Source organism: Pectobacterium aroidearum (assembly GCF_015689195.1).
Taxonomy (GTDB): Bacteria; Pseudomonadota; Gammaproteobacteria; order Enterobacterales; family Enterobacteriaceae; genus Pectobacterium; species Pectobacterium aroidearum.
Map to the genome: position 1 here is coordinate 978,798 of NZ_CP065044.1, position 56,838 is coordinate 1,035,635.

60 protein-coding genes (2 of these 60 running past the window's edge) are annotated in these 56,838 nt (G+C 53.0%); 23 read left to right on the top strand and 37 right to left on the bottom strand.

Going from position 1 to position 56,838, the window contains the following annotated elements; translation table 11 throughout:
* Window positions 1-220: the 3' portion of an iron-sulfur cluster repair protein YtfE gene (gene ytfE, locus I2D83_RS04345; RefSeq protein ID WP_015841572.1), read on the top strand. 446 nt of this gene lie to the left of the window's left edge; only the last 220 of its 666 coding nucleotides appear in the window; its start codon lies off the left edge, out of view; the stop codon is at window positions 218-220.
* 81 nt (window positions 221-301) lie between these two features.
* Here the strand turns inward: ytfE and fklB are convergent, their stop codons facing one another.
* Window positions 302-922, bottom strand: coding sequence for a BamJ family beta-barrel-assembly machinery protein (gene fklB, locus I2D83_RS04350; RefSeq protein WP_205947607.1), 621 nt, complete (start codon window positions 920-922; stop codon window positions 302-304).
* Window positions 923-1,296: 374 nt separating this feature from the next.
* Here fklB and I2D83_RS04355 point away from each other — a divergent pair, with 374 nt between their 5' ends.
* Window positions 1,297-2,010 carry a LysM-like peptidoglycan-binding domain-containing protein gene (locus I2D83_RS04355; protein ID WP_205947608.1) on the top strand — a complete coding sequence of 238 codons (714 nt, stop codon included), beginning with the start codon at window positions 1,297-1,299 and terminating at the stop codon, window positions 2,008-2,010.
* On the opposite strand, the gene I2D83_RS04360 is transcribed toward I2D83_RS04355, so the two are convergent.
* The 6 genes from I2D83_RS04360 to yjfP form a co-directional block, all read right to left on the bottom strand.
* Window positions 2,007-2,369 (bottom strand): DUF488 domain-containing protein, encoded by a 363-nt coding sequence (locus I2D83_RS04360; RefSeq protein WP_205947609.1) that lies wholly within the window; start codon window positions 2,367-2,369, stop codon window positions 2,007-2,009. The genes I2D83_RS04355 and I2D83_RS04360 overlap by 4 nt on opposite strands.
* Window positions 2,370-2,500: 131 nt before the next feature.
* Window positions 2,501-2,953 carry a 50S ribosomal protein L9 gene (gene rplI / locus I2D83_RS04365; protein ID WP_010279043.1) on the bottom strand — a complete coding sequence of 151 codons (453 nt, stop codon included), beginning with the start codon at window positions 2,951-2,953 and terminating at the stop codon, window positions 2,501-2,503.
* Between the two features lie 41 nt (window positions 2,954-2,994).
* Window positions 2,995-3,222, bottom strand: coding sequence for a 30S ribosomal protein S18 (gene rpsR, locus I2D83_RS04370; protein WP_005974788.1), 228 nt, complete (start codon window positions 3,220-3,222; stop codon window positions 2,995-2,997).
* Between the two features lie 4 nt (window positions 3,223-3,226).
* Complete coding sequence (priB, locus tag I2D83_RS04375; RefSeq protein ID WP_015841576.1) at window positions 3,227-3,547, bottom strand: primosomal replication protein N; 321 nt, start codon at window positions 3,545-3,547, stop codon at window positions 3,227-3,229.
* Between the two features lie 5 nt (window positions 3,548-3,552).
* Complete coding sequence (rpsF, locus tag I2D83_RS04380; RefSeq protein ID WP_005974793.1) at window positions 3,553-3,945, bottom strand: 30S ribosomal protein S6; 393 nt, start codon at window positions 3,943-3,945, stop codon at window positions 3,553-3,555.
* A gap of 181 nt (window positions 3,946-4,126) precedes the next feature.
* Entirely contained in the window at window positions 4,127-4,879 is a 753-nt protein-coding gene (yjfP, locus tag I2D83_RS04385; RefSeq protein WP_194430980.1) for an esterase, read from the bottom strand.
* Window positions 4,880-5,172: 293 nt separating this feature from the next.
* Between yjfP and I2D83_RS04390 the strand changes: the two genes are divergently transcribed.
* From I2D83_RS04390 to prfH, 3 genes are all read left to right on the top strand, one after another.
* Entirely contained in the window at window positions 5,173-7,113 is a 1,941-nt protein-coding gene (locus tag I2D83_RS04390) for a methyl-accepting chemotaxis protein (RefSeq protein ID WP_205947610.1), read from the top strand.
* Window positions 7,114-7,471: 358 nt separating this feature from the next.
* Window positions 7,472-8,593: an RNA ligase RtcB family protein gene (locus I2D83_RS04395; protein ID WP_205947611.1), complete on the top strand. Its 1,122-nt coding sequence runs from the start codon at window positions 7,472-7,474 to the stop codon at window positions 8,591-8,593.
* Entirely contained in the window at window positions 8,590-9,213 is a 624-nt protein-coding gene (prfH, locus tag I2D83_RS04400) for a peptide chain release factor H (RefSeq protein ID WP_205947612.1), read from the top strand. The genes I2D83_RS04395 and prfH overlap by 4 nt, the downstream gene beginning before the upstream one ends.
* Before the next feature lie 35 nt (window positions 9,214-9,248).
* Here prfH and I2D83_RS04405 read toward each other — a convergent pair whose 3' ends face one another.
* Window positions 9,249-9,701 carry a hypothetical protein gene (locus I2D83_RS04405; protein ID WP_205947613.1) on the bottom strand — a complete coding sequence of 151 codons (453 nt, stop codon included), beginning with the start codon at window positions 9,699-9,701 and terminating at the stop codon, window positions 9,249-9,251.
* 103 nt (window positions 9,702-9,804) lie between these two features.
* On the opposite strand from I2D83_RS04405, the gene bsmA reads away from it, so the two are divergent.
* Complete coding sequence (gene bsmA / locus I2D83_RS04410) at window positions 9,805-10,113, top strand: biofilm peroxide resistance protein BsmA (RefSeq protein ID WP_181829231.1); 309 nt, start codon at window positions 9,805-9,807, stop codon at window positions 10,111-10,113.
* Between the two features lie 91 nt (window positions 10,114-10,204).
* Here the strand turns inward: bsmA and I2D83_RS04415 are convergent, their stop codons facing one another.
* The 4 genes from I2D83_RS04415 to nsrR all read right to left on the bottom strand — a co-directional run bounded on the left by I2D83_RS04415 (window position 10,205) and on the right by nsrR (window position 14,718).
* Entirely contained in the window at window positions 10,205-10,603 is a 399-nt protein-coding gene (locus I2D83_RS04415; protein WP_015841583.1) for a DUF350 domain-containing protein, read from the bottom strand.
* A gap of 352 nt (window positions 10,604-10,955) precedes the next feature.
* Window positions 10,956-11,687: a 23S rRNA (guanosine(2251)-2'-O)-methyltransferase RlmB gene (gene rlmB / locus I2D83_RS04420; protein WP_015841585.1), complete on the bottom strand. Its 732-nt coding sequence runs from the start codon at window positions 11,685-11,687 to the stop codon at window positions 10,956-10,958.
* Between the two features lie 107 nt (window positions 11,688-11,794).
* Complete coding sequence (gene rnr / locus I2D83_RS04425; RefSeq protein ID WP_205947614.1) at window positions 11,795-14,251, bottom strand: ribonuclease R; 2,457 nt, start codon at window positions 14,249-14,251, stop codon at window positions 11,795-11,797.
* A gap of 41 nt (window positions 14,252-14,292) precedes the next feature.
* Complete coding sequence (gene nsrR / locus I2D83_RS04430; protein ID WP_015841587.1) at window positions 14,293-14,718, bottom strand: nitric oxide-sensing transcriptional repressor NsrR; 426 nt, start codon at window positions 14,716-14,718, stop codon at window positions 14,293-14,295.
* Between the two features lie 317 nt (window positions 14,719-15,035).
* Here nsrR and I2D83_RS04435 point away from each other — a divergent pair, with 317 nt between their 5' ends.
* Window positions 15,036-16,607, top strand: coding sequence for a methyl-accepting chemotaxis protein (locus I2D83_RS04435; protein WP_180778637.1), 1,572 nt, complete (start codon window positions 15,036-15,038; stop codon window positions 16,605-16,607).
* A gap of 526 nt (window positions 16,608-17,133) precedes the next feature.
* The gene (locus I2D83_RS04440) at window positions 17,134-18,960 is read left to right on the top strand and encodes a sensor domain-containing diguanylate cyclase (protein WP_205947615.1); all 1,827 of its coding nucleotides are present in this window, start codon (window positions 17,134-17,136) and stop codon (window positions 18,958-18,960) included.
* Here the strand turns inward: I2D83_RS04440 and I2D83_RS04445 are convergent.
* A complete protein-coding gene (locus I2D83_RS04445) occupies window positions 18,929-19,945 on the bottom strand; it encodes a type IV pilus twitching motility protein PilT (protein ID WP_205947616.1) in 1,017 nt (338 codons plus the stop codon). The two genes, I2D83_RS04440 and I2D83_RS04445, sit on opposite strands and share 32 nt — an antisense overlap.
* Window positions 19,946-19,966: 21 nt before the next feature.
* Between I2D83_RS04445 and I2D83_RS04450 the strand changes: the two genes are divergently transcribed.
* The 9 genes from I2D83_RS04450 (at window position 19,967) to I2D83_RS04490 (ending at window position 25,871) form a co-directional block, all read left to right on the top strand.
* Window positions 19,967-20,680, top strand: a complete 714-nt coding sequence (locus I2D83_RS04450; protein ID WP_205947617.1) for a YggS family pyridoxal phosphate-dependent enzyme — start codon at window positions 19,967-19,969, stop codon at window positions 20,678-20,680.
* A gap of 90 nt (window positions 20,681-20,770) precedes the next feature.
* Entirely contained in the window at window positions 20,771-21,592 is an 822-nt protein-coding gene (proC, locus tag I2D83_RS04455) for a pyrroline-5-carboxylate reductase (RefSeq protein WP_205947618.1), read from the top strand.
* A gap of 48 nt (window positions 21,593-21,640) precedes the next feature.
* Window positions 21,641-22,195 carry a YggT family protein gene (locus I2D83_RS04460; RefSeq protein WP_010295003.1) on the top strand — a complete coding sequence of 185 codons (555 nt, stop codon included), beginning with the start codon at window positions 21,641-21,643 and terminating at the stop codon, window positions 22,193-22,195.
* Window positions 22,192-22,482 (top strand): DUF167 family protein YggU, encoded by a 291-nt coding sequence (yggU, locus tag I2D83_RS04465; RefSeq protein ID WP_010279110.1) that lies wholly within the window; start codon window positions 22,192-22,194, stop codon window positions 22,480-22,482. The genes I2D83_RS04460 and yggU overlap by 4 nt, the downstream gene beginning before the upstream one ends.
* Before the next feature lie 17 nt (window positions 22,483-22,499).
* On the top strand, window positions 22,500-23,093 hold the full coding sequence (locus I2D83_RS04470) for an XTP/dITP diphosphatase (RefSeq protein ID WP_014916538.1): 594 nt from the start codon (window positions 22,500-22,502) through the stop codon (window positions 23,091-23,093).
* Complete coding sequence (hemW, locus tag I2D83_RS04475; RefSeq protein WP_205947619.1) at window positions 23,086-24,228, top strand: radical SAM family heme chaperone HemW; 1,143 nt, start codon at window positions 23,086-23,088, stop codon at window positions 24,226-24,228. The genes I2D83_RS04470 and hemW overlap by 8 nt, the downstream gene beginning before the upstream one ends.
* Before the next feature lie 227 nt (window positions 24,229-24,455).
* Window positions 24,456-24,716: a type II toxin-antitoxin system ParD family antitoxin gene (locus I2D83_RS04480; protein WP_015841595.1), complete on the top strand. Its 261-nt coding sequence runs from the start codon at window positions 24,456-24,458 to the stop codon at window positions 24,714-24,716.
* Window positions 24,717-25,275: 559 nt separating this feature from the next.
* Window positions 25,276-25,512 carry a hypothetical protein gene (locus I2D83_RS04485; protein ID WP_180778631.1) on the top strand — a complete coding sequence of 79 codons (237 nt, stop codon included), beginning with the start codon at window positions 25,276-25,278 and terminating at the stop codon, window positions 25,510-25,512.
* 113 nt (window positions 25,513-25,625) lie between these two features.
* A complete protein-coding gene (locus I2D83_RS04490; protein ID WP_182100624.1) occupies window positions 25,626-25,871 on the top strand; it encodes a hypothetical protein in 246 nt (81 codons plus the stop codon).
* A gap of 72 nt (window positions 25,872-25,943) precedes the next feature.
* Here I2D83_RS04490 and I2D83_RS04495 read toward each other — a convergent pair whose 3' ends face one another.
* Complete coding sequence (locus I2D83_RS04495; protein WP_205947620.1) at window positions 25,944-26,255, bottom strand: hypothetical protein; 312 nt, start codon at window positions 26,253-26,255, stop codon at window positions 25,944-25,946.
* A gap of 322 nt (window positions 26,256-26,577) precedes the next feature.
* On the opposite strand from I2D83_RS04495, the gene I2D83_RS04500 reads away from it, so the two are divergent.
* Entirely contained in the window at window positions 26,578-26,706 is a 129-nt protein-coding gene (locus I2D83_RS04500) for an entericidin A/B family lipoprotein (RefSeq protein ID WP_015841598.1), read from the top strand.
* Window positions 26,707-26,804: 98 nt separating this feature from the next.
* Here I2D83_RS04500 and I2D83_RS04505 read toward each other — a convergent pair whose 3' ends face one another.
* From I2D83_RS04505 to aas, 3 genes are read right to left on the bottom strand one after another with little or no spacing between them, the layout of a single operon-like run.
* Window positions 26,805-27,260, bottom strand: coding sequence for a GNAT family N-acetyltransferase (locus I2D83_RS04505; protein ID WP_205947621.1), 456 nt, complete (start codon window positions 27,258-27,260; stop codon window positions 26,805-26,807).
* Between the two features lie 20 nt (window positions 27,261-27,280).
* Window positions 27,281-28,504, bottom strand: coding sequence for a lysophospholipid transporter LplT (gene lplT, locus I2D83_RS04510; protein ID WP_205947622.1), 1,224 nt, complete (start codon window positions 28,502-28,504; stop codon window positions 27,281-27,283).
* Window positions 28,501-30,672, bottom strand: a complete 2,172-nt coding sequence (gene aas / locus I2D83_RS04515; protein ID WP_205947623.1) for a bifunctional acyl-ACP--phospholipid O-acyltransferase/long-chain-fatty-acid--ACP ligase — start codon at window positions 30,670-30,672, stop codon at window positions 28,501-28,503. Before aas ends, lplT begins: the two co-directional genes overlap by 4 nt.
* 634 nt (window positions 30,673-31,306) lie before the next feature.
* Between aas and I2D83_RS04520 the strand changes: the two genes are divergently transcribed.
* Window positions 31,307-32,962: a methyl-accepting chemotaxis protein gene (locus tag I2D83_RS04520; protein ID WP_205947624.1), complete on the top strand. Its 1,656-nt coding sequence runs from the start codon at window positions 31,307-31,309 to the stop codon at window positions 32,960-32,962.
* A gap of 278 nt (window positions 32,963-33,240) precedes the next feature.
* Here I2D83_RS04520 and I2D83_RS04525 read toward each other — a convergent pair whose 3' ends face one another.
* From I2D83_RS04525 to I2D83_RS04550, 6 genes are all read right to left on the bottom strand, one after another.
* Window positions 33,241-34,230, bottom strand: a complete 990-nt coding sequence (locus I2D83_RS04525) for an IS110 family RNA-guided transposase (protein WP_205947469.1) — start codon at window positions 34,228-34,230, stop codon at window positions 33,241-33,243.
* Window positions 34,231-34,546: 316 nt separating this feature from the next.
* Window positions 34,547-35,014 carry a GNAT family N-acetyltransferase gene (locus I2D83_RS04530; protein ID WP_182100620.1) on the bottom strand — a complete coding sequence of 156 codons (468 nt, stop codon included), beginning with the start codon at window positions 35,012-35,014 and terminating at the stop codon, window positions 34,547-34,549.
* Window positions 35,015-35,016: 2 nt separating this feature from the next.
* Window positions 35,017-35,784 carry an FCD domain-containing protein gene (locus tag I2D83_RS04535; protein ID WP_180778624.1) on the bottom strand — a complete coding sequence of 256 codons (768 nt, stop codon included), beginning with the start codon at window positions 35,782-35,784 and terminating at the stop codon, window positions 35,017-35,019.
* Window positions 35,785-35,879: 95 nt separating this feature from the next.
* Entirely contained in the window at window positions 35,880-36,197 is a 318-nt protein-coding gene (locus I2D83_RS04540) for a PTS sugar transporter subunit IIB (RefSeq protein ID WP_015841606.1), read from the bottom strand.
* A gap of 29 nt (window positions 36,198-36,226) precedes the next feature.
* Complete coding sequence (locus I2D83_RS04545) at window positions 36,227-37,663, bottom strand: glycoside hydrolase family 1 protein (RefSeq protein ID WP_205947625.1); 1,437 nt, start codon at window positions 37,661-37,663, stop codon at window positions 36,227-36,229.
* Window positions 37,664-37,687: 24 nt separating this feature from the next.
* On the bottom strand, window positions 37,688-39,025 hold the full coding sequence (locus I2D83_RS04550; protein ID WP_205947626.1) for a PTS sugar transporter subunit IIC: 1,338 nt from the start codon (window positions 39,023-39,025) through the stop codon (window positions 37,688-37,690).
* Window positions 39,026-39,279: 254 nt separating this feature from the next.
* On the opposite strand from I2D83_RS04550, the gene I2D83_RS04555 reads away from it, so the two are divergent.
* Complete coding sequence (locus I2D83_RS04555; RefSeq protein ID WP_015841609.1) at window positions 39,280-39,624, top strand: PTS lactose/cellobiose transporter subunit IIA; 345 nt, start codon at window positions 39,280-39,282, stop codon at window positions 39,622-39,624.
* 133 nt (window positions 39,625-39,757) lie between these two features.
* Window positions 39,758-40,771 carry a LacI family DNA-binding transcriptional regulator gene (locus I2D83_RS04560; protein ID WP_194431012.1) on the top strand — a complete coding sequence of 338 codons (1,014 nt, stop codon included), beginning with the start codon at window positions 39,758-39,760 and terminating at the stop codon, window positions 40,769-40,771.
* Window positions 40,772-40,884: 113 nt separating this feature from the next.
* Here I2D83_RS04560 and I2D83_RS04565 read toward each other — a convergent pair whose 3' ends face one another.
* From I2D83_RS04565 to I2D83_RS04625, 13 genes are all read right to left on the bottom strand, one after another.
* A complete protein-coding gene (locus I2D83_RS04565; protein WP_180778621.1) occupies window positions 40,885-42,060 on the bottom strand; it encodes an MFS transporter in 1,176 nt (391 codons plus the stop codon).
* A 29-nt stretch (window positions 42,061-42,089) separates the two neighbouring features.
* On the bottom strand, window positions 42,090-42,695 hold the full coding sequence (locus I2D83_RS04570; protein ID WP_180778620.1) for an NUDIX domain-containing protein: 606 nt from the start codon (window positions 42,693-42,695) through the stop codon (window positions 42,090-42,092).
* A complete protein-coding gene (locus I2D83_RS04575) occupies window positions 42,692-43,597 on the bottom strand; it encodes a substrate-binding domain-containing protein (RefSeq protein ID WP_181845915.1) in 906 nt (301 codons plus the stop codon). Before I2D83_RS04575 ends, I2D83_RS04570 begins: the two co-directional genes overlap by 4 nt.
* 15 nt (window positions 43,598-43,612) lie before the next feature.
* Window positions 43,613-44,278: an HAD family hydrolase gene (locus I2D83_RS04580; RefSeq protein ID WP_205947627.1), complete on the bottom strand. Its 666-nt coding sequence runs from the start codon at window positions 44,276-44,278 to the stop codon at window positions 43,613-43,615.
* A gap of 28 nt (window positions 44,279-44,306) precedes the next feature.
* Complete coding sequence (gene mtnP / locus I2D83_RS04585) at window positions 44,307-45,212, bottom strand: S-methyl-5'-thioadenosine phosphorylase (RefSeq protein WP_205947628.1); 906 nt, start codon at window positions 45,210-45,212, stop codon at window positions 44,307-44,309.
* Window positions 45,205-46,338, bottom strand: coding sequence for a fatty acid desaturase family protein (locus I2D83_RS04590; protein ID WP_205947629.1), 1,134 nt, complete (start codon window positions 46,336-46,338; stop codon window positions 45,205-45,207). The genes mtnP and I2D83_RS04590 overlap by 8 nt, the downstream gene beginning before the upstream one ends.
* Before the next feature lie 28 nt (window positions 46,339-46,366).
* Window positions 46,367-47,020, bottom strand: coding sequence for an HAD family hydrolase (locus tag I2D83_RS04595; RefSeq protein ID WP_015841617.1), 654 nt, complete (start codon window positions 47,018-47,020; stop codon window positions 46,367-46,369).
* Between the two features lie 11 nt (window positions 47,021-47,031).
* Complete coding sequence (locus tag I2D83_RS04600) at window positions 47,032-48,372, bottom strand: NAD(P)/FAD-dependent oxidoreductase (protein ID WP_182100612.1); 1,341 nt, start codon at window positions 48,370-48,372, stop codon at window positions 47,032-47,034.
* Window positions 48,369-50,315: a DegT/DnrJ/EryC1/StrS family aminotransferase gene (locus I2D83_RS04605; RefSeq protein WP_205947630.1), complete on the bottom strand. Its 1,947-nt coding sequence runs from the start codon at window positions 50,313-50,315 to the stop codon at window positions 48,369-48,371. The genes I2D83_RS04600 and I2D83_RS04605 overlap by 4 nt, the downstream gene beginning before the upstream one ends.
* A 10-nt stretch (window positions 50,316-50,325) precedes the next feature.
* Complete coding sequence (locus I2D83_RS04610) at window positions 50,326-51,450, bottom strand: DegT/DnrJ/EryC1/StrS family aminotransferase (protein WP_182100610.1); 1,125 nt, start codon at window positions 51,448-51,450, stop codon at window positions 50,326-50,328.
* A 28-nt stretch (window positions 51,451-51,478) separates the two neighbouring features.
* Window positions 51,479-52,471 (bottom strand): Gfo/Idh/MocA family oxidoreductase, encoded by a 993-nt coding sequence (locus tag I2D83_RS04615; protein WP_180778613.1) that lies wholly within the window; start codon window positions 52,469-52,471, stop codon window positions 51,479-51,481.
* Window positions 52,468-53,028 carry an NUDIX hydrolase gene (locus I2D83_RS04620; RefSeq protein WP_015841622.1) on the bottom strand — a complete coding sequence of 187 codons (561 nt, stop codon included), beginning with the start codon at window positions 53,026-53,028 and terminating at the stop codon, window positions 52,468-52,470. The genes I2D83_RS04615 and I2D83_RS04620 overlap by 4 nt, the downstream gene beginning before the upstream one ends.
* A gap of 618 nt (window positions 53,029-53,646) precedes the next feature.
* Complete coding sequence (locus I2D83_RS04625; RefSeq protein WP_413232270.1) at window positions 53,647-54,240, bottom strand: helix-turn-helix domain-containing protein; 594 nt, start codon at window positions 54,238-54,240, stop codon at window positions 53,647-53,649.
* 122 nt (window positions 54,241-54,362) lie between these two features.
* Between I2D83_RS04625 and I2D83_RS04630 the strand changes: the two genes are divergently transcribed.
* On the top strand, window positions 54,363-55,319 hold the full coding sequence (locus tag I2D83_RS04630; RefSeq protein WP_205947632.1) for a DMT family transporter: 957 nt from the start codon (window positions 54,363-54,365) through the stop codon (window positions 55,317-55,319).
* Here the strand turns inward: I2D83_RS04630 and lysA are convergent.
* The gene (gene lysA, locus I2D83_RS04635) at window positions 55,316-56,578 is read right to left on the bottom strand and encodes a diaminopimelate decarboxylase (protein ID WP_205947633.1); all 1,263 of its coding nucleotides are present in this window, start codon (window positions 56,576-56,578) and stop codon (window positions 55,316-55,318) included. The two genes, I2D83_RS04630 and lysA, sit on opposite strands and share 4 nt — an antisense overlap.
* Before the next feature lie 134 nt (window positions 56,579-56,712).
* On the opposite strand from lysA, the gene I2D83_RS04640 reads away from it, so the two are divergent.
* Window positions 56,713-56,838, top strand: partial view of a LysR family transcriptional regulator gene (locus I2D83_RS04640; protein ID WP_205947634.1) — the beginning only. It continues 798 nt past the right edge of the window; only the first 126 of its 924 coding nucleotides appear in the window; its start codon is at window positions 56,713-56,715; the stop codon falls past the right edge of the window.

Below are 56,838 nucleotides of genomic sequence, written 5' to 3' on the forward strand. Positions count from 1 at the left end.
TGCCGCGGCACCGATTTCAGTGATGGAGCATGAGCACGATGATGCCGGGCGTGATGTGGAAGTGGTCAAAGAACTGACTCATGGCGTGGTGCCGCCGGAAGGTGCCTGCAATACCTGGCGTGCGCTGTACTCCGGTATCAACGAGTTCATTACCGACCTGATGGAGCACATCCATCTGGAAAACAATTTGCTGTTCCCACGCGCGCTGCGCGGTGAGTAATGTCGTTTCAATAAAAAAAGAAAGTCAGTAGAAAATAGAAATAAGAAAGGCGCTCAGTGAGCGCCTTTCTTTGTCTGGAGATTACAGAATTTCCATCAGTTCCACTTCAAAAATCAGCGCGCTGAACGGCGGAATGGAAGCACCCGCGCCACGTTCGCCATACGCCAGATTGTGTGGAATATAGAGTTCCCATTTGGAGCCGACTGGCATCAGCGTCAACGCCTCAATCCAGCCTGGAATCACACCGCTTACCGGGAATTCAGCAGGTTGACCGCGCTGAACGGAGCTATCGAACACGCTGCCGTCAATCAGGCGACCAGTATAATGTACACGTACGCGATCCTGACGAGCCGGGATAGCACCTTCACCCTGAGTCAACACACGGAATTGCAGACCAGACTCCGTGCTGTTCACGCCTTCTTTCTGCGCGTTTTCAGCCAGGAACTGCTGGCCTTCTACCGCCAGCACCTGTTGGCGCTCGCGGCGTACCGCATCAGCACGCTCGTGAATTTCACGCAGCGCACGATGAACCACATCCACAGGCACCGCAGGCGCATTACCTTCCAGCGCATCGCGTAGACCAGCAAGCAGAGCTTCTGGGATCAGACCTTCAAGACCTGATTCCTGTAACTGTTGACCAACCTGTAAGCCGATGCCGTAACTTGCCTGCGCTTCGACGCTATCAAAAGAAGGAGTTGTCATGGATGTTCCTTTTAATCTGTAAAAAACTGAAAGCGCAGCATAACAGCGACGGGGATTGGGGTAAAATCCTGTGTGCAGGTAATCACGTTAACCGCACGCCAGCCAAGCCATTCCGGGAAGCTGGCCTATACTGGTAGTTCTGATGTTCATGGCTCAGTGGTTACCTTAATCATCAACGCGTTAACTGGTCAGCTCATGCAGATTATCGGTATACTGGACTGCGTTATCATCCTGATACTGTTTTTATGCCGACGCCGCTTTTCTACTGATATAGCGTAGTGACTGGCATAGCGCTGTTAATCACATCATTTTTATGTGATGCCGTTTTTATACTGAACTGTTTTTTATATTAAACCGTAGTAAGAGAGGTCACCATGGGCAGAATTGCGCCCAGGAAGCGGAAAACCACCTGGGATTATCAAACGCTAGTACGCTTCTGCCAGCGAATTATTCAGCGGCAGCCCTCAAATGCTGTAGCCGTAGAAAACGACGAGGAACGCGAAGATCAGGAACGCTTGCCTCCTGCTTCCCCGCGTGAACGCCTTGGTGCCATGCTGCAAAAAATCTGGCATCTGCCCGATGGTTACCACTGGATGGAACCGTTGCCGCTCCTCCACCGTCGCTGGATTTTAATCGCCATCGCCCTGCTATTGGTCGTATTGCTCTGGCCTTACAGCGCACAACATCCACAACCTGTCCGCACCACACCAGTTCCTCTTACCCAGGCAGATAATCAGGAAGCAATGCAGGCCGTGATTATTGAAAACCAGCCTTCAATGTCACAGCAACAGCCTGCTACTACGCCACCTCCGACGCCGTCATCAGCACCATGGCGGCAATATGAGATTGCATCAGGGCAAACGCTGGCTCAGCTCTTTCGCGATAACAATCTGCCCGTCAGCGATGTATTCGCGATGGCTCAGGTGGAAGGCAGGGATAAGCCGCTCAGCAATTTACGAGCAGGTCAGGAAGTTAAATTACAGCTGAATGCGCAAGGCATGGTCGCCGAACTGGAAATCGAAACCACGGCGAACCAGACAATTCGCTTTACCCGCGGTGCAGATGGCGCCTTTACGCGTACTCGCTAACGGGCTAACCGTTCCAATAGAAAATCGCGCAGAACGATGGCATGGTTGTGCTGCGCGTCTTTACTGCCATAAAGCAGCGTGATGGCTCTCTGCTGCTCAAGCAACGTTAATAACCGGTCGCACGCCGTCCCCTGCGCGAGCTCATTACGATAATAATCCACAAATTCCGCCCAACGCTCCGGCTCGGCGTGAAACCATTTCCGCAGTTCACTGCTCGGCGCAATGTCTTTAAACCACTCAACGCCTTCCAGACGCGCTTTACTGATGCCACGCGGCCACAGGCGGTCAATAAGAAATGTGGGAGAAGAGAAAGGCGCGTGCGCGTCATAGACGCGGATGAGGTGAATCAAGTCAGGCATGTGGCCTCCGGCCTCACTTTTTAGGTATCGGTAATAATAGGTCATTTCCCCAATCCCTAAAATGCAAAACGCTGGCACAAGGCCAGCGTTTCACATGTTAACTAAAGTGTTAATTCGACGATAAACGTGAATTACGCTTCAGCAACAACAACTACATTCAGCTCAGCAAATACATCGCTGTGTACCTGGAAGCTTACTTCGTGCTCACCCAGAGTACGCAGAACGCCGTTCGGCAGGCGAACTTCGCTCTTAGCGATGTCAACACCGGCAGCCGTTACCGCATCAGCGATATCGCGAGTACCGATGGAACCGAACAGTTTACCTTCGTCGCCTGCTTTAGACGCGATAGTAACGCTACCCAGTTCTTTGATCTTAGCGGCGCGAGCTTCAGCAGCGGCCAGAACGTCAGCCAGTTTGGCTTCCAGTTCAGCACGGCGTGCTTCGAAGAACTCAACGTTTTTCTTGGTTGCCGGGACAGCTTTGCCCTGTGGAACCAGGAAGTTACGAGCGTAGCCCGCTTTAACGTTTACCTGATCACCCAGGCTGCCCAGGTTTGCTACTTTATCAAGCAGAATAACTTGCATTACTTTATCCTCTCAAAGTCTCGTTAATGGACAGTGGCCGATTACTGATGACGGTCAGTGTACGGCAACAAAGACAAGTAACGCGCACGCTTGATAGCGCGGGCCAGCTGACGCTGGTATTTTGCACGAGTACCGGTGATACGGCTCGGAACAATCTTGCCGCTTTCAGTGATATAGTTTTTCAGCGTAGCGATATCTTTATAATCAATCTCTACAACGCCTTCCGCGGTGAAACGGCAGAATTTGCGACGACGGAAATAACGTGCCATGTGGCTAGTCTCCAGAATCTATCAATTCAATCTGCTCGGCATGTAACACTATCTTGCTTAGCCCATTGCGCCCTTGATGGCAGCTAATGAAACCATGCACGGTAAGTTGCGTGCCGACCGTTATACTGTGGGTAACTGCTTGTGACGAGAGTCCGCTGACAATCACGGGCATACGACACCATGCTTGCCGACTCAATCCGGCTTCCTCCTGCGTCGAGCGGTGCTCAAGCACAAACTGGCAGTGAGGAATACCTGACGGGCTGACTTTACGAATGGGCGTCTTGCACACTGTGCCGGACAACACCAGACGATTCACCGTCACCACAACAATTACTCTTCAGAATCCCCTGCATCCACATCATCGCCAGCTTCAGCGAAATCTTCACGACGCTCACGGCGTTCGTCTTTCGCTTTCACCATTGGAGATGCTTCAGTTACCGCGTGCTTAACGCGCATAACCATGCTGCGGATAACGGCATCGTTAAAGCGGAAGTTTGTTTCCAGCTCATCGATCGCTTCCTGCGGCGCTTCAACGTTCAGCAGAACGTAGTGTGCCTTGTGCAGTTTGTTGATCGGGTAAGCCAGTTGACGGCGGCCCCAGTCTTCCAGACGGTGGATCGTGCCCTGCGCACCAGTGATGGTAGCAGTGTAGCGCTCGATCATGCCCGGAACCTGTTCGCTCTGGTCAGGATGAACCATAAATACGATTTCGTAATGACGCATCGAATTGCTCCTTACGGATTATTCAGCCTCCTGTCTGGGTCAACCGCGGCCCGTGGAGGCAAGGAACGTGTATGTGTGCGGCTGAAAAAATGACGCGTAAGTATAGTGCCCGACATTAAAGAACACAAGGAAGAAACACAGGAGTTTTCTGCGTGGTGATATTTCAGCGCCAGGGGCAAAATTACAGCGTCCGTCGGAAGAAATCAGCGCCCGCCTGTAGCGCCGTTGGCGTAATGCGATGCCCCACGCCCGGCTCAGTCAGATACGTCAGGTTAGCCAGTTTATCACGCGCCTGTAATGCCTGATAAAGATGAACGCTTTCTGCCGCTGGCACGACGTCATCCGCTTCACCGTGCCATACCAGCAGCGGTCGATTGGACAGCGCGTCCAGACGCGTGCTGACATCATAATCCGCCAGCTTGGTCGCTAATGCCTGCAATACCGCCTGATTTTCCTCACCATCGGCCGGAACCGGAGGAAACAGCGCCGACGACAGCGTAGAGAAATAGCCGGAGCCCATAAACGCCGCCACCGCAGTAATCCAGGGATAACGCGCCATACAGCCGAGCGCACTCATTCCACCGAGCGACGCACCGCAAACGCCAATCCGCTCCCCGTCGATCAAGCCACGCTGCCGATATTCCGCCACATAGCCTGGGAGTTCTTCAATATTCGTTTGCAGGATGTCCCAGAAATGAGCCAACCGCAGCGATTCATCGCCGTCATAGCGCGCACCGTGCATAGCTGCATCGGTCAGGATCACCCGAAACCCAGCCTGCGCCAACGCGTAGCCAAAATACGAATACACCTCTTTTGATGAGGTGTAACCATGGAAGAAAAAAATCGTCGGTAACGGCAGATCTCTGCTTCCCGCCGGTACCGCGTGAATTGCCTCAATACCGCTACCGAGCTTATCTAATGACATTTCGACCATATTTCCCTCGTTTTCCGTTCTGTCAGCCTATTTTTATGTAGCGAAATCGTATTTAGCAGAAAGGGGGCATCCTTTTACGATAAACCCACTCACAGCAATCTTCTTATCCCGTGTCGTCATGAATTCCGTGCTGGTTTAATCGGCGTATTTATGTAAATAAAAAAATCACATTGATCCAGATCAATAACTGAAATGAATGTTTACACTCCGTGATTAATTTTTTTTCATTTACTGCCGTTAACGCATGTGAAGCAAGACTAAAAAATAACCTTTTTATTATAAGAGACACACGTATGTTGGGACTTTCCTTTAAACACTGGGGTTTGGGTATCAAGTTATCAATTATCGCCTCCCTGAGCGTGGCGATATTGTTCATTGTCTTCACCCTCACTCTTACCCGCTCCGCAGGCAATCAGCTGAAATCTTTGACCCTCAATGACATGCAGAGCCAGGTGAATGGAGTCACCGACATGATCAACATGTACGATACCAGCCTACAAGCCGAGGTCAGCAACTATACGCGTCTGCTGGCAAGCTTTCTGCCGACGCAGTTTTCGCTGGATACCGTTAACCGTACGCCTTTAGGCAACGCTTCTCAGCCAACGCTTAAGGCTGGCGATACGGTCTTGAACCTCAACACCGAAGTGCCAGATGACTTTCTGAGCCGTACCCACGCGATCTCAACGATTTTTGTCCGAGATGGAGAAGATTTTACGCGCGTCACCACGTCACTGAAAAAAGAAGACGGATCGCGCGCGATGGGCACCAAGCTCGATCGTGAGAGCCCAGCCTATGCCCTCGTGATGAAAGGTGAAACCTACAGTGGGCTAGCAACGCTGTTCGGCAAACAGTACATCACCCAGTACCAGCCGATACGCGACAGTGCCAGCAAGGTTATCGGCATTCTGTTCGTCGGTGTCGACATCACGAAGCAATTTACCGAGATGCAACAAACGATTCTGAACAAAAAAATGGGTGAGACAGGCCATTTCTTTGTGCTTAATACGAAAAAAGGAAAAGATGCGGGCAACTACCTTTACCACCAAAGCAACGCCAACCAGCGCCCTGACTGGTCGGAAGGTGCGTTAGAGAAAGTGCTGGCAACCGGTAATGGCACGATCGAATACGACAACAACACGATGACCGGCGAAGAAAAAACCCGAATCATGGTGTATCGCAGTATTCCACAGTGGAACTGGATTGTTGCTGGCACAGTGAGTAAAGAAAGCCTCATGGCTGAGATTAATCACACTCGTAACCTGTTTTTAGGTGGCGGTATTATTCTGGTTCTGCTCTTCGCCGCATTCTTTGTCGTGCTGACGCGCAAATGGCTAAGCCAGCCGCTCGTTGAAATCGTCAAAGTGGCGGAACAGTTTTCTGCCGGTAACCTGACGGCGACGCTTTCCAGTAACCGTTACGACGAAGTAGGTCGGCTGATCGATGCCATTAACGGCATCGGACAAGGGCTAACGACGATTGTGTCACAGGTCAGAAATGCATCCGAAGAAATCAGTGCCAGCACCGATGCACTAGCTGCCGATAGCGAGAACATCAGCGAGCAGATTGCCCGTCAGGCCAGCAGCGTCGAAGAGACGTCTGCCAGCATGGAGCAGCTCTCCGCCAGCGTGAAGCAGAACGCCGATAACGTCTCCGCCGCCAAAGATCTGGCAGAGCAGAGTGCCGCAGCGGCACGTAGCGGTAGCCAGACCGTCACCGACTCCGTTTCTACGATGAGCGACATCAAGAACTCCTCGCAGCGAATTGCCGATATCACGACGGTGATCGAATCCATCGCTTTCCAGACCAACATTCTGGCGCTGAATGCGGCGGTTGAAGCCGCGCGTGCAGGTGAACACGGCAGAGGCTTCGCCGTAGTTGCTGCCGAAGTGCGCGCGCTGGCGCAGCGCAGTTCTACCGCGGTGAAAGAGATCGAAACCCTGATTGATGAATCGCTGGAGAAAATCGAAGCGGGTTACCATTTCTCAGAAAAAACGCAGGCGGTAATGGACGACTTGCGTAACCGTATCCTCCAAGTCAGCACCATCGTGAACGATATCGATATCGCCTCACGCGAGCAGTCTGCCGGTATTGGCCAGGTGAATATCGCGATTGTACAAATTGGTCAGGCAACGCAGGAAAACACCATTCTGGTCAACAACTCGGAAGACACCGCACAGGGTCTGCGCCAGAAAGGCCACCACCTCAGCGAACTGGTCAGCGTCTTCCGTATTTAACATTCACACATACCCTAAATAATTCGAGTTGCAGGCAGGCGGCAAGAGAAGGCATCCCGATGAGCTTACTCAGGTAAGTGATTCGGGTAACTGAACGCAGCCAACACACCTGCAGCTTGAAGTATGACGGGTATGGCCATCGTGTTGCAGGTATTGCACGATGGCCCCCACTTGAGTATTATGCCGACGTTTTTTCACCCTTCCCCCACACTGACAAAGGAGACGACATCATGACAACACTAACTCTGATTCTTTGCAGGACATCTCGGGACTAATTCCGCATTCTTTTCCGCTTTGCGTTATCCCCCCAGCTGTAGCCTGCCTTACCCTATTTTTAAATTGATCAGCAGGATGATCTATGGGCAATGCTATTCGCTCTATTTCGGCGCGCGTCAGTGTGATCGCGACGGAAAATACCTGGATTGAAGATAAAGCAATCCAACAGCTTCAAATTACATCACAACTTCCCGATATGGTCCGCGTGGCCGGCATGCCAGATTTGCATCCGGGCCGTGGCTACCCTATTGGTGCCGCCTTTTTTTCACAACAGCGCTTCTATCCGGCGCTGGTCGGAAACGATATCGGCTGCGGTATGGCGCTATGGCGCACAGGCCTTAATGCCAACAAGATTTCGTTGGATAAGCTGGAGAAACGGCTTGGCAATATTGATGGACCACTGGAAGACGATATCGAAATTCCACCCGCGCTGGCGGATTTCCGCTATTCGCTAGGCACCATCGGCGGCGGCAACCACTTTGCAGAATTGCAGCAGCTTGATGACATTTATCAGCCAGATGCGCTGCACGCTCTGCATATTGATCCTAAACAGCTGCTGTTGCTCGTTCACAGCGGCTCACGCGGATTAGGGCAAACCATACTGGAAGCCCATGTGCGGGAATTCGGCCATCAGGGGCTTGAAGCCAACACGCCAGCCGCAGAGGCCTATCTGGAACAGCACCAGTTCGCGCTGACGTTTGCTACCAACAATCGGCGACTGATCGCCCAGCGGATGCTGGATCGCTGGCATACGGAAGGCGATGCCGCACTGGACGTGAACCACAATATGGTGACACCGACAACGATTGAAGGCATTTCTGGCTGGCTGCACCGCAAAGGCGCGACGCCTGCCGATTGCGGCCCGGTCATCATTCCCGGTTCACGCGGTGACTACAGCTACATCGTACAACCTATCCCTCACGCCGACAGCCTGTATTCACTGGCGCATGGCGCAGGGAGAAAGTGGATGCGCACGGAGTGCAAAGATCGGCTGTCTTCACGTTACAGCGTCCAGCAACTGGCACGTACCCGCTTTGGCAGTCGCGTCATTTGTCAGGACAGGCAGCTGATTTTTCAGGAAGCGCCAGAAGCCTACAAGCCGATAGACAGCGTGATTGGCGCGATGCAACAGGCGGGATTAATCACGCTGATTGCTCGCCTGAAACCGGTTCTCACCTACAAAACGCGCGGGGAGGATAAATGATATTGCTTCAGCTCTCCGCCGCGCAGGGGCCGGACGAATGCATGCTGGCAACGGCAAAAGCCTTACAGGCTCTGATACGGGATGCCGCCCGGCAAGGTATCGAATGTGAGATCATCGAAACCGAAGCAGGGAAACGCTCTGGCACACTGCGTTCCGCACTGGTGCTGTTAAACGGCGATCGGGCGGAACCGCTGGCTGCCAGCTGGTGCGGTACGCTTCAGTGGACGTGCAATAGCCCGTGGCGTAAAGGGGGTGGACGTAAGAACTGGTTTATCGGCGTCGCACGCTTTCATCAGGAACAGGCGTTTGCCGATAACGAGATTCGTTTTGAAGCCACCAAATCCTCCGGCCCCGGCGGACAGCATGTGAATAAAACCGAGTCTGCCGTCCGCGCTACCCATGTCGCCAGCGGCATCACAGTAAAGGTGCAGAGTGAACGCAGTCAGCACGCGAACAAGCGTCTGGCCTGTTACCTCATCGCCTATCGTCTGGAAGCGTTACAGCAACAGCAGCATGCCGAACTACGGGCACAGCGGCGTCTGTTCCATCACCAGATCGAACGCGGCAATCCGGTAAAAGTCTTCAAAGGCGAAGATTTCACGCTGGTCACATCGCGCTGACCTCAACTCACAGGCGGGCACCGATTGCCCGCCTGTTATTTCCTCTCGGAAATGGCCTTAAAGTATTGAGATAGGCTGAACGGCATCTGTAGATCTGACTGTTGACCGAGTCGATTAAGCTCATCACGATGCGAAGCTATCCATTGCTGCTGCAAAGGCTTTAACGTTGTTGTTCGCGCCGCAATGAGTCTATCCAAAAACCCGCGTTCGCCCTCCACCGCCAAATGGAATGCTTTTATCGCCAATTTATCCACCTCACTTCCGGTACAGCGGTTCATCGCCTGTTCATTCAAATAAACAAGCGTAGTGGCTTTATCATCGTTGTTTAACGTCCAGAACCAATCATTTTCAGGCGGTAATGTGACGGGACTTTCCTTGCCCCGATCACGGCACTGCTGATAGATCGAATCTAATTCATGTAATGAAGGTTCGGCATATGCGCAGCCAATAAACAACAGCCAAAAAGCAAAGTTAACGATACGACACACAGATCAGACTCCTTCCCACGTTGAACGTTTTCCCTGTTAAAGAGAGTGCCATTAGCCTGATGATAGCGCTACACTTCCGCTATCAATTCCTAAGGCTGAAACGATGAACATCGTACGGATACTTTTCTTACCCTTAATACTGGTGCTGTCCGGCTGCCAGATCATACAAGGTAAGCCTGTCGCGGCACCGCCGCCTGCGGAGAAAGCGCTTGAAATTCGCTACGCGCAAACCAGCCAGTTGGAAAAAATGGGGACGATTTCGGTGAGCATGCGCGGAAACGCAGATGATGTCGATCGCGCCCTTCAACAAAAAGCCGATGCCTCCGGCGCACACTATTATGTGATTGTGCTGAAATCCGAGGCCGCAACGCTCCCCGGCATGTGGTTCGCGCGCGCCGTGCTGTACCGCTGAATCTGCGGGACAGGTTGTCAAAACATGGTTGGCGAGGGTGGCGGACAAAAAAATACCGGGCAGATTCCCGGTATCGTCATGCAGTGGCAAATTAATACGACATACACGCCGCATTCAGAATCCCGCCGCTGAGCGAGGCGGCACAAAGAAAGGCACCAGAGGCAACATCGTTATTCTGGATATGCTGGCTAAGACGCGGCATATACAGGCGCACAGCGAAATAAATCAGTAATTGCACCACCAGCGCAACCACGCCCCAGGTAATGTAATCCACCAGACTCACGGAATTAATCGCCGCACTGGAAAGCGGGATCACATAACCAATTAACGCCCCACCAAACCCAATGGCTGCCGTACCATTGTTCTCTTTAATCAGCGCCCATTCATCATGCGGCGTAACGCGGGTGTAGATAAACAGAAAGGCCAGCACCATGGCAAACCCGATAAAGAAATAAGAGGCGAAAGCGAGTAGCGACGTAACAATAGGCATAGCGATATTCCTTTTAAATGAGCCCCATGGCGCGTCAGCAACGGGCAAAGGGAAGAACGAAGGATATAGATGATTCTTGCATAGCAAAGCGTTTATACATGACTTTACGTGATAACAAATGCCAGATCTCTCAACCACAAGAAATGAGGGTAAGATTGCAGACAAAATCAACAGAGCGGTAGTACCGGATAGATCATAACGACGCCGCAAGCGACGTTCCAAACCGTTTCTGGCACTGTTGTCGCCTTGCGCTTCTATTCCATTACTTCCGTTTTCGTTAGAAAAGAATAGGTTTGTCAACGATCTAAGGAGGTGCCTGATGGCACCTCGCTATTATCAATAACAACAGTCACTACGCACGCTGGCGAACGGCTTCAAACAGACACACGCCAGTGGCAACAGACACATTCAGTGAAGACACGCTGCCTGCCATCGGAATACTGATCAACTCATCACAATGCTCGCGGGTCAGGCGACGCATCCCTTCCCCTTCCGCGCCCATGACCAGCGCCAGTGGCCCGGTCAGCTTGCTTTGGTACAGCGTATGATCCGCTTCACCCGCCGTGCCGACGATCCAGATATTACGCTCCTGCAACAGACGCATCGTACGCGCCAGATTGGTCACGCTGATAACCGGTACGGTTTCCGCTGCACCACAGGCAACCTTCTTCACCGTCGCATTAAGCTGCGCAGAGCGATCGCGCGGCACGATCACCGCATGCACGCCAGCACCGTCCGCATTACGCAGGCATGCACCCAGATTATGCGGATCGGTCACGCCGTCCAATATCAGCAAGAAAGGCGTTTCCAGATTGTCTAACAATGCAGGCAGGTCGTTTTCCTGATATTTCCGCCCTTCTTTGACTTTCGCTACGATCCCCTGATGCACCGCGTCGTCAGCCTGCTTATCCAGCCATTGGCGATTCGCCACTTGAATGACGATGCCCTGCGCTTCCAGCTCCGCAATCACAGGCTGAAGGCGACGATCGTCGCGTCCTTTCAGAACAAAAACTTCCAGAAAACGCTGTGGATCGCGCTCAAGCAGTGCCTTAACTGCATGGATACCGTAAATAATTTCGCTCATTGATACTCTTCAAATTAACCATAACAGGCAGTGCCCGTTAATTTAGAGATAGAGGTTCGCCCCACGCCATCCTCCCCTTCACAGGGGAGGAAACAGGTTAGCTGACCTTACTCAGCAGACTTTTTCTTTGCTCGTTTCGCTTTGGTTGCGGCGGCGATTTTACGCGTTTTTTCCGCGTTCTTTTTCGCTTTATCGCGGTTCTTTTTCGGCTTGGCTTTTGGCTTATCCGATTTCGCGTTGCGGTCGCCTTCTTTGCGGAAGGCGGCATCCGGCTCAAAGTTTGCCGGCGCTTTGCTGGCGCTGCGACGACGTCGAGCTGGCTTAGCCTCACGCGAATCCGGTTTCTTCGCACGGTCGCGTGAGGTTTTCCCTTCACCACGAACCTTGCGCGTGCTGGAAATCAACGCAAAATCAATGTTGCGCTCATCCATATGCACCGCCTCAACGCGAATTTCGACTTCATCACCCAGACGATAAACTTGCCCGCGTGATTCACCGATCAGTCGCTGACCGATATTATCGTAACGGTAGTAGTCATTATCCAGCGTAGAAACGTGCACCAGACCATCAATAAACAGATCTTTCAGGCGTACGAAGAAGCCAAAACCGGTCACGCTGGAGATGATTCCCGTAAAGACTTCACCCACGTGATCCTGCATAAAGTCGCACTTCAGCCAGTCCGCAACGTCGCGCGTGGCTTCATCCGCCCGGCGCTCCGTCATCGAACAGTGCATACCCAGCTGTAGCATCTCGTTAATATCGCTGTGCCAGCCCCCCGTCGGTGTCCAACGCTCATGGCGATTGCTCAGCAGATATTTAATCGCGCGGTGCAGCGACAGGTCAGGATAACGACGAATTGGCGACGTAAAGTGGCCGTAAGACGTCAAGGCCAACCCGAAGTGCCCCCGGTTTTCCGGGTCATAAATCGCCTGTTTCATGGAACGCAGCAGCATGGTTTGCAGCATTTCCCGATCGGGACGATCCGCCACCTCATTCATCAATTCCGCGTAGTCTTTCGGCTGTGGTTTCATTCCACCTTTCAGCGTCAGACCCAGCTCGCCCAGCACGCTGCGCAGAGCTAATACATGATCTTCACTCGGCTGATCGTGTACGCGGAACAGCGCTGGCTCTTCGTTTTTCTCCACAAATTTCGCGGCGGAGATATTCGCCAGAATCATGCACTCTTCGATCAGCTTATGGGCATCGTTGCGCACCACGGCTTCCACACGATCGATACGGCGCTCAGCGTTGAAAATGAACTTCGCTTCTTCAGTTTCAAACGCGATACCGCCGCGCACTTCACGCGCGTGCTCAAGCACCTTATACATGTGGTGCAGCTCTTCCAGCCCACCCACCAACGGTTTGTAATGCTCACGCAGCTCGGCGTCACCTTGCAGAATATTCCACACTTTGGTGTAGGTCAGACGCGCGTGTGAACTCATCACCGCTTCATAGAATTTGTAGGACGACAGCTTGCCCTGTGCCGATACCGTCATTTCACAGACCATACACAGACGGTCAACCTGCGGGTTAAGCGAACATAGTCCGTTCGACAGCACTTCCGGCAGCATTGGGACCACCTGCGACGGGAAGTACACCGAGGTGCCACGCGCCCGCGCTTCATGGTCGAGCGGCGTATTCGGCCGCACATAATAGCTTACGTCCGCGATGGCGACCCACAGCCGCCAGCCGCCGCCGCGTTTCTTCTCGCAGTAGACGGCATCATCAAAATCGCGGGCATCTTCGCCGTCAATCGTCACCAGCGGCAGCTTACGCAGATCCACACGACCTTTTTTCGCCGCTTCCGGCACTTCCTCAGCAAGATCTTTCACCTGCTCTTCCACTTTCGGTGGCCAGGTGTGCGGAATATCGTGGGTACGCAGGGCGATATCCACTGCCAGCCCGGTTCCCATGTTATCACCGAGGATCTCGACGATCTTACCGACCGCCTTCGTGCGGCGTGTGGCGCGTTGCGTCAGTTCAACCACCACCACAAAGCCCATGCGGGCGCCGTTAATTTCTTCTTTCGGGATCAGAATATCAAAGCTCAGACGACTGTCATCCGGCACCACGAACCCGACACCGGCATCGACAAAATAGCGGCCGACAATTTGTCCGGTACGCGGTTCCAGCACGCGCACGATGCGCCCTTCACGACGGCCTTTACGATCCGCGCCCAGCGGCTGTGCCAGCACGACATCGCCGTGAATCGCCCGTTTCATCTCTTCAGCCGACAGATAAAGATCGTCTTTACGGCCTTCCACACGCAGGAAGCCAAAGCCATCGCGGTGACCAATAACCGTCCCACGCAGCAGATCGAGTTTTTCCGGCAACGCATAACACTGGCGGCGGGTAAAAATAAGCTGACCGTCACGCTCCATCGCACGCAGGCGGCGGCGCAGTGCTTCGAGAGGTTCTTCTCCGGTTAATTGCAGGTCGGCGGCTAATTCTTCCCGGCTAATCGGGGTATCGCGCTTGGCGATGTGCGCCAAAATATATTCACGACTGGGGATGGGGGATTCGTATTTTTCTGCTTCTCGTTCCAGGAATGGATCTTGTGACATTGCGGTTCCTCCGTTGTCATCAGCAGGAGGCTGAACAAAACTCATTCAACCAACAATAATTTATAAAGCGGTGGGTTTTCTTTGACCATATCAGCCAGCGTGTATTGATCCAGCTCTTGCAGGAAATTTTGTACCGCCTGTTGAAGCACCTGCTTCAAACGGCAGGCCGGCGTGATGTGGCAAAACTCGTGGCTACAGTTAACCAGCGTAAGCGGCTCTAGTTCGCGCACAACATCGCCAATTCGAATGGTTTCTGCCGGTTTCCCAAGACGGATACCGCCATTCTTGCCGCGCACGGCCATCACCAACCCAGCACGACTAAGTTGATTGATAATTTTGACCATATGATTACGAGACACGCCATACACTTCCGTTACCTCAGAAATGCTGGTCATTTTCCCGCCCGGCAGCGATGCCATATAAATCAGCGCCCGCAAGCCATAATCCGTAAAACTTGTTAACTGCACATAAACCTCGGATACCTCTGGGTATCATTAATGGGCATATTAAGTACGCCCCTGAAAAACCAATGCTATTGACAGATAATAAACCAGGCGTAAACGCTACGGCTAATTATTTATACCCTTATGTGTCAAGAGAAACCCACGTTGAAAGAAACCGCCTGGCTACGCTCTTCCCCCCACATCCTCTTTCTTACGCCAGCCATATCTTTTTAATTTTATCTCACCGCAACACAGATAACGTATTCTCTTCTGTTGGACACACCATATCCATTGATGACTGGGCTATCCCCCACGAAAGGCGGCGTAAGGAAAAGGACACCATGAGGTTGAAAAATATTTCTATTCGTACCGGCTTATTAACACTATTGCTGTTAACCACCCTGTTGCTGCTTATCGTTAGCGGCATGGGCGTGGTTGCCATTAAGAAAGACAGGGAAACGCTGACGGCACAAAACCAGATTCAGGGTATTGAGTTGGGCAACCTGATGAGCGGCTATAACCAAACGCTCAGCGCACGCGCCTCGGCAACGCTCGCCGTCAGGAAAATCGAAATCGGCCTGCTGGACGATGGGGCGAAGGAAACCGGGGTTGTAGAGAAGCACCTCAACCAGTCGCAGGAAGACATTAACCGCGTGATCAAATCAGCCAATGCCGATCCGAAGCAGCAGGCGCTGGCGCAGGAGGTGCTGAAAACCTATCAGGCCTATTTTCAGCAGGGTATGACACCGATGCTGAGCGCGCTGCAAAAACAGTATACCGACGAATATTATGACGTACTGGAAAAACAGCTCGGCCCGCTGAGTGAAGCCTTTGATTTATCAATTCAAAACTTTCGTCAGTATGCCCAACAGCTGTCCGAACAGGGTCTGGCACAATCCGAACGTAATGAGAACATGATGCTGCTGCTCATTGCCATTGCCTGCCTGCTGTCTGTCACGCTGGTTGCATTAGCCTGGATCGCACTGCGGCACATGCTGCTCAAACCGCTGGATTATGCCATTGAGCAATTGGAGCAGGTCGCCGCGGGTAACCTGACCCGCCGCCTGATTCAAGGTGGAGACAACGAACTGGGTAGACTCAACGATGCCATTGGCCGCATGCAGGGTGCGCTGCTGGAGTCGGTAAGCCAGGTGCGCGATGCCAGTACACAAATCGATCTCGGCAGTCGCGAGCTCTTTGAAGAAAACACCCAGCTTGCCCAGCGCACTGAAGAATCCGTTGCCGCACTGGAACAGACGGCAGCAAGCATGGAGCAACTGAGCGCCACGGTGAAACTGAATGCCGACCACGCCGAACTTGCGCATCAACTCGCCAATAACGTCTCGAACACCAGCAGCCGCAGCAACGAGTCCGTCTGTTACGTCATCGAGAAAATGCAGGAGATCGCCGTCAGCGCCAAGCGCATCAATGACATCCTCAGCGTCATTGACGGGATCGCGTTCCAGACCAACATACTGGCGCTGAATGCCTCCGTTGAATCCGCTCGCGCAGGCGAACAAGGCAGAGGCTTTGCCGTCGTCGCCGGAGAGGTACGCAATCTGGCGCAGCATAGCTCGCAGGCCGCAAAAGAGATCCGTTCGCTGATTCTGGATTCCCAGACGCGCGTGTCCGAAGGGCTTGAGTTAGCTTCTAAAGCGGGTGAAACCATGGATGAAGTGACCGACGAAATTATCCGTATTACGCAACTGATGCGAGATATCTCCACCGCCACACAAGAGCAACATCGCGGTATCGAACAGGTTAACGTCGCTTTCACGCAAATCGACAAGGTCGCTCAGCATAACGCGCAGCTCGTTAAAGCGTCATCCGCCACCACGCAGTCACTGGAGCAACAATCTCAGCAGCTCATGCGATCTATGGCGCTGTTTCAGGTAGAACCTCGTCTTTCCTAATCGCTGGTATATTACACCGCCTGTGGTCATTTCCATCGCCGACCACAGGCATTCCCCACAGAGAGTCCCCTGTTTACTCCATCTCCTTTAAAAAATCAATAAACAACGGAACAAGCAGGAACCCATTTCCGTCTTAACACACTTATTTCATAGGTATACTTCCGGATAATTTGAGTATTATTTTTTTAACGCTATTCTCTGTTTTTACATATAGGCGTATAAATAAGGTTTCAGCGTAAAACCGATCAACACAACTTCCTCAACGCATTGAATAAAAAGACAATGAACGATATTTGTTATTGGTAGCATTCGCCATACGTTTTCTGCCATTAATTATATCAACATAAAACAATTATTAATTAAATTAATAGCACGCTATTTTATTAATTCGTTCCATTGATTTTCGCGTACCAAAAAGGGACAACCAATCGCCCGATAACACGCCAGATAGCACCATGATAACGTGGATGCTTCTGATAAGAGCGAATCAAGGATAAAGACAGAAAGAATATAGGCAGAGATAAACATGAATAATCAGTCAGTTGATTTGATTACCAGGTTTGACAGTGAAGCCAAACTACACGCACTTGATTCCATTTATGCCATCGCCGAATTCGATCTGGCAGGGAAACTGGTTGAGGCCAATCCTCTTTTTTGCAAAATGCTAGGCTATAAAAAAGAAGATATTATTCAGAAAAATCACACGTTTTTTCTGCCAGAAGCACAACGTAAAAAACACGATCATTTTTGGCACGATGTGGTTAAAGGAAATATCAACGCAGGGGAATTCCAGCGAAAAACCCAAAAAGGAGAAATTATTTGGCTCCATGCGGCTTATACGCCAATTATCGATGACAAAGGCCGACATATCGGCATCATAAAACTGGCAACGGATATTACGCAGGAAAAACTTCTCGTGTCAGAACATCGTGCACGGTTAGATGCGATTGAGAACGCCCAAGGCGTCATTGAGTTTGATAAAGATGGCTATATCACTCATATCAATAAACATTATCTGGTGCTGACAGGCTATGAGGAAAAAGACTTACTCGGTCAGCACCATCGTCTCCTCTGCAACCCTGTTGATACTGAACAAACAGAGTATCAAACATTTTGGGAAACCTTACACCGCGGCCACCCCATCAGCGGACGATTCCATCGACTGGGCAAAGGCAGCCATTCATACTGGATACAAGCGACCTACAGTCCGATCATGGATAGTGACGGCAATGTGCGAAAAATCATTAAATATGCCCACAACATCACGCAAAACGTCGAAACCGAAAAGAAAGCCCATCAGCAAGGCATCATTCTCGATATCCTATTGTCAGTCCACGACAGCTTTCTCCTCGACCATAATTTGCTTTCCGCCTGCGACAAAGTCTTTGAGCGACTGCTTAATGTCACCAACAGCACCTTTGGCTTCATTGCCACGTTGCAGGAAGACGAAGACGGCCAGTCGCTATACCTTCCCGCGATATCCAACCTTACCTGGGATGAAGAAACCCTGAACTGGTACAGAAACCAGCGCAGAACCCACGGCGGCCTGAGGATCCGTAAACTGGATAATCTGTTTGGTCACGTGGTGACCCACAATACGGTGGTGTGCACCAATAACCTGCTGAGGCAAAAGGCAGGACGGGATCTCCCGCCCATCCACCCCGCACTGTATTCCCTGCTTGGTATTCCTATCACCCACAACGGCAAAGCGCTTGGCATGATCGCGCTGGCCAATCGCCGGGAAGGTTACGATCAAACGATGATCGAGCTGCTGGCTCCGCTGGTGAAGACGCTTGGCATCATCATTCACGCGCGTTCACTGGAAGATGAGCGTACACAGATAGAAGCCTCACTGCGCTTTAGCGCGGGGCATGATTTTCTTACTGGCCTGCCGAATCGCAGCAGCTTCTTCGAACAGGCCAATGCCTTTTTTCTCCACAATCAGCAAAACCAGCAGACGGATAAAAGCTGTCTGGCCATTATTGATATCGATTTATTCAAAAACATTAACGATCAATATGGCCATCTGGCTGGCGATGCGGTCCTCAAAGAGCTGGCAGTGCTCATGCGCATGTCGCTGCGTCAGGAAGATCTGGTCGCCCGCCTCGGCGGTGAGGAGTTCATCATCCTGTTAAAAGATATCTCTTACCAAACGGCGATGATGACCATTGAGCGTATTCGTAAAGCGATTGAGCTGCACACGCTGGAATACGATCGCCAGACTCTGCATTTCACGATCAGCGCAGGCATCGCCGCTTACCGTTCCGATCTTGCTTCCGTTGAGGACTGGATTCAGTTAGCCGATGCAAACCTCTATGCGGCTAAACGGCAAGGGCGCAATTGTGTGAAATAAGCCCATCCCGACAGCGCTGCTGGTAGCTTTGCTCGAACGTTTGCATGCCCGCAGCCGTTCCCGTTTGAATCAGGCCGGGAAGCTGATACGTTTTCCCTTCCCGAATCAGGTTGCCGACTGCCGCTGTCGCCGTCAGTACTTCATAAAGCGCAATGCGGCCGCCGTGTGCAGAAGGCAACAACCTTTGCGTCACCACGGCCTGCAAACAGGTGGATAGCTGACTGCGAACATAGGCTTTCTCTTCACCAGGAAAGACGTCAATCAGACGATCGACCGCCTGCGATGCACTGCGCGTATGCAGCGTGGATAGCACCAGATGACCGGTTTCCGCCGCCGTCAGCGCCAGCCGAATCGTCTCCGTATCGCGCAATTCCCCCAGCAGAATCACATCGGGATCTTCCCGCAAGGCGGCCCGTAGCGCCTGTGCAAAAGACGCGCTGTGCGCACCGATCTCTCGCTGTTGAATCAGGCAGCGCCGGCTGGCATGGATAAACTCGATCGGATCCTCCAGCGTAATCACATGGCGATCGCGACTGTCATTTAACGCCCCGAGCATTGCCGCCAGCGTCGTGGATTTACCGCTCCCCGTCGCTCCGGTAATCAGGATCAGCCCGTTCGGTTTCTCCAGCAACGTCGACAGAACGGGTGGCGCATGTAGCCCGTCCAATGACGGCTGAACGGACGGGATAATACGCAGCGCCGCGGACAGCCCTTCTCGCTGACGAAACACATTTACCCGCAGACGCAGCCCATCAGGCAGCATTAACGCGCCGTCTATCTGACCAAACTGCCGCAATTGTTCTCTCTGAGCGGGTTCAAGCCAGGCATCGCACCATTGTGCCACCTGCTCTGACGTTAAACGTGGTAAGGTATTTTCAGACTGTAGCCGCCCATCGACACGTAACACTGGCGGATGGCCGCTACAAAGGTGCAGATCTGAGGCATTATGTTTTACACTACGCGCTATCCACTCATCCAATTCCATAGATTAACCTCCTGAATAACCATGACGACAATCCAGCAGAATCTACAGGACATCCGGCAACAAATCGCCACCGCCGCTGCGCATTGCGCGCGTGCGCCAGAAGACATTACGCTACTTGCAGTCAGTAAAACCAAACCTGTGAGCGCGATCGAAGAAGCCATCGCGGCAGGGCAACAGGCGTTTGGCGAGAACTATGTTCAGGAAGGCGTGGAGAAGATTCATTATTTCCAGGAAAACCACCCGGATACACCGCTGGAATGGCACTTTATCGGCCCGTTACAGTCAAACAAAAGTCGGCTGGTGGCCGAGAATTTTGACTGGTTTCATACCGTAGATCGTTTGCGCATCGCGCAACGTCTGAGCGAACAACGTCCGGCCACGCTGCCGCCGTTAAACGTTCTGTTGCAGATTAATATCAGCGGCGAACCGAGCAAATCCGGCATTATGGTCGATGAACTGGCGGAACTCGCCGCCAGCGTCGCCGCGCTGCCCAACCTGCGCCTGCGTGGCCTGATGGCGATCCCTGCACCGGAAACCGATTATGAACAGCAGTTGGTCGTTTTCAAACAAATGGCAGCACTGTTCCAAACGTTGTCCGCAACTTATCCGCATATTGATACACTCTCTATGGGGATGACGGACGACATGCGCGCGGCGATTACCGCTGGCAGCACGCTGGTGCGTATTGGCACGGCAATCTTTGGCGCGCGGGACTATGCAGCAAAAAGCGTATAACCAAACCATCAGCCAAAAGCGCATAAACCGCAGAGGCACGCCCTGAACGGCACGTCATCTTTGACAAACAGGTGAGCAACGAGGATGCAGATGCAGCAACGTAAAATAGCGTTTATTGGTGCCGGAAACATGGCGCAGGCCATTATCGCCGGATTAGTCAACGGCGGTTACTCCGCTCAACATATCAGCGTCTGCGCGCCTTCGGGTAAGAACCGCGATGCGCTGGCTGCACAATACGGCGTGATCAGCAGCGCAGACAATGTCCGCTGCGCTCAGGAAGCGGATGTCATTGTTCTGGCCGTCAAACCGCAGATGATGGCAACAGTTTGCGAACCGCTGCATGAACAAGTCAACTTCTCCGGTAAACTGGTACTCTCGATTGCGGCAGGCATCAGTATCGCGCGTTTCCAGGCACTGCTGGGAGAACCGCTGAATATCGTACGAATTATGCCAAATACGCCGTCTCTGGTCGGAAAAGGCATGAGTGGGATGTACGCCCCCGCCTCCGTCAGTCAGGCTGATAAAGATTTCACCGCACAGCTGATGCAGAGCGTCGGTAAAATTTGCTGGGTGGATAGCGAATCGGGCATTAACGGCGTGATCGCCGCAGCGGGCAGCGCACCGGCCTATTTCTTCCTGTTTATGGAAGCCATGCAGCAGGAAGCCATCCGTCAGGGGTTCAGCCAGGAAACGGCTCGCCTGCTGGTGCAGCAGGCCGCGTCGGGCGCCGCCGCGTTGGTTGAAGCCAACCCCGATACGGCGCTGTCAACGCTGCGGGAGAATGTCACCTCTAAGGGCGGCACCACGGCAGAAGCCCTGCGGGTATTTAACGAACAGCAGTTGACGCAAACCGTGGCTGAGGCCATGCAGGCGGCGATTGCTCGCGCACAGGAAATGGAAACGCTTTTTTAACCAAAGCGGATTCCCCGATTCTTTATCTTATAAGGAAAAGACGTACTTATGCTCACCCTGACTTTTCTGGTCAAAACGCTGGTCGACCTCTATGTAATGGTCCTGCTGCTACGCATCTGGATGCAGTGGTCACGCAGCGATTTCTATAACCCGCTGTCGCAGTTTGTCGTCAAAATCACCCAGCCGATTGTCGGGCCGCTGCGCCGCATTTTGCCGTCATTAGGGCCGATTGACAGCGCCTCGCTGCTGCTGGCTTTTATTCTCACGACGATCAAATACCCGTTACTGCTGTTGATTCAGGTTGGCGCGATTTCCCTCAGCCCAATGAACCTGCTGGTCGGGCTCATTTCGCTGATAAAATCCGCCGGCTATCTGGTCTTCTGGGTCATCATCATCCGTTCCATCATGAGCTGGGTCAGTCAGGGCCGTAGCCCTATTGAGTATCTGCTGCATCAGTTGACCGAACCGCTAATGGCGCCGCTCCGTCGCATTATTCCGGTCATGGGCGGCATTGATTTCTCTGCGATGGCCGTCATTCTGATTCTGTATATGCTCAACTATCTGGGCATGGACCTGTTCCCGGGGCTGTGGTTCCTGCTGTGAGTGCGATTACCCGCCACGGCGATGCGCTGGTGATTCGGCTGTATATTCAGCCGAAAGCCAGCCGGGATCAGATCGTGGGTTTGCATGGCGACGAACTGAAAGTCGCCATTACCGCACCACCGGTTGATGGGCAGGCCAATGCCCATCTGACCAAATTTCTCGCCAAACAGTTTCGGGTCGCCAAGAGTCTGGTCGTGATTGAAAAAGGCGAACTCGGGCGGCATAAACAGATTAGAATTACCCATCCGCAACACATCCCGGCTGACGTCGCGGACTTCATTGAATAAACACGCAGGACAAGACGATGCAAAAAGTGGTTTTGGCTACCGGAAACCCCGGTAAAGTGCGCGAGCTCGCCAGCTTGCTGGCCGATTTCGGTCTGGATATTGTGGCGCAGACCGAACTGGGCGTGGATTCTGCCGAAGAAACCGGCCTGACCTTCATCGAAAACGCCATCCTGAAAGCACGTCATGCGGCGCACATCACAGGGCTACCGGCGATTGCCGATGATTCTGGTCTGGCTGTCGATGCGCTGGGTGGCGCGCCGGGCATTTACTCGGCACGCTACGCAGGCGTGGATGCCAGCGACCAGCAAAATCTGGACAAGTTGCTGCTGACATTAAAAGACGTACCGGATGAACAACGCCGTGCCAGCTTCCACTGTGTTCTGGTATATCTGCGCCATGCGGAAGACCCGACGCCGATTGTCTGCCACGGTAGCTGGCAAGGAGTACTGACGCATGAGGCGGCAGGCAGCGGCGGCTTCGGCTATGACCCGATCTTCTTCGTGCCTGAACTGGGTAAAACGGCAGCAGAACTGACGCGTGAAGAGAAGAACGCGCAGTCTCACCGCGGTCAGGCGCTGCGCTTGCTGCTGGATGCGCTACGCAATGCTTAAGCTTCCCCCGCTCAGCCTGTACATCCATATTCCGTGGTGCGTACAGAAATGTCCGTACTGCGATTTCAACTCTCACGCGCTGAAAGGCGACGTGCCGCATCAGGAATATGTCGATCACCTGCTGGCGGATCTGGATGCCGATTTGCCGCTGGCGAGCGGTCGTGAACTACACTCGATCTTTATCGGCGGCGGTACGCCCAGCCTGCTGAGCGCGGAAGCGATGCAGGCGCTGCTCGACGGCGTTCGGGCAAGAATTCCGCTAACACCGGATGCCGAAATTACGATGGAAGCCAATCCCGGAACGGTTGAAGCCGATCGTTTCAGCGGCTATCAACGCGCAGGCATTAACCGTATCTCCATCGGCGTGCAGAGTTTCGATCCACAAAAGCTGACGCGCTTAGGGCGTATTCACGGCCCGGACGAAGCCAAGCGCGCTGCGCACCTGGCGACCGGTCTGGGATTACGCAGCTTTAATCTGGACCTGATGCACGGCTTACCGGATCAATCGCTGGACGAAGCGCTGGACGACCTGCGTCAGGCCATCGCGCTCAATCCACCACATCTGTCCTGGTATCAGCTCACCATCGAACCCAATACGCTGTTTAGCTCGCGCCCGCCGACGTTGCCAGACGACGACGCGCTGTGGGACATCTATGAGCAGGGCCACGCGCTACTGAGCGCCGCCGGTTACCAGCAATATGAAACCTCTGCCTATGCTAAACCGGGCTATCAGTGTCAGCACAACCTGAACTACTGGCGCTTCGGAGACTATTTGGGAATTGGCTGCGGGGCACACGGCAAGCTGACCTTCAGCGACGGCCGCATTCTGCGCACGGTCAAAGTTCGCCATCCGCGCGGCTATATGCAGGGCACGTATCTGGATAAACAGCACGAGGTTGCTAACGACGATCGGCCATTTGAGTTCTTCATGAACCGATTTCGCCTACTGGAAGCCGCGCCACGCGCGGATTTCACGGCGTACACGGGGCTGGAAGAGCACAGCATTCGCCCGCAGTTAGATCAGGCGCTGGCACAAGGTTACCTAACGGAAACCGCCACGCACTGGCAAATCACCGAACACGGTAAACTGTTTCTGAACTCCCTGCTCGAGCTGTTTCTGGCGGAAGAAGAGTAATCATTCCGTGGGCAGGTTTTTCTGGTAAACCTGCCCATTGCTTCTCACCCTATCTCTCCTTTTGCAAGGCTTACAGCGCTTATGTCGAGCCGCCTCCCTTTTCCATCACGCGCCGTTTGCACACAGCGTGAAAATCCTTTTTCCTTGTGCTGGACGACGATGTCATCGTTAAGTACGCTACAGGCTTCTGATAAGAATAAATCTTACATCTGAGTACCGGAGGCATGATGGCCAGAACCATGACAATTGACCTTGGAGATGAACTTCGCCATTACGTGGAATCGCTGGTGGAATCCGGTGATTACCGCACGCAGAGTGAAGTCATTCGGGAAGCGCTGAGAATGCTACGGGAAAAACAGGCGGAGTCAGACCTGCAAACGCTGCGTCAGTTAATCGCTGAAGGGATAAACAGCGGAGAGCCACAGGAGTGGAATAAAGATGAATTCTTGCAAAAAATCAGAAACAGGACGCGAACAGCCACCCGATAAAATCAAGCTAACACCACAGGCGCAACACGACCTAGAGGCTGGATAGGACAGAGCACAATCGCATCGGATTGGCTGTAATGAGCGAGGCGCGGACGTTAAATTGCTGGAATATTTATGGAGGAGAATGACCAGATATATCCAAGAACACTCTACATCGGCCTGCCGTTTTTCTCCCAATAACAATTTTGGTGTACAGCAATACTAGTTTACGTATCCTTGTCTCGATTAGCATAGGGAACACACCTCGATATGGGTGCTCAAGAAATAGAAATTGGTGAAGACAATAAAAGGGAGGCGTGATGTTTACCCCGGAATTTATAAATGAAGAACGCGGAGAGTTTCTCCTTGTAGCCAACCACAGCTTGGCATCTCCGGAATCTATACAATTCAGTATTGCGTATAATCTTGCCAGAATATCTTACGGGCTATCACAGCTTCCACCGCACATTCGAACCTGCCGAGTCGTCTATGATATCAGAGGCCAATCAATACCTGACGTGGTCCTGAGCCAGGTCAACCACGCGCTTGAGCAGGTAGCCATTGTGGAGTTTAAACGCTGATGGGACTCCAATTAATTGTAAAAGCAAAGCGTAATAAGATAGAGAAAGCTTTGGGTTTACTGACGTCAGAATGTGAAATTTTCCCGGTTGCAGAAGACCTTTTTGGTATTTCAATTCCGGAGCGAAGTCTCTCATCCGTGGGTGAAGATGTCGTTCTACACAAACTTAAACAACTAAAGCGTTTTGACCTTTGGCAGGGATCTTGGCAAGAATCCAAGCGATATTGGTTCCGGTGAGGTAGGAGAGGATGTTTTAGATTCGACTATTTTCTTAGCTTCTGGGGTCAGGAATAATTACCATGTAGAGTAGCTTTTATTACCCCAATTACTGCTCTGGGTACATCGACCATATGAGTAAATTACAAAAACTAATTGCCGCCGAGCATACCACCTTTTCACCCTACTCCAACCTCCCAGCGACGGCAATATCTCGTATCGCATCAAAATGCCAAAGGGATGAAGTTGTCGAAGCCCATATCCGAATAAAGGAACTCAATGCTGAGTTAGCCACAGTACCTGATTGGGATGGTGATACACAGGACGACATCTGGAGGGCCATCGAATTGTTCAGAGCAATCCTAGCGAAGGTGAGATAATAAATGACCTTGATATCAGTTCCTGACACGAATCCGCACACAGCTGCGATTCTTGGGAACTAAGAACAAAAGCTAGTCCATTATAGCAGATGGTTTTTCATTCTCGGGCAACCAATAGCCGCCACTGCCATGGTAGGTTTCAGCTCCCAATACGAATTGAGTTCCGCAATGCTTACATACAAAATGATAATCAACTATATCGCCCCATATCATCTTTTCAGCACACTCATGAAAGCTGTATTGGTTCCAATCATCAGTTGCTTTAATTTCGGTCAGAATCCCTTCGCTGAGAGCATGCTTCGCAATACGGATTGCCTTCCGTAATTGTTCAGGTTGACGGATAACGTATTTAACACATAGCTCTAGGCACTGCTCGCAACTCATCAAACAATCTCCATACAGATGATTTCTTGCCCTGGTTTATCCTAATCACTCACCACTATAAACAAATCAAATTTCCCCCTCTCTTTACACATGATATCTATGTCCGTTCCTGACACAGGGCTACCTGTCAAAATTAAGTTCAGCTCCGTACCCGTACCAAATCAAGCCTGAGCCACTACACATCAGCAGCAACATAATCTCAAACAATATCAGCCGGTTCACACTAAACGAGGATTGAATTTTTACCTGCGGTTATGCCACAGTAGAAATCTATCGCATTCTGTTTATTGCCCTGTTTATCAACCACCTGCGGGTAACGATGATGAAACGTATAACAACGATCGTAGTGGCGCTGCTGGTCACGGCAGCATTGAGCGGCTGTAACACCACGCGCGGCTTTGGCCAAGATGTGCAAAAACTCGGTAGCACAATTTCCCACGCCGCTAGCTAACTCACCGTCAAACAACAAAAAACCGGCTATACGTTAGACGTTAGCCGGTTTTTTTTACGCAGTAGCATCTATTCCTTCCGATGCACACTCAATACTCTTCAGAATGCCGACAACATATCAATATGCGGAATACCGTCTTCGTCGTATTCTTCGCCGGTCGCCACAAAGCCGAATGCGCCGTAGAACGCTTGCAGATGAGCCTGTGCGGACAGGAAAAGGTGTTTTTGCGGCCAGTGGCGTGCGCAGGCAATCAGCGCGTGTTCCATCAGTTGATGCCCCAGATGTTGCCCACGGGCGTGTGGCGCGACAATCACACGCCCGATAGTCACCACATCATTGTTCGGATGAGGCGCGAGCAGGCGGGCATACGCGGCCAGCTTGCCGTCGCGATAGGCCGCAATGTGGCGATTGCCTTCCACCAGATCGCGGCCATCAATATCCAGATAAGGGCACGCTTGCTCAACCACGAAGACCTGACTGCGCAGCGACAATATGTCATGCAGCGAATACACATTAAGATCTGCCACATCCCAGTCATGCCATATCAGACTCATTGCTACCCTTCCTATTTCGTTTATTCCGCACCGGCGGAACGATCGCGGCGCTTAGCCAGAACCAGCCATACCCACAGCAGCGCAATCGCCAGCGCAAACAAGACGCCAAAGCCGATTCCGATAGCGATAACCGAAACGCCCAGTTTCACCACCAGAGAATAGAGCCCAAGCATTAACAGCATAGCGCCGTTCTCACCCAAATTCTGTACGGCGATCGCATTACCCGCACCGACGCTGGCCTTCCCACGCTCCTGCAACAGCGCATTCAGCGGGACAATGAAGAACCCTCCGAGCGCTCCCAGCAGAATCAACAGGGAATAGGCGCTCATGAGGTTATGCTGAAGTGTAAAAATCACCACCACTACGCCAATAAGGAACCCGGCAGGCAGGCAGCGCCGCACGCTATCGAGCGTCACCAGCTTCGCCGCTGCGCCAGCTCCCACCACGATGCCCACCGCCACCATCGCGTTAAGCAGCGTCGGCGTCGCATTGTCCGTAATCCCAAGCGCATGCGGCACCCACAGCACCAGCAGGAAGCGCAGCGTCACGCCTGCGCCCCAGAACATGCTGGTGCCAACCAGCGAGAGCCGGGCGTCACCATCGCGCCACAGCACCCGACAGGCGGAAAAGAAGCTGCTCGCCATCTGCACCGGATGCCACGGCTGTCCCGGCCGTGCCGCGTTGAGGCGAGGAATCAGCATATTCGCCCCCAACGCCACGCCGTAAGCCACCGCACAAATCGACAGCGCCCCGTAAATATTCCAGTCGGCCAGCACGCCGCCTGCGACTGAACCGGTCAGGATCGCCGCAATAGTCGAGGCTTCCATCAGCCCATTCGCTTTGACCAACTGGTCGCCACGCGTGATCTCACCCAAAATGCCGTATTTCGCTGGGGAATAAGCCGCAGCGCCAACCCCTACCAGCGTGTACCCCAGAAACGGATTCCCGCCGACGCAAATCAGCAGCGCGCCCGCCAACTTCAGGGTATTGGCGAACATCATCACCTGCCCTTTGGAGAAGCTATCCGCAATTTGTCCAACAAACGGTGCCAGAATGATGTAGGCGGCGACAAAGCCCATCTGCAAAAACGGCTGGCTCCAGTCGGGATACACCAGCTGTTTGATCAGCGCTAACGTGGCAAACAACAGCGCATTATCGCCAAACGCGGAGAAGAACTGCGCGATAATTACCGCGTTCATACTGCGCGACAGCAAAGGTGTCGCGGGTTCAGTCTGTTGACTCATGCGCTCTGCTCCGATGCGTTAGTGACAGGCTCTTCGGCCATGTGGCGCAGCGTGACAAAGTCAGGCTTGCCGCTGCCGAGTAGCGGTAAGGCTTTCACATAGCGAATATCACGCGGCACGGCCAGCTCCGGCACGCCGCTACTGCGAGCCTGTGCAAGCAGCACGTCACGGGTAATCTGGCTGTCTGTCGTAAACAGCACCAGCGCCTCGCCTTTGCTGCTGTCGCTTTTCGCACTGGCGGCATGCTGCGCTTCCGGCGATACCTTCACCGCCAGCTGTTCCACACTTTCGAGCGACACCATCTCCCCCGCCAGCTTGGCAAAACGCTTCACGCGCCCGATGATGGTACAGAATCCTTTCTCATCCAGTTCGACGATATCACCTGTGTCATACCATCCCTGCTGCAATTCACCTTCTGCGTTTTCTGCCGCTGGCGCTTCGAGCACGCCGGGGTTTTCCACCCGCAGGTAGCCTTTCATGATATTCGGCCCGCGCAGTTGCAGGCGGCCACCGCGTGTAATACCCGGCACCGTAATCAAGCGCGATTCGATTTCCGGCAACAGCAGGCCAACAGAATGGATTTTCGTCGCCATCGGCACGTTGATCGCCACCACCGGCGCGCACTCGGTCACGCCGTACCCTTCCAGAATGCGGATACCAAATTTGTCCTGCCAGACCTGACGCGTCGTTTCAGACAGCTTCTCAGCCCCGGCAACCACATAGCGCAAACGAGCAAAATCATACGGATGGGCAAAGCGTGCGTAGTTGCCTAAAAACGTAGACGTCCCAAACAGCACGGTACAGTTCTGGTCGTAAACCAGCTCCGGCACAATGCGATAGTGCAGCGGGCTAGGATAAAGAAATACGCGAGCGCCCGTTATCAGCGGTGTTAACAATCCCACCGTCAGGCCAAACGCATGGAACAGCGGCAGTGCAGACATAAAGCGGTCACGCGGCGTGAAATCCGCTACCGTGCGAATCTGCTCGACGTTCGCCAGCAGGCTGTCATGGGAATGCACGACGCCTTTCGGGTTCCCCTCGGAACCGGAGGTAAACAGCACGATAGCCGCATCATCGGGTTTCTGCGGCAGCATCGCGCGGGCAGGAAACAGCAGATGAAACAGGATCCACAGCTTATCCGCTAGCGTCACCGTGTCTTTCAAATCTTCCAGATAGACCCAGTTGGCTTCGCTGACCTGCTTCGGCAGATCCGTCAGCTTGCCCTTTTCAAGAAACTGGCGAGACGTGACGATCGTTTTGATGCCCGCCGCTTTCATCGCGCTTTGCAGCCCTTTGGCGCCAGCGGTGTAGTTCAGCATGGCCGGAATGCGGTTACGCAGCGATGCGCCCAGGATCGATGCCGCCGTAATGGTCGCGTTGGGCAACAGCATACCGACATGCTCATCCGCACGGGTGAAACGCTGCAAAATGCGCGACACGCCCAGCGATTTTTTCAATAAGCCCTGATAGTTGTCTTCGTTGAAGGAGATATCCGCGATGCTAGGGGAACGTCGTCCGTAACGGGTTCTCGCTGCCAGAAAGGCTTCATACAGCGTGTGCTGCGGGCGCGTTTCCATCCGCGCTTTCATCATAATCTGGTGCAAATGCTCACCGGCCAGCGCACGACGCGTTCTGGCGCTGTCGGCTTCCGGCATAGGCAGCGTCGTAGGGGGCAAGTACGTGATCGTAATCTGCGGGAAGCAGCGGCGTTTAAACACGCCCGCCAGCCGGCCAAACGGCGTGAACTCAGCGCCATCAATGCGCACGGGGATGATCGTTGCTCCGGATTTCGCCGCAACAAACGCCGCTCCGCTGTAAATCTTCATCAGCGATCCGGTGACGCTGATGCGTCCTTCAGGGAAAACCACGACGGGCTGGCCGCGTTCGATCACTTTGATCAACCCTTTGATCGCCAGAGGTTTGGTGGGATCCAGCGGCACAAAGTCGATATACGGCTTCAGCCAGCGCATAAACCAGCGATCGGAAATCGAGGAGTACACCGCAAAGACGGGTTTTATCGGTAAGAATAACGCCAGCAAGGCACCATCAAGGAAAGAGACGTGATTGGGGGTGATGAGCAATTTGGATTGCTGAAACTGGCTGCTGTCGCCCTCGATCCGGATGCGGTACAGACGCTGGAACACCCAACGTAACAGGGTATGAATCATGCCTTCTCCCAATAGACAGATAAACGGGCGGTTTGCTGAAGCGCAAAACCACCAGGCGATACGTCAAAATACTACATACATATCATACTTCAAGTGATGGGTACGCGGCTGAACGCGAAGATTGCCGTCGGCACATCATTCGCATAGCATGAAAATCACTGGAGATAACGAAAGCGGGAAATTCAGGCAAAAAAAAACCTACGCATCCGCGTAGGTTGGTGTAATCAAATGGTTTCAATGTACAGAGCACATCGATATATCACCAATCAATACCTCTGGGACTTGTTACTCTAAGGATCGCCACTTATCTTCACCAGCGATGAATCGAAAGAGTTATTCTATAAGTGCAACCAACTGTAAAATTCTAGCGAATCATGTAAGGCAACCGCCTTTTCACCGCCCTTTCACCAGATAAATGCCGTTATTTTCCCCTAAAGGTTCCTTTTCTCTCCGATTCCGTTTTTTCGCTATTCTCCCGCCCGCTCACATTTCCGGGTTTTTTATGGGTAAATGACCACGCAAACACAGGGGCATTAGTCCACTTTTTCAACAGAATCAATCAGAAAGTGAAGAGTAGGATCGCGGAGTCTGCATGGGGCAGACGCTGAATTTAACCAGGTGTGTATAACGAATAATGAAGAACTACAAAATAGGTACCCGACTGGCCGGCGGCTTTGGCCTGCTTATTGCGCTTTCGCTGGCCATGCTGACCAGCGGCATTTATCAACTTAACCAGGTGTCCAGCAGTACGAAACAGATGATGCAAGAACCGCTGCGCAAGGAGCGGCTGGCATCGGACTGGCATGCTACGCTCGTCGCTGGCGTCCAGCGCAGTATGGCGGTTGCCCGCAGCAATGACGATTCGCTGGTTGAGCTATTTGCGGCGGAAAACACCCGCGCCAGTAAAGAAAGCGGTAAACGACAGGAGGACTTTGCCAGCCTGATCTCTACGCCAGAAGAAAAAGCGTTATTCGATAAAGTTGGCGAATATCGTCAGTCCTACATTAAAAAACGCGATGCGATTATCACGGAAAAAGGCGCGGGCAATTTCGATCGCGCCAGAGCGCTCTTCGACAACGAGTTCGTTCCGGCTTCCAACGGCTATCTGGCCAGCGTGGAAGCGCTGCGTGACCATCAGCGCGCCAGCATCGACCAAATGGGGCAAGACATCAACACTGGCGCCAGCCGTGGCGATCTCATCCTCGCCGTCACGGGCGCGCTAAGTGCCATCATCGGCGTCCTGATCGCCTGGGTGCTCACACGCAGTATCGTGCAACCGCTCGCGCGGGCAGTACGTGCGACACAGGCCGTCGCAGCAGGCGATCTGACGCATAACGTGCAGCCGGAAGGACGCGATGAAGCCGCCCAACTGCTGCATGCCCTGCAAGACATGACGGTGCGTCTGCGCACTATTGTTGGCGAAGTTCGTCAGGGTTCCGAATCGATTGCCGGCGCATCTTCACAACTTGCCGCAGGCAACATCGACCTGTCCAGCCGCACGGAAGAGCAAGCCAGTGCGCTACAGGAAACCGCCGCCTCCATTGAGCAGTTAAGTTCGACGGTCAGACAGAATGCTGATAACGCGCGTCAGGCCAACCAACTGGCACAATCGACTACACAGCAAGCGCAATCGGGTGGACAGTTGGTGACGGAAGTGGTGGAAACGATGGGCGCGATCGATTCCTCATCGAAGAAGATCGTCGATATCATCGGCGTTATCGACAGCATCGCGTTCCAGACCAACATTCTGGCGCTGAATGCCGCCGTAGAAGCTGCGCGGGCGGGAGAACAGGGTCGCGGTTTCGCCGTGGTCGCCAGTGAAGTACGCAGTCTGGCACAACGTAGCGCCTCTGCCGCTAAAGAGATCAAAGAGCTGATCGACCGTTCCGTTCAGACAGTGGAAGCGGGCAACCGGCTGGTGGTACAGGCGGGCGCGTCGATACAGGATATCGTCAACGGCGTGCGTAAGGTCAGCGATCTGGTTGGCGAAATTAGCTCTGCCAGCAATGAGCAGACGATGGGGATTGAGCAGGTGAACGTTGCGGTTAACCAGATGGAAGTGACGACCCAGCAGAATGCCTCGCTGGTGAATGAAGCCTCAGCCGCCACGCAGTCTCTGCAACAGCAGGCCGCACAGCTGGCCGAGACGGTCAGCCAGTTCCGCTTGGGCAACAGCCATCAGCTCGCCCGTACGCCAGCGGCAGCGCCCACGTTAGCCCTGCAACCCGCGCTGGCCGCGCCGGGTAAGAACGTGGCCACAGCCGGTGAAGGTGACTGGACATCGTTCTGATGCCATATTCCCTTCAGCTCTCCTCTGCACAGTGGAAGCGCTACGACTTACTAATGGGTTTTGCCGTTATCTGGCGTAAAAATTATGCATCGGTGGGCTTGGCCGCCGAGTGAGCGGCATGGACGCCGCGAAAGCCAGTGCCGCGTCGGGAACGCGTCACTGGCGGCTCGGTTAGCGGTCAAGAGTACCGATGGAACCGCGTAGCGGCATAATTTAGCCTTAAGCCTGGGGTCACGGGGCGAGCGGCGCTTGAGTAACCGTGTTGCCGGTCAAGCATTTTAATGGGTTACTATCCCATAATTTTTATCATAGGGTTGCTGAGTATGAAGTACGCCATAACATAGATGAACCAATTTCCTCATCGCCGCACCTATTGCCAACATCTTCGACTTTCCTTTTAGCAACAGCCGTTCGTACTGCGCTTTTACATGATGATTATGGCTGATGGCAGCTATGGCACCCATATAGAGTTTTGCCCGAATGCCTGGTGGCCCTATTTTTGATAACCTTGCCCGACCACGTACCGAGCTGCCTGAGCGACGTTCAACAGGGATAACCCCCAGATATGAGGCCACCTGTTCTGCACTCCTAAAGTTATTGCTTCGGATTATTGCTAGCATGTTCCATCCGATTTGTTCACCAATACCACTAATCGACTTCAGAAGTGTCAGGTCATTTTTTAGCCTAGGATGCTTATCTATATGCTCCGCGATCAGACGCTCAATCCTTGCCAGTTCGTCCTTTAAATTTTGCTCAATCGATTCCAATGACCCCAAAATTTCTTCTGGAGGTCTTGTGGATTTTAGCGTGTTCAGACGATTTTCTATGCGTTGTTTATCATTCAGCAGATTATCCCTGTGCTGTAGCAATGCCTTGAGTTTCCTTACTGCTTCCGAAGGGGGAGCCCAGCTATCCGGTTGTTTTAAGCAGCCGTAACAGGCAAGCACATAAGCATCAACCTTATCCGTTTTGGTCAATATCCCCATTCCTTTGGCGAATTCTCGTATCCGATGTGGATTTATCACGGACACCAGAATACCAGCCTGATGGAGACCATAGGCCAGGTGTTCGTGATAAATACCGGTGGATTCTATTATGATATGAGCCTGAACGGGCTCGCACTTTTGCAACGCTAACCATTGCGCCAGAGATTCTGTCGAGCTTGTGCCATTGGGTAAAACTTTTGTCTTACGCTTACCTTTAATGCCATCAACCAATAAGCACACATCAATAAAACGTTTACTGATATCAATACCGACGTAATACATAATGATTTCCCCTTTCACAGAAACCGTCACGCCCGTTCCGCTTGTACATTCAGAGTCAATTCAATGCTCTTGGTAACCGTTCAATGTCAGTGTTGGCGTGAAAGGTGAAACAGAGGGTTTTAACTCAATCACAAGGTTTATCTTTGCCGCCCGTTGAAACTCTCTCTGTCCCATGTGGGGATAGCTAATCACCACATGGGATAAGATACAAGCCGTCCCGTGTCGGGCGCGTGCTACGAGCTAGCATGAAAATAACGGTATTATCGCGCACGAAACTGCCTCTGAATTTGCATAGAAACATGACCAAGGGGACCACCTACAGCGGCTGGTGATACAGCCGCACGGCTTTATCCGGGTAATCCAACCCATCGCCAATGTAACGCCAGCCGTGTTTTTCGTAATAGCCGCTAAACGTGGCGTACAGGTAGAGATCGTCAAAGCCCCGACGGCGGCAGAAGTCCAGTACGTGCTGTTGCAGCGCGATGCCTAACCCTTTATCACGCTGGCTTTCTTCCACATACAGCGAGGCCAGCCAAGGGGTCAGATCCTGTCTGCTGATTAAATCGCAGCGCCAGAGCCCTACCGTTCCGACTAAGCGCTCACCCTCCAGCGCGATAAACGTCAGCGGCAGCGCCGCAGGGTTCAGGCTATTGCGTACCACGCTGGCAAAGAAGTCACGGCTGTTCTGGCTGCCGAACGCCTGCCATATCCAGTCAATCACCTGTTCCTGATGCTGAGGATAATCCGCCAGATAAACGATGCTTACCCCAGAAATGTCCGCCATGATTACACCAGCTTCCCCTGAAAAATCGGCACAGAATCAAATAAATAGCCGTCAAACTCCGGGGCATCGGCGTCAGAGATTTCCATCAGCGTATTTTTGACATTTTCGAGGTGCTGCCACATGGCCTGATAAGAACCGGACACATCGCGACGCCGCAGCGCCGCCAGAATAGCCTGATGATCCGCCAGCCATTTCAGGCGATAGCCCTGCGTCCCGACGTGGGTATAAAGCTGCTGCCAGAGCGCGTTATCGTCGCGGCACGCCCAGATATTGCTGACCGTCTCCAGCAGCATCTGGTTTTGTGTCGCCCCGGCAATTTGCAGGTGGAACAAGCGATCGAAATCACCACGGTAATCTTTTCCGGCAATCGCCGCCTGCTCTTGCTCCAGCGTCTTGCGCAGGTTTTCGATATCTGCCCGCGTCGCCATGCGTGCCGCAAACGCCGCAATGTTGCTTTCCAGCAGTTGACGTGCCTGTAGCATTTCAAACGCGCCGATATGGTTTTTAGCGCCATCAGCCGTGTCATCTTCATCGGGAATGCGCAGGACATACACCCCGGAGCCCTGACGAATATCGACCGTGCCTTCCAGCTCAAGCATCAGCAGCGCTTCGCGCACTATCGTCCGGCTAACGCCATAGGTTTCCGCAATATTTCGTTCAGGAGGAAGGCGCGATCCAACGGGGTAATCCCCTGACTGGATCTTCTGACGCAAATCACAGCCGATTTCCTGATATTGCTTCTTCTCTTGCAGAACCACATCCTTCGCCACGCTTTCACCCTACATGCACTGTCGCCCTGAGTGTGGGCCGGACGTCAGGCCCACACCGAATGTATCCAGCCGCGTACTGACGCCGCGGTGGGGCATTAGTCTACCAAACTCAGCGCCTGATCCAGTACTTTTGCGCCATTTAATGTGCCGTAGGCGACAGGGTCGATCACCGCGATAGGAATCTGGTAGCTGTCCGTCAGCTTTTTATTTTCGTTAAGCTTGAAGCGCACCTGCGGCCCCAGCAAAACGGCAATAATATCGCTGCTGAACTCCTGCAATTCATCCCGCAGATTTTGTTCGGGGATCGCGTAGATTTTCAGTTCCATCCCCCGATTTTCCGCTTCTTTCTCCATCTTGGTGACCACCAGTGAGGTCGACATGCCTGCCGAGCAAGCCAGTACGATTCTTTTCATATTCCGTTCCTCATTTTGGTTATCTGCACCTATTTCTCTTCATCATCCAGCGTCAATTCAAGCCGACGCGTGTCGTGTAGCTGGCGAAACCATGCAGCGGATTTTTTCGGCCGCCGCTGCCGATCCTGCTCCAGATCGATTTCGATCAATCCGTAGCGGTTTTTAAACGCGTTCATCGGCGAGACGTTGTCGGTAAACGCCCACAGAATGTAGCCGCGGCAGTTTGCCCCCTCTTCCTTCGCCTTCAGCGTCCAGTAAAGGTGTTCGGCAATAAAGGCGATGCGGTAATCGTCCTGAATCACCCCCTTGTCGTCTTTAAAGCGCGCTTCGTTCTCAATACCGATGCCGTTTTCCGCCACAAACCACGGCGCGTTGCCGTAGTCATGCTCCATGCGTTTCGCCATGTCGTAAATGATTTTTGGATTGATCTCCCAGCCGCGCGAGGTGTTCATACGACGCCCCGGCAGCTCAAAATGCTCGTAGTAATAGGCCGGATGGAACGGCGTCTCCTTGTTCCACTCACGGCTGGGTGCTTTGACCCGATGCGGGTAATACAGGTTGATTCCTACTTCATCGACCGTGTTATCCCGAATGATCGCCAGCTCTTCCTCCGTGTAATCCCACTGCACCTGATGCTGTGCCAGCAGCGCCACCAGCTCCGCCGGATATTCGCCTTTTAATGCCGGATCGAGAAAAACCCGGTTATAGAACAGATCGTAAAGGTGCGCGGCTTTCACATCATGCACAGCACGGGATCGTGGATACGTCACTTCGGGGTTGAGGATCACGCCGATCGAGCCGCCATCCCGGTGATAGCCTTTCTGCCGAAAACGCTGCACCACTTTCGCCGTCGCCAGATTCTTATGGTGATTCCACTGCATCCAGGTGTGCGTGTTCTGCTCATAAGGGTAGCGTAGCGCGTCCAGATAAACGCGCGTCTGTACCACAATCGGCTCATTGAAGGTAAACCAGCGCTTCACTTTTCCGGCATAACGGGAAAAAACCGCCTCGGCGTATAGCACAAACCATTCCACCACCTGCTTGGATGACCAGCCCTGATACTTCTCCAGCAGACAGGCGGGCAGTTCATAATGTTCAAGGCAGATCATCGGTTCGATCCCCTGCCGGTGCATCTCATCCAGCAGGTTATCGATATAGGCCGCGTATTCTTCATCCACCACGCCTTTCTCATAGTCCAGCATAAAGCGCGACCAGTTGATCGACGTACGGTAGTGCGTCAGCCCAGCCTGCTTCATCAGCGCCACGTCTTCCCGATAGCGATTAAAGAAATCCGTCGCTTTTGCCGGACCGTAGCCGTTGTGCCAAACCTGACGATCCTGCTTGTACCAGAGATCCAGATAGGAATCCTGCCCCGCCTTCTTGCCGCTCCACCCTTCCGTTTGCCATGCTGACGCCGCCGCGCCCAGAATGAAATCAGGTGGAATAGTCAGTGCAACCTTACTCATGCATTACCTCTCTTCTCGTCCCTTTCAGGCTTTTTCCGCTGCGGTCTGTTTTTCCGCTTCCAACTGCACCAGCTCGGCACGACGGGACGCGACTTTGACAAACGGCAGATAGATCAGCGTTGCCACCATGATGCACACGATCTGTGTGGCGACCGCGCCCATTGAACCTGCGGTCGACAGCCAGGCGTTAATGATCGGCGGCGTTGTCCACGGCACCATCACCACTGCTTTACCCGCAAACCCCATACTGGTGGCGAAATAACCAATCGTGCCCGTCACTAACGGTGTGATAATGAAGGGAATAGCCAGAATCGGGTTGAGCATAATCGGCATACCAAAAATCACCGGCTCATTAATATTGAACACGCTGGGGCCGAAAGAAATTTTGGCGATCTCTTTCATCTCTTTGCGTTTAGACGCAATCATCACCGCCAGCAGCAGGCCAATGGTCAGGCCGGAACCACCGATGCTCATGTACACATCCCAGAACGGCATGGTGATAATGTTCGGTATCTCATGCCCCTGCTCGAACGCGGTCATGTTGACGGCAATCGCCCCCAGCAGCAGCGGTTCACGAATCGGCTTAATCATCTGGTTGCCGTGAATCCCGATCACCCAGAACAACTGAGCGACGAACATCAGCACCAGTAAACCGGGCAAGCTCTGCACCACGGATTCCAGCGGCTGCTGTACAACTTTATAAACGGCGTCATACAGATACATGCCCGTCACGCGGTGAAACACAAACCCGAAGGTGGCGATAGCGACAACCGTGATGATGGAAGGAAACAGCGCGGAAAAAGAGGCCGCGACGTTGGGCGGCACGCTGTCCGGCATTTTAATCTGCAGCCGATCGACATTTTGCAGCTTGGTATACATCTCGACAGACAGGATGGCGATAAACATCCCTAGAAACAGGCTCTTCGTATCGGAGAACTGTTTCGCCAGCACGTCTTTCACCACCATCATCTGCCCGTTGACGGCCATTTCGATCGTGGTTGGCGTCACGGCAATAAAACAGATCACCGCCAGCAGGCCGGGAAACAGCCCGCGTGAACCGTTAATCTTCCCAAGTTCGATACCAATCAGGAAGACGGCACCGATAGTCAGAAAGCTGAGCGTGGCATAGTTAATGCCGCTCATAATCGGTTTAAGTTCAGCCAGAAAAGAAAACATGGAAAAACTGGCCAGACCATTTTTCGGATCCATCACCATGTTGGAAATCAGAACGGAGAACGCCCCGACGATAATGACGGGCATCAGCGTAATAAAGGATGCCTTAATCGCCATAATGTAACGCAGACTGTTAAATTTATTGGCAAAGGAGCCCAATGAATCAATCAGTTGGTCCTTAAATGACATAACACCACCTCTTTCATCATCATATTGTTATATCGCGTGTAACACGCGGGATGGCCGTTACGCGCAGGGTAAATGCAGGTACCGCGCTTTCGCGTTTGGCATACCAAAAATCAACCATAATGAATTATTTTTCTGTGACACGATTCTCACAAGACGATATTGGAATTCCAATATGATGAAAATGTGATTTTTGGCATGCCATAAATGATCAGTGGACGTAGAATCGATCCCTGACAGCGAGAAGGAAATTGACGATGAAAGACACAGAGAACCTCCCTGCATTCGATATGGAACAAACCGTGATGGAGCTGCTGATCAACGCGGGCGAAGCCCGTTCAAACGCCATGATGGCGATTCAGGCCGCGCGCCAACGGGAATGGCAACAGGCTGACGACCTGCTCGCCGCGTCGCTCGAAGCGGCTCGTGAGGCTCACCGTGTTCAAACACGGCTGATCGGCCTGGACGAAGGGGAAGGAAAGGTGCCCGTCAATCTGATCATGGTGCATGCGCAGGATCATCTGATGACCGCGATGCTATGCCGGGATCTAGCGGAAGAGATTGTCCTACTACGGCGAGAAATGGCTACATCACAAAACTGACAAAAATCTGATTGAGAAACGAGCACCGGACGTTAAATCCAACAATATGCCTGTGGTAACATGACATATGGTGTTCGTAACAGGGATGGATAGGCGCTGTCAGCCCGTCATCATACTCAATTAAGGTGCAGCCATGAAAACCATGCTGGAAGTGGCGAAACGTGCAGGGGTGTCTAAAGCGACCGTTTCCCGCGTGCTAAACGGCACCGGTCAGGTCAAGCAGGCAACACGGGATGCGGTATTTCAGGCAATGGATGAGCTGGGCTATCGCCCTAACTTCCTGGCTCGCTCTCTGGCTCGCCGCACGTCAAACAGCATTGGCCTCGTTATCTCTAATTTTGACGGGCCTTACTTTGGCCGTCTGCTACGCCGCGCGACGGATATCGCGGAAAGCAACGGTAAACACCTCATCGTGACCGACGGGCACGACACGCCGGAAGATGAGCATCGCGCGGTACAACTGCTGTCTGACAGACAGTGTGATGCCATTATTCTTTATACCCGCTATATGTCCGAAGCGGATCTCATGACGCTGCTGAATACGTTGACCGTTCCGATGATCGTGATGAATCGCGATCTGCCGCAGGCGAGAGAGCGCTGCATTTTCTTCCGTCAGCAGCAGGCCGCATTTGAGGTGGTGAATTACCTGATCGAACAAGGTCACCGCGAGATCGCCTGCATCACCGCACCGATGCAAACGCCGACGGCACGGGCGCGGCTCGCGGGCTATCAGCAAGCCTTAGTCGACCACCACATCGAGGTTGACCCGCGTCGGGTGGCACACGGAACCAGCATGGTCGCCAGCGGCTATCAGGCTGCCAAGCAATTGCTGAATAACGGCATCAGCTTTAGCGCACTGTTTGTCAGCAACGATCACATGGCGATTGGCGCGATGAAGGCGCTGTACGAAGCGGGGAAAAAATTGCCGCAGGATGTCTCCGTCTTCGGCTTTGACGATGAGCCCTGCGCCACCTACCTGCACCCTTCACTTTCCACCGTCTATATGCCGATTGAAGAAATGGCGGCCACGGCGATTACGCAGGTGCTGGATCTGATTGCGGGCAAAGACGTCAAACCGCTACAGCCCTTCACCGGTGAACTTAAGCTGCGTGAATCGGTACAAAAAGGGCCGTACTATTCCAGCTAATTCTCGTACTATTCCCGCTAATTCTCACAATATTCACTGATATCGACCTGCTCACAGAGCAGGTCTGACAGCCTTGAAACCAGAGACGCCACAGGCATACGCCCAGTGGTTCATTAAGACAGTTTGCGTGACAGCAGATAGGCCACCAGCATCACGGGCGGAATCACGGTCAATAGCCCGATCGCGCCAACCAACCCGATACCTTCGCCTACCTTGCCAAGTAACAGGGGCGCCAGTAAGAGCGCCAGTCCTACCGACTGGGTTGCCCCCGCCGCGATTTTTGACAGAAACTGCGCTGGTTGCTGCGTCGCAACCGATAATATCAGCGGGAAAAAATTCCCCAGACAGGCCCCTAAAATCGCCAGACTCACTAACGCAACGGTAACATGGGGAACCAGCCACAGAATAACCAAACCGATACCGCCCACGATCATTGCCCCGATCAGGAGCGTGTTGATTTCATAACGCAGCAGCAAACGGCTCACCACAATCCGCCCGACAATCGTGCCGCCGAAGTACGCAGACATCATCCCCACGCTGGTCGCAACCGTTACGGATAACTGCTCTTCCAGGAACTGCGCGCCCCAAAAACCGATGCCCCACTCTGCTGAAATGCCGAGGAAAATCATGCCGAACATCAGGAACGCCACCAGCGGCAAGCGAGGGGAGCTATCCGCAGGGTGGCTGGATGAAGTAGCGATATTGACAGGCACCCGCGACAGATTCCCGGGTGCGATAAAGAGAAGAGGCAGCAGCGCGATGATGGGCACAAACATCGCCATCCGCCATCCCCACCCTAACTCCACCGCGAGGCTGACAAAGACCGGCCCGGCAAAGACCCCAATGGCGGCAAAAATGCATCCCTCCGTGATGGCAACCCCGCTGTTTTCACCATGATGGCGTGCCAGCGATTCCTGAATGGCTATTTGCATCGCGCCCCCCGCCAACCCCAACACCAGCGACATGCTCAGCGTTGCCGATGAAGGCATCGGGAGGGAAAAAATGGCAACCGCAATCGTCACCGCAAACGAGCTGGTGAGCAGAATACGTTTTGGCGAGACCCTTTTGGAACAGTAGGTAACGATAAAGCCTGTCGCAAACATACCAATGGCGTAGAGGCTAAAGTGCCAGCCAATCACGATTCGGGACAGCTGTAATTCATCACGCAGGAAAGGGGTGATAGAGCCCGGTACGGCCTGATGAAAGCCGCACACCACCGACAACATATATAAATAGAACGTGTAATAGTCGCGTTTGAATTGGGGTTTAACCAGGCTCTGTTCCGTCATCTCTTCATTTCCTTTATGGGGCTCGGGAATTACGGCTTACAAATATTTTTAATAACCAGGTGCTGAAGCAAAATAATGGTTTTGGCATCAATAATCTGGCCGTCATCAATCATTTGCAGCGCATCTTTAATCGGAATTTCCATGACCTTGATATCTTCGCCTTCTTCGGCAATACCGCCGCCTTCATTAATTCGCATCTCATGCGTAAAAGGCGCAATAAAGAAGTGTAGACGCTCGGTCACAGAGCCGGGACTCATGAATATTTCGCCAATTTTGGTGACGTCATTGAGTTTATATCCGGTTTCCTCCTCCGCCTCTTTTCTGATGGCCTGAATCGGGTCACGTTCATCCAACAGGCCTGCGCACGCTTCAATAAGCTCATAATGGTGGCCAATCAAAAAGGCTGGCAGACGAAACTGGCTGGTGAGAATGACCGTACGCGCATCCGCGTTGTAGAGCGCAATGGTCGCGCCGTGACCACGGTCATAGGCTTCACGAACCAACCGCTGTTCCGTTCCGTTTGAACGCGTGTATGTGATGTCGTATTTGGTTAGCTTTCCCCAGTCATTGGCTAATACCCAGCTGTCATTGACGACCGCCGTCGTGGCAGAGGGTGCATAAGTCGTGTTTTTCATAGGTGATTACCGTTTGCAATGAATTCAAGCTGGGACAACCAGCGGGTTCGGTTTTTTACCGCGTTTTCAGCATCAATAACAAATAGCCGGCTATCCGGTTTTCCGAGAATAATTTTGTTGTAGCTGGCATAAATCCCTTCCGCTTCTTCTGACCTGAGCCATTCCAGTGCCTGAGTGACCAGCGAAGGGTGACGGGTCGTGGTAAAGCCAGCAAAAACCTCGGATTCAATGCCGATCGCATCCTGCGGCTCAACGATGTGCAGAGAGGGACGTTCCCGCTGCCGATTTGAGGCCGCTATTTTTACCGTTACGCCAGCCGCGATCTGTCCTTCTCCGGTCAGCCGGGCGGGTTCCCACGCGGAAGGCGGCCTGATGTGTGCATTGCGATAAATATCAGCGAGGATCGCCCAGCCCTCGGTTTCGCCATAGAATTGCAGAATCGTCGCCAGAGCCAGAAACCCTGCGCCCGATACAGCCGGATCGGGAAACGCAATCCGCCCCTGAAGGGCTGACTGGGTAAGATCGACCCATGATGCGATGTCCACGCCCGTTTCGGAGAGGACAGCAGGATCGACAACGATCGCGGTTGAAAACCCGGTGATGCGCAGGTATCCATCGGCGTCAGCGCCCGGAGCAAATAGCACACCGCTTAAATCAAGGGTGCGCGAGGCGGTATCCGCCCACCCCAGAATCATATCCACCTGAGGAGCGTGCTGTTCTTGAGCCAGTCTTGCCGTCAGCGCTGCCGTCGGCATTCTTTCAATGTGGATCGCCACATCAGGCATGTGATGCGCGAGCGCTTGCAGATAATCGGCAAGTTCATAGGGTTCAAAAGAGCTATAGGCTCTGAGCGTGGCCTTTGAGCCGTCCCCCGTGGGGGCATGAATGATAGTGGAGGCCATGTCGGTTCCTTTTCCTCAGGCGCTAAGCTTGCTGAGCATGACCGTCAGCTTGTCATCTTTGAAATCGGGGATCGCCGCGGACGCGCCGTACTTCAGCAATGCCGCTTCATCCAGCGCTCCCGTCATACCGAAAGTAAAGACTCCCGCCGCCGCCGCCGACTGAATACCGGGGCCGGAATCCTCAAACGCTAATGAATTTTCACGCCCGACGCCCAGCAGTCGCATCGCTTCCGCGTAGGGATAAGGATCGGGCTTGCTACGCGGTAGTTCCGCGCCAATGAGCAAATGATCAACGGACTCCAGCAAATGTAGCCCTTTCAACATCATGATGGCGCTTTCACGCGGCGCGTTAGTCACCACGGCGATCCCGATGTTTCTGGCCTGCGCCCACTCAAAGAGCTCAGTGACTCCCGGCCGGCCTTCCAGCGGCCCCGTAAGCTGCTTCCTGAACAGGGCTTCTTTACGTTCTCCCAGTTCATGGCGGTGCTCAGGCGATAAATTGGGGAACAGATCGCGCGTGATTTGATCCATCGGCGCGCCCATGATTTTTTCGTTGTAATAGTCGATCGTGACGGACTGGTCAAAGTCGGCCAGAAGTTCATTAAACGCGGCCAGATGCAGCCGGTCGGTGTCGAGCAGTGTTCCATCCAGGTCAAACAACAATCCTGCGGTAGTTTTCATTCCAATCTCTCCCAGCTAAGCAACAATTTCAGGACGGCATATCGTCCTGGATGACACGGTCAAGTAACGGTGAAAAACGGCGAATAACATCGGATGTGATCAGGCTGAAATCCGTCATGATGGCGCCATCTAACGCGTGTTGGCAGCGATCGCGGCATAGCGCCTCACGCTGTGCGAGTTTTGGCACAATGACGGATAACAGAGACTCGGCTTTCTTAATATTGTCGGCCATCTGCTCACTGACCATGGCGGCATTCACCGCCTCATGGGAGGTATGCCAGCAGTCATAATCGGTCACCATCGCGACCATGTTGTAGCAAAGCTCGGCTTCGCGGCAGAGCTTCGGCTCTGGCATGGCGGTCATACCAATGACCGTGCCCCCCATTTGGCGATGGAATGCGGATTCCGCTTTGGTTGAAAAGTGCGGCCCTTCCATCACGACATACAGTCCCTTTGCCAAATGGGGAATGGATAACTCACCCAATGCGTCAACCAGCAGCGAATGGTTATCCGTGCAAACCGGCTTTCCAAAAGGAACATGCGCCACAACCCCTGAACCGAAAAAGGTATTCACGCGGCGGTATGTCCGATCGATATATTGATCGATCGCGACAAACGTTCCAGGAGGTGCCTCTTCGACCAGACTGCCGACGGCGCTGAATGAAATGACCTGTGAAACCCCCAGCGCCTTGAGTGCAGCAATGTTGGCTCTGACGTTAATTTCCGAGGGCAGCAGCCTGTGGCCGATACCATGCCGGTTGACGATCGCCACCGGCACCCCGGCTATCTCGCCGAGCGTGATGATGCCGGAAGGGTCGCCGAAAGAAGTCGTGACGTTGATGCGTTCGGACGCCTCGATGATCGACAGGGAATCCATGCCGCTGCCGCAGATAATCCCAATACGGGGTGGCGTAGTCGTTCGTTGATCAGTCATTAATCGTTCCTCTTTCCCTGTTTACTGGCGATTGAACAGCCGTGTTGACGAGCCGATGGTATAGCTCAGAGAGCGCTGCAGGTTGCCCGCCTGAACCAAAGATCATTCCCTTCGCGATGTATTGCGTGTATCGCGGTTCATTGACTTTCAGCGCCCAGTCCACGGCGGGCATGTATTGATAGCGAACGGTGGGATAAATGTGGTGTGCCAGATGATAGGCGTCGGACATCGGAAATATCAGATATCGCTGAATCGCACCGAACACGCCGGAAAAATCCGTGGCGCGGCCATGTTCGTAATCATGAGCAAGCCGATAGCGGGTTGGAGTATAGGGGGTATGCCAGCGGTGCTTGGAGAGCAGCGACCACCATGAAAACAGCGGATAAATGGAGAAAATGGGAATTACCCACCCGACAATCAACGCCGCAATGCCGCCCACCCACAAATAAAGCGCCACGACGCTTATCGTCACGACGGCGCGCAGCAGCGCAGTCTGCTTCGAGGTGTTTTCGCGGAACACATCGCGGAAGTTGCCCTTGATGTTATTCGCCAGACCTTTAAGGCTGACCGGATAGAACAAGGCTTTGATGAACTGACCACGGCTGATACCGGGCACCATGCCTGCGGCAACCACCCGCCGCAGATTCGGATCTTTACCTGGGACGTCCGCGTTAGGGTGATGTTCAATGACGTGCGTAATAAAGCGCGAATCCATATCCCTTTTCAGCGTCGGGAACTGGAAAAACGTGTTGGACAGGAACCACTGTAGCCTCTTCGAAGGGCACAGTGCCAAGTGCAAGGCATTGTGACCCAGCTCCTGTAGCGCTCTCATCCGCCCCGAGGTCACCACCGCCAGTAGCACACCGGACAGCACGTTATAGTCCGTCCAGCGGAAGAACAGCACGGCGGCAAAAATCTCTAGCCAGCAATAGATAAACGGCAGCGGCGCGAATAGCGTATCGAATCGCTTGTAATAGCTGATCTCATCTCTGTTACCGGGGCTAAGTTTGAATTTCGGCAGGATCCGCTCACCGTCGCGGTAATACAGCTTGATCGCCAGCCGGAAAAACAGGCTTAACGCGATCAGTACCACCATCACATCGAAAACACGATCTTGGTTTAACATGTGAAACCTCTCCATGGTATTGGCGAAATTAGCGGAAATAGGCGCGGTATACCGATGACAGATCCCCGAAAACAAACGGGTGAATCGCGCTCAGCCGCTCGTGCGTCTGATGGCCGTGAGAAACGGAGGCCATCTGCCAGCCGCAGGCATGTGCGACATCGATATCATGGTCGGTATCACCGATCATCAGAGCAGCCGTTCCCGGGTTTCCCAGTACCGAGTCTAGCTCTTCAGCAATACCCTGCTTGCCTTTAGCCTGGGTATTCGTGAGGCCAAACACATGATCGACCAGGTGATCGATACCAGCGCTGGCAAGGTTATTCTGCAACGTCTCGTGCTGGCTGGCAGACAGCACGGAGATGCTCACGCCGGTACGTCGCAACATACTGATGATATCCACCGCCCCCTGATGGAGCGGACATTGGTTGATCTCACTGTTGAAAATACTCAGATACGTGTGGATCAAATCGTCGAATCGTCCGCTCTCGCAGTCGATCCCGACCGCCTGATAGAACGATTGGATTGGGAACCCGAAATGCTCGCGATACCGTTTTGCATCGAGAGGTGGCAGCGTTTGTAATTCCCTCACCGCATTTAGCCCCTTCACCGCCAGCGCCAGGTCATCGACCAACGTGCCATTCCAGTCGAAAATAACGTGTTTAATCGCAGTGCTATCTTTCATCGTGATGTTCCTTATCGTATGGCTCGGGCAATGACGCTGGATAATGAGGCGCTGACTATGGGGAAGCGATAAAGCGTGCGCTGCACTTCTAGCAGGTTAGCGATCTTGAGGGTGGCGATCGCTACGTCCCGATTGTGGAACGACGCGGCGTGAACCAGACTGATATACCGCTCTTTCAGCGTATTTTTTAGATCGGCTTTTGTTGCCTGCTGGCTCAGGCTTTCGTCGCTTTTTTTAGCCTGTTGCCAGGAGATTTCCGTCGCCATCACTTGCGCATTCAGCACCTGCCGGGCTGGGATCGTGCGCCGGAGGTACTCAGGCAGGGCGCGATCCAGCGCGTCGGCTTGCAGGGCTGACACACTCATCCCCTGACTGTAGATAGGGTTGATGCTGCATAGCGCGTCTCCCACAACCAAAAAGCCATCAGGCCATGACGGCATCAGGTCATAGCGACGTCTCAGGCTGCACGGCATCTTGAACTGGTGAAACTCACTCAGCGGCTCCAGCTTGCTGACCTCATCATGGATATCAGGCACCGGCAGCTCGGCAAGGAACCGCATAAAGTCATGTTCATTGGGCTTGGGTGAGGCGCCAAACCAGCCTCCGGCAGTGACGATATACTTGTCGCCCTCAATGGGGCTGATAACACCCATACTGCGTGTTGTTGGCAAATTTGGGGTGACCAGCAGCACTTTCCAGCCGGTCTGACGCTTTGGATCTTTCTTATAGACGCGCGACACATAGCCGAGCTGATTCTCGACCTCTTCGCGCTGCACCTCACCGTAGCCTAACTGCTTCAGCCACGCCGAAGCTTTTGAGTTTCTGCCAGAGGCATCCACCACCAGATCGGCTTCCAGCGCTTCCTCCACTTGCCCAACGCTCGCGACAAGCCCCCGAACGGTTCCGTCATCATGAATCAGGTGTTTAACCCGACAACCGTCCTTAATCGCGATATTCGGTACACGTTTGGCCGATTGCCTCAGGACATGCTCAAGCAACGTTCTTGAGCAGTAGTGCGCGGTAATACCGGTTGGCCAGCGCTGTTTCCAGCCAATGCCGGCATAGCACTTCACGCCATGAGACAGATCGATCTCCTCAGCACCGGAGTGCAGCAGCTCGTTCTTAAAACCGGGATAGAAATTCTCGATAATCTGGACGCCACGGTTTAATAGCAGATGCACATGATGTTCCTGCGGTACCGTCCGACGTGTGCAAGGTTCATCACTAAACGTATCCAGATCGAGCAGCACAACCTCTTTGAAGTGTCTGGCGAGCGAACGAGCAGCCAGACAGCCAGCGATGCTGGCGCCAATGACAATAGCCTTATCGGTACCACGTCTTAATGTCGTCATGACAGAACTTCCTCCGAATGCTCAGGTTGAAAGCGATTGAGTACCGATGCGATCACCGCGATGTCAGCCTGTCGGATATCCGGGTGAACAGGTAAGGTGGTGATGGTCGCCAGCATCCGCTCCGCATTCGGGCACGGCGTGGCTTTGTCACGTAAAACGGGATACTGGTACAGCGCCTTACAGTTATACAGCGCGATATCCGAAGGGATACCGGCACGGGACTGATGTTCAAGTAAAGCGTCATTGTCGCCCGTGAGCGACCGCACAAGCAGTTTGGTGCCAGCGGGCTCGCCGCCAGAGATAACCGGTAACGGTTCAAGGTGCGGGTTGGTCAGCAATTTGCCGAGCGTCTGCATAGTAGACAGACGATGCTGCACATCCTGTTCCAGTCGATGGAGTCGCGCCAGCCCCAGCGCGGCTTGTAAACCGCTCAGGGAGAAATTCAAGACAGGATTACGAGAGGCGGTGAAATCACAGTGCGTGAACTGCTTTGCCTTCAGCGCCAGCTCGTCGTTATCCGTCAGCACCGCCCCGCCCTCGCCGGTGACCAGCGTTTTGCTGTGGTGTGTGGAAAACGTCGCCATATCGGCATATTTCCAGAGGAATTCGCCATCCAGCTTGGCCTTATGCGCCAGTGCGATATCAAGCAGGTAATACAACCCTTTCGCACGTGCAAACGCAGCCACCCGCTTCGCATCAACCGGATATCCCCACATCGGGATATCGATAATCGCTCTGGTTTTGCCGTCGATCATGCGTTCTGCCATAGCCAGATCGATGGTGAAATCATCCGGGCTGATATCGCAAAATACCGGTTCGACTCGCATAAACGTGAGGGCGTATACCGTGCACAGCGGACATGTCGGCGTTAACAGCACCTTGTCCCCCGGTTTGAGGCCAAAGGCAGACAGCGCGACAACGAGCGAGCCATATCCCGATGATGTGGCAATAGCATGTCCGGCATTGAAATGCGTTTTTAGCTGCTGTTCGTATTGGCGAACGGTATCGGATCGTCCTCCGATACCGCTGTTCAACGCGGCCAGCACAAACGCCTCTTCGCGGGTGCCAACAGGGTAAAAACTGTCTTTAATGACGGGGGCGCTGCCGACAACGTCAGCGTCCACAGCGGGTGACGACGATTCACTGGCGGGGTGTTGGCTATCCGCATCCATTCGGGAATCTGCCGCGCTATACGCCACATTTTTTGCCATCAGCGCCTGTAAGCGATACCGCCCGACAGCACACTGGATGCCGCTTATCTTGTGATTAACGCCTACATTTATCCCATCCAGGTCGGAGAATTGAGAGTAGCTTTTCGCTCGGCGGCCCCATTCTCGATGGCGAAAAAATACGGCCCCCCCTTCGCCCGTAGAAATGGCGGAAACGCCTTCCCGCAAGGACAAAAGCCCGACATCGAATCCCTCAACGATCTGCCGGTGGTCAAGCATCGTGCCAATAGAAGCAGTCAGTTCGACAATCGTGACCAATTGCTTCGCCCGGCTTAGCGCAATGACGTGAGTGATATCCTGATGGTATAGAAAAGAGGAAGAAACCAGCACGGCTCGGGTTCTGTCACTGAATCGCTGCTCGAACGAGGCCAACTGTACGCCCAGCGTGTCAGCCTCATCATCCGCGGCTACCGGAATCAACCCCGCATGCACCAAAGGCGACGTGACCCATGCCGGAATACCTGGGCCCACGATCACCTCATCGCCGGGCCGGAGATCAAGGGCGCCGAGCATGACGCTGACGCCTCCGGTATCAGACGACGTCCCTACACATGTTGCAAACCCAGCCCAGTCAGCCAGTTCAGATTCAAAGCGCGCGACCGTGGCAAGGGAGGCATCCATATCCCCCGCCGCCACCGCAATAACGGCGTCCAGTTCACGCTTTCTGGCCTGTACAGGATCGTTGAGATCGTTTGAAAAGATCGCGTCGTCCATTACCTCTTCCTTAGGCATTGAAGTTGTCGTTTACGACACTGACGATGTAATCGATATCGCTATCGTTGAGCCCTTCATGGCAGGGAACGGTGAAAATAGTTTCAATGATGTGTTCTGCATTGGGACAAGGTTCTGCGTATGGCGTAAAAGCCGGTTCGCGATAAAGCGGTTTGTATTTGTATCGGGTGGTGTCGGACATCACCCCCTGAGAAAACATGCGGTTACCTTGTTCAACGCTCGCGCCGTTGAGGTTATGGTAGACCATGGAATAGCCATTGATCTCTGCCCCCTGATAGCGGGGAAATTCCTCTATTGTCGGGATAGCCGACAGCGCCTGTCGGACTTTCTGCACGCGCTCGCGGCGATCCGCAATTTTCTGGTCGAGTTTCTTTAACTGATTGATACCCAGCGCAGCGCATAGCGGCGGCAATTTGAAGTTGGTGCCAATGTCTTCACCCAAGATGTAGCCGTTGTTCCTGCTGGATGCTTTGAGCCCGTGGTGCTGCCATCTGAGCATCCGCTCATAGACATCATCATCGTTGGTCAGGCAGAAGCCGCCCTCGCCCGTGCTCATCAGCTTACGTTCATGAGTAGAGAAACAGGAAACATCACCAAACGTCCCCAGATATTGTCCGTCAGAGGTGGTGCCAAAGGCGTGAGCACAGTCCTCAATCAGCCGAATGCCTTGCGTCTTGCAGAAATCCACCACGGCACGCATTTCAATCGGATAGCCCCACATCGGGACGACAATCAACGCCTTAATCGGCTGTTCCTGCACGAGTTTGCGCAAGTGATCGAGATCCGGTGAAAAAGACAGGGGGGCGACGTCGCAAAAAACAGGCACACACCCTGTGGTGATAATCGGCAGGATAGTCATAATCGGCGCGGTAGGCGGCAGCGCAATGCGATCGCCAGGCTGCAAACCCAGCCCTCGAATCGCCAGTTCAATCGCCACGGTGCCATTGCAGCAGGGTAACGCCTTGGTTGTGCCAAAATAGCGGGCGAGCGCGTGTTCGTATTCCGTCAAAATGGGGGATTTACCCGAAAAGCTGGTGGTATTAAACGCAGACAGTACGGCGTCGTAATCGCTTTGGTCGAAATTGATATGAAGGTTCTGATAAGTTTTTTCGGTCATAAGATAATCCCTTAACGTTAACCCGAACTTAATAATTAACCGCTAACACGCGTTTGCACTGTTCTTCGATAGCATCCATGCAGCGATAGGTTTCAATCAGCGTTGACAGAGCCGTCTTGGAATCCCTGTCGCCTGCCTGAATGGCATTAATAAAATCGAGAATCTCGCCCGTGTACCCCGCTCTCGAATACCCTGACGACAGCGGACTGACGGCCCAGGTATCGCACCAGCGTTTGCGTTCACCTTTCAGATACGTTTTGTCCATATCCGCAACGCTAATCGTACTCAGTGATGTGCTCTTAATATGAAGCCGATCGTCGGCTAATACGTCTAAATCAAAAGTGAAGTGTGGCGAGGTATTACTGGTAATGAGCGTGCCGTGAGCACCATTAACGAACTCCAGTAATACGCTAAATATAATATTTCCGTCGCTGCTATTATCCGCCACCGATAATTTCTTGACCGAGCCACAGAGATGTATCAGGAGATCGAGGCCGTGAATAGTCTGTGCATGCAGAAAGGATTTCAACACGCTGTTATAATCCCAGAGTACAGAGACTGGTTTATTCGCCATTTGCCGTAAACTGATCATCTGTATTTTATCGTTATAGATTTGCTTAATACGTTCTGTTACATCGGCGAAACGAAAATTCATACCGGAACCGGTAATCACGCCTTTTCGCTTCGCCATTTCAGCAAGGCGAATAACATCTTCCGAACGGGCCGCTACGGGTTTTTCTAATAAGACCGGAATGCCACGTTCTATCGCATCATAAGCTATCTGATAATGGGCGGAGGGATAACACGCTACGATAACGGCATCGAGTTTACATTTATCCATCATGTCACAATGATTACTGAATACCTTTGCTTCATCAAATTTAAACAGGGTCGCCGCTTCAAGACACTTTGCAGGGTCGGTATCACAAATCGCCGCAATTTCCACGCCAAATAATGCATTACACGCGGGTATAAGATTTTCACGAGCTTGTGCACCAAATCCAACGAATCCGATTTTCATAATACCTCCATTTTCTCTCTCAGTATTAAAAGCGATGGGAGCTGCGTGTAATCTTCGAGCCGGTCAATGCTTATCCACTGTAGGTTTGTCGCCTCTTGCTCATTGATAACCAGCGGTACATGCCTGTCAGCCTGTAGCAAAAAACGAATGTCATAGTGGTAATGTTCAGGCTCTTTGGGGTTGGCGGGAATGAGATGAATATCGATATCCAATATCTCATTAGAGACAACATTAACGTTGTCGATTCCTGTCTCTTCCTGTGTTTCTCGTAATACGGTATCGATAATATCGGCATTGCCATCACAGTGGCCGCCGGGCGGCAACCACATATTCAATTTCTTATGTCTTAAAAGAAGGGTGTGTTGTCTTTCTTTATCCACAATAAAAGCCGTTCCAGTAACATGACCTTCTAATGTGGATCGTTCAAAGGGGTGGGACGTCGCATCAATAAAATATTGCAGACGTTTAGCATTCACATCATCTCTATCTGTTGTGATAGGAAATCGATAGCTGATTTCAGCATTAAGTTTCAGGATTACACTTTTGCCATCTTGCACGTTTATTCCCTCAAGCGTCTTATGACATATACTCTAAATAATTCGAGTTTCAGGCAGGCGGCAAGAGAAGGTATCCCGATGAGCTTACTCAAGTAAGTGATTCGGGTGACTGAACGCGGCCAACGCACATGCAACTTGAAGTATGACGAGTATAAAATGTCTTATTTACACAGCGAGATCATTAACCCCGCATCAGTCTTTCCATATCACTGACAACGTCGTTATTACATAAAAACAGCAAGGCACATCAGATAGATTTATTATAGTTAAAACAATAATTAGACCGCTAATTTAAAACGTACTATGTTCTATAAAACCAATGACATAACAAAGACTAAACTTATCGCCTGAATTAAATAAAAAACAAATGAATAGGATGCATATTAAATATATCGACTTGTTATATGACAAATATAAGACAGGCTATACGCTCACTGTTACCCGCTTATTAATACGTGAGTAAAATATCAGAAAACAACCTATACACAATGGCGTTGCAACTTATTTTCACCATAAGAAAACATAAAAAATACTAATTTAATGATTTTCATTAACATTTTTGCTAAAAAAAATTGTAACCGCTTACCCCGTACGAGCAGTACGCACGGGGTTGCCGCTTTAGCCCTGCTCAATCAACATCACCGCGCTCGTATCCGCCTCCAGCGCATCAAACAGGTGCGGGACGTCGGCGGAGTAGCTGATGTAATCCCCCGCGCTCAGTTCAACGGGCTGTGCGACAGGTCCAATTCTGGCGCGACCGCTGCTCAGGATCACGTGTTCAATCGTCCCCGGTCTATGCGGTTGAGAGACTCTGGCTTCCCCCGGCTGCACGTTAAGCCGATAAATATCACGCTGCGCGCCTGCCGGACACGCGGCCAGCAGCGTCGCAGCATAGTTTGCCTGCTCCGAATAGGTTGCCACACCTTCGTTAGCCCGAATCACCTGCACATGCTGACGAGACTGACCAATCAGCTGGCTGACCTGTACATCCAGCGCCATCGCCAACGCCCAGAGCGTTTCCAGGCTTGGGTTGCCAATCCCGGTTTCCAACTGCGAAAGCGTTGATTTTGCCAGCCCTGCACGCTTTGCCAGTTCGGTGACTGACAGATTTAGCCGCTCACGTTCTCGCCGAATAGCAACGGCCAGCCGCGCGATGGGCGTAATCGCCTGCGCACCATTTTCCTGATTATCGATTGTCATAGAGTTCACCATAATGACCATTTGTTCGACTTGACGAACAAAGGCATTGTGTTCATTATTTTGTCCTGTTGTTCATTATAAAAAATTTTGTTCGCTATAGCAGCACACACTTTGCACAAATAGGCAGGAAAAAAATGACATCTCAGACTCGCGGCACGATAGAAATGGCTATCGCGATGATCATTTCTGGTACGGTTGGCTGGTTCGTTTTGACGTCAGGACAGCCAGCCATGACGGTAGTCTTCTGGCGCTGCGCGTTCGGCGCATTGACGATGCTGATCGTCTGCGGGCTATTGGGCTTGTTGCGACGGGGCGTCATTAACTGGAAGCAGGCTGGTATTACCCTACTCGGCGGTCTGGCATTGGTGTTCAACTGGACGCTGCTGTTTGGCGCGTATGCACATGCGTCTATCGCCGTCGCCACTGTGGTGTATCACACACAGCCCTTTATGTTGGTGGGGCTAGGCGCGATCTTTTTCAGGGAAACGCTGACCCTCAACAAACTCTGTTGGCTACTGTGCGCCTTTGGCGGCATCGTTCTGATCGTCAGTGCGCAAACGGGCATCGATAGCGATGATAAAGGCTATCTGTCTGGTGTGCTGATGGCATTGGGTGCCGCGTTTTTCTACGCCGTGGCAGCCGCGATAACGAAAAAGCTGTCAGGGATCCCGCCGCACGTACTTGTACTCATAAAGTTGCTCGTTGGCGTCGTTGTCCTTGCCCCCTTCGCGGCAATACCTACATCGCCTACGGCTTCACAGTGGGGAATGCTTGTGGCGATTGGTGTGATCCATACCGGGCTGATGTCGACGCTGTTGTACAGCGCGATCCAGAAAATCCCGACCGCGCTGGTTGGGGCACTCTCGTTTATCTATCCCGTTATCGCGGCACTGGTTGACTGGGCCGCGTTTGGGCACCGGCTGGATGCCATGCAGCTTGCTGGCGCCATCGCGATTTTGCTGTCCGCCGCCGGAATGACGTTTGGCTGGCGTATCACATTCAGCAGGCAAGGGGCTCGCCTGCGTCATGTGCAACGTTCAGGGGAAAAGCAGGCCGCCTCGCCTCAGACGCGGCCAAATCATGGTGATTAAAGTGCTTCCAGCGCCAGTAGCTCGTCCAGCGTCTGACGGCGGCGAATCAGGCGCGGCTCGCCATTTTCAAACAACACTTCCGGCAGCAGCGGACGGCTGTTGTAGTTAGAGGACATGGATGCACCGTATGCGCCGGTGTCGTGGAAGACCAGATAGTCGCCAACCTGCGCATCCGCGAGCGCGAACGTTTCCACGCCGCCGCCAGCCTGTTGGGTAAACACATCACCGGATTCACACAGCGGCCCGGCAATCACGCTGTCACGCAAGGTGGACTGGCTGATATCACGGCCGTCGCCCGGCAGCAGAGAAACATGGTGATAGCTGCCGTACATCGCCGGACGCATCAGGTCGTTAAACCCGGCATCAACCAGCACAAAGTGGCGGCTCCCCATGGATTTGACCGCCCGTACTTCCGCCACCAGCACTCCGGATTCCGCGACCAGAAAACGTCCTGGCTCGATTTCCAGCGTCACCGGATGGCCGAGGTGCGCAGCAATTTTCTCACGCGCCGCGTTCCACAGGCCGTAATAGTGTTCGGTATCAATCGCTTCTTCGCCGTGACGATAGGGAATCGACAGTCCGCCGCCTGCTGAAATCGCCTCAATATCCTGACCCAGTTCAACGACCTGACGTACCATCGCTTCACACACCTGCTCCAGATGGCCGTAATCAACACCGGAACCGATATGCATGTGGATGCCCACCAGCTTCAGCTGATAGCGCTGAATGTGTGCCAGCGCCAGCGGCAAATCGCCGTACCAGATGCCATGCTTGCTGTTCTCGCCGCCGGTATTGGTTTTCTGGCTGTGACCATGACCAAAGCCCGGATTCACGCGCAGCCACACCGGATGCCCCGGCGACTGCTGACCAAGCTGTTCCAGCATATCGACCGAACCGGCGTTCACCGGAATATTCAGCTCAGACACACGTTGCAGCGTCGGGCGATCCAGCAGATCGGCAGTAAACACGATCTCATGTGCATCGGTGCCCGGCACAAAGCCTGCGATCAACGCACGTTCGATCTCACCCAGCGATACTGAATCGACTTTCACACCCTGCTCACGCATCAGGCGCAAAATGTGCGTGTTGGAACACGCCTTCTGCGCAAAGCGAATCGTGTCGAACTGGCGCAGTTGAGCGATACGGTTAACGATGGTCTGCGCGTCATAGGCCCAAACCGGGCAACCAAAGCGGGCAGGCAGTTCACGCAGGCTTTGCGCGTTCAGAGCATGTGTTACGTCATTCAGATCGTGAGGCATAAAAAGTTACCGATTTACAGGGTTAAACATGATTGAGAAACACTATAAAAATACCCTCACGGGTAAACAAATATCGTTTTAAGCAGACTCTATTCATTTCTGATATGGTTTATAAAAATGAATAAGGAGGCGATATGGCGGCAATATCCTTACGACACATTGAGATTTTCCATGCGGTCATGACGACCGGGAATCTGACGGAAGCGGCGGCTCTGCTGAACACCTCGCAGCCGACCGTCAGCCGCGAACTGGCACGCTTC

Bases quoted from the DNA above. Each gene is read 5' to 3' on its own strand.
- fklB (WP_205947607.1), bottom strand. From the start codon at position 922: ATGACAACTCCTTCTTTTGATAGCGTCGAAGCGCAGGCAAGTTACGGC.
- I2D83_RS04355 (WP_205947608.1), top strand. From the start codon at position 1,297: ATGGGCAGAATTGCGCCCAGGAAGCGGAAAACCACCTGGGATTATCAA.
- I2D83_RS04360 (WP_205947609.1), bottom strand. From the start codon at position 2,369: ATGCCTGACTTGATTCACCTCATCCGCGTCTATGACGCGCACGCGCCT.
- rplI (WP_010279043.1), bottom strand. From the start codon at position 2,953: ATGCAAGTTATTCTGCTTGATAAAGTAGCAAACCTGGGCAGCCTGGGT.
- rpsR (WP_005974788.1), bottom strand. From the start codon at position 3,222: ATGGCACGTTATTTCCGTCGTCGCAAATTCTGCCGTTTCACCGCGGAA.
- rpsF (WP_005974793.1), bottom strand. From the start codon at position 3,945: ATGCGTCATTACGAAATCGTATTTATGGTTCATCCTGACCAGAGCGAA.
- yjfP (WP_194430980.1), bottom strand. From the start codon at position 4,879: ATGGTCGAAATGTCATTAGATAAGCTCGGTAGCGGTATTGAGGCAATT.
- I2D83_RS04390 (WP_205947610.1), top strand. From the start codon at position 5,173: ATGTTGGGACTTTCCTTTAAACACTGGGGTTTGGGTATCAAGTTATCA.
- I2D83_RS04395 (WP_205947611.1), top strand. From the start codon at position 7,472: ATGGGCAATGCTATTCGCTCTATTTCGGCGCGCGTCAGTGTGATCGCG.
- prfH (WP_205947612.1), top strand. From the start codon at position 8,590: ATGATATTGCTTCAGCTCTCCGCCGCGCAGGGGCCGGACGAATGCATG.
- bsmA (WP_181829231.1), top strand. From the start codon at position 9,805: ATGAACATCGTACGGATACTTTTCTTACCCTTAATACTGGTGCTGTCC.
- I2D83_RS04415 (WP_015841583.1), bottom strand. From the start codon at position 10,603: ATGCCTATTGTTACGTCGCTACTCGCTTTCGCCTCTTATTTCTTTATC.
- rlmB (WP_015841585.1), bottom strand. From the start codon at position 11,687: ATGAGCGAAATTATTTACGGTATCCATGCAGTTAAGGCACTGCTTGAG.
- rnr (WP_205947614.1), bottom strand. From the start codon at position 14,251: ATGTCACAAGATCCATTCCTGGAACGAGAAGCAGAAAAATACGAATCC.
- I2D83_RS04435 (WP_180778637.1), top strand. From the start codon at position 15,036: ATGAGGTTGAAAAATATTTCTATTCGTACCGGCTTATTAACACTATTG.
- I2D83_RS04440 (WP_205947615.1), top strand. From the start codon at position 17,134: ATGAATAATCAGTCAGTTGATTTGATTACCAGGTTTGACAGTGAAGCC.
- I2D83_RS04445 (WP_205947616.1), bottom strand. From the start codon at position 19,945: ATGGAATTGGATGAGTGGATAGCGCGTAGTGTAAAACATAATGCCTCA.
- I2D83_RS04450 (WP_205947617.1), top strand. From the start codon at position 19,967: ATGACGACAATCCAGCAGAATCTACAGGACATCCGGCAACAAATCGCC.
- proC (WP_205947618.1), top strand. From the start codon at position 20,771: ATGCAGCAACGTAAAATAGCGTTTATTGGTGCCGGAAACATGGCGCAG.
- I2D83_RS04460 (WP_010295003.1), top strand. From the start codon at position 21,641: ATGCTCACCCTGACTTTTCTGGTCAAAACGCTGGTCGACCTCTATGTA.
- I2D83_RS04470 (WP_014916538.1), top strand. From the start codon at position 22,500: ATGCAAAAAGTGGTTTTGGCTACCGGAAACCCCGGTAAAGTGCGCGAG.
- hemW (WP_205947619.1), top strand. From the start codon at position 23,086: ATGCTTAAGCTTCCCCCGCTCAGCCTGTACATCCATATTCCGTGGTGC.
- I2D83_RS04480 (WP_015841595.1), top strand. From the start codon at position 24,456: ATGGCCAGAACCATGACAATTGACCTTGGAGATGAACTTCGCCATTAC.
- I2D83_RS04485 (WP_180778631.1), top strand. From the start codon at position 25,276: ATGGGACTCCAATTAATTGTAAAAGCAAAGCGTAATAAGATAGAGAAA.
- I2D83_RS04490 (WP_182100624.1), top strand. From the start codon at position 25,626: ATGAGTAAATTACAAAAACTAATTGCCGCCGAGCATACCACCTTTTCA.
- I2D83_RS04495 (WP_205947620.1), bottom strand. From the start codon at position 26,255: ATGAGTTGCGAGCAGTGCCTAGAGCTATGTGTTAAATACGTTATCCGT.
- I2D83_RS04500 (WP_015841598.1), top strand. From the start codon at position 26,578: ATGAAACGTATAACAACGATCGTAGTGGCGCTGCTGGTCACGGCAGCA.
- I2D83_RS04505 (WP_205947621.1), bottom strand. From the start codon at position 27,260: ATGAGTCTGATATGGCATGACTGGGATGTGGCAGATCTTAATGTGTAT.
- lplT (WP_205947622.1), bottom strand. From the start codon at position 28,504: ATGAGTCAACAGACTGAACCCGCGACACCTTTGCTGTCGCGCAGTATG.
- aas (WP_205947623.1), bottom strand. From the start codon at position 30,672: ATGATTCATACCCTGTTACGTTGGGTGTTCCAGCGTCTGTACCGCATC.
- I2D83_RS04520 (WP_205947624.1), top strand. From the start codon at position 31,307: ATGAAGAACTACAAAATAGGTACCCGACTGGCCGGCGGCTTTGGCCTG.
- I2D83_RS04525 (WP_205947469.1), bottom strand. From the start codon at position 34,230: ATGTATTACGTCGGTATTGATATCAGTAAACGTTTTATTGATGTGTGC.
- I2D83_RS04530 (WP_182100620.1), bottom strand. From the start codon at position 35,014: ATGGCGGACATTTCTGGGGTAAGCATCGTTTATCTGGCGGATTATCCT.
- I2D83_RS04540 (WP_015841606.1), bottom strand. From the start codon at position 36,197: ATGAAAAGAATCGTACTGGCTTGCTCGGCAGGCATGTCGACCTCACTG.
- I2D83_RS04545 (WP_205947625.1), bottom strand. From the start codon at position 37,663: ATGAGTAAGGTTGCACTGACTATTCCACCTGATTTCATTCTGGGCGCG.
- I2D83_RS04550 (WP_205947626.1), bottom strand. From the start codon at position 39,025: ATGTCATTTAAGGACCAACTGATTGATTCATTGGGCTCCTTTGCCAAT.
- I2D83_RS04555 (WP_015841609.1), top strand. From the start codon at position 39,280: ATGAAAGACACAGAGAACCTCCCTGCATTCGATATGGAACAAACCGTG.
- I2D83_RS04560 (WP_194431012.1), top strand. From the start codon at position 39,758: ATGAAAACCATGCTGGAAGTGGCGAAACGTGCAGGGGTGTCTAAAGCG.
- I2D83_RS04565 (WP_180778621.1), bottom strand. From the start codon at position 42,060: ATGACGGAACAGAGCCTGGTTAAACCCCAATTCAAACGCGACTATTAC.
- I2D83_RS04570 (WP_180778620.1), bottom strand. From the start codon at position 42,695: ATGAAAAACACGACTTATGCACCCTCTGCCACGACGGCGGTCGTCAAT.
- I2D83_RS04575 (WP_181845915.1), bottom strand. From the start codon at position 43,597: ATGGCCTCCACTATCATTCATGCCCCCACGGGGGACGGCTCAAAGGCC.
- I2D83_RS04580 (WP_205947627.1), bottom strand. From the start codon at position 44,278: ATGAAAACTACCGCAGGATTGTTGTTTGACCTGGATGGAACACTGCTC.
- mtnP (WP_205947628.1), bottom strand. From the start codon at position 45,212: ATGACTGATCAACGAACGACTACGCCACCCCGTATTGGGATTATCTGC.
- I2D83_RS04590 (WP_205947629.1), bottom strand. From the start codon at position 46,338: ATGTTAAACCAAGATCGTGTTTTCGATGTGATGGTGGTACTGATCGCG.
- I2D83_RS04595 (WP_015841617.1), bottom strand. From the start codon at position 47,020: ATGAAAGATAGCACTGCGATTAAACACGTTATTTTCGACTGGAATGGC.
- I2D83_RS04600 (WP_182100612.1), bottom strand. From the start codon at position 48,372: ATGACGACATTAAGACGTGGTACCGATAAGGCTATTGTCATTGGCGCC.
- I2D83_RS04605 (WP_205947630.1), bottom strand. From the start codon at position 50,315: ATGGACGACGCGATCTTTTCAAACGATCTCAACGATCCTGTACAGGCC.
- I2D83_RS04610 (WP_182100610.1), bottom strand. From the start codon at position 51,450: ATGACCGAAAAAACTTATCAGAACCTTCATATCAATTTCGACCAAAGC.
- I2D83_RS04615 (WP_180778613.1), bottom strand. From the start codon at position 52,471: ATGAAAATCGGATTCGTTGGATTTGGTGCACAAGCTCGTGAAAATCTT.
- I2D83_RS04625 (WP_413232270.1), bottom strand. From the start codon at position 54,240: ATGGTGAACTCTATGACAATCGATAATCAGGAAAATGGTGCGCAGGCG.
- I2D83_RS04630 (WP_205947632.1), top strand. From the start codon at position 54,363: ATGACATCTCAGACTCGCGGCACGATAGAAATGGCTATCGCGATGATC.
- lysA (WP_205947633.1), bottom strand. From the start codon at position 56,578: ATGCCTCACGATCTGAATGACGTAACACATGCTCTGAACGCGCAAAGC.